Origin of the sequence: Aeromonas dhakensis, assembly GCF_000820305.1 — a bacterium.
Taxonomy (GTDB): Bacteria; Pseudomonadota; Gammaproteobacteria; order Enterobacterales; family Aeromonadaceae; genus Aeromonas; species Aeromonas dhakensis.
Genome location: NZ_CDBH01000034.1, coordinates 1 through 56414 on the forward strand (window position 1 = coordinate 1; position 56414 = coordinate 56414).

Sequence of the window (56414 nt, forward strand, 5' to 3'; positions counted from 1 at the left end):
CTTCACCACCTCGCCCCCCAGCGCCTGGGCGATCACCTGGTGACCGAAGCAGACACCCGCCAGCTTGACGTCGGCATCGTGGGCGCGCCGGATCCAGTCGCGCAGCGCCTGGATCCAGGGGATGTCGCTGTAGGCATCGTGGCGCGAGCCGGTGATGAGCCAGGCATCGCACTCGTGCAGATCGGCCGGCAGCTCGCCATCGAGCGCCGACCAGACCCGAAATTCCAGCCCGGGGGCCAGGGCCCGGAAGCCCTTGATAAACATCTCGGAGTAAACGGGGCCGAAGTCCCCCGCCAAATCGGGGTCCAGCCGGTCACAATCGAGAATTCCCAGTCGCATCTGTTACTCCTTCACAGTGATAGCGGCGAACGAAGGTGGATTCCTGCCACCGGGCCATGTCCGGGCTAGCTGCTGCATGGTTGATTACTTCATGGTCGGCATGGAGAACTCCGCGCCCGCCCGCAGGCTCTGGGGCCAACGGGCAGTCACCGTCTTCATCCGGGTATAGAAGCGCACCCCATCCGGCCCGTGCATGTTGAGCGGCCCGAAGATGGACCGCTTCCAGCCGCCAAAGCTGTGAAACGCCATGGGCACCGGGATGGGAACGTTCACCCCTACCATACCGACCTGCACGCGAGCGGTGAAGTCCCGCGCGGTGTCGCCGTCACAGGTGAAGATGGCGGTGCCGTTGCCGTACTCGTGTTCGTTGATGAGCCTGAGCGCCGTCTCGTAGTCCGGCGCCCGCACGATGGCCAGCACAGGGCCGAAGATCTCCTCCCGGTAGATGCGCATCTCCGGGCTCACCCGATCGAACAGGCTGCCACCGATGAAGTAACCCTCGCCCTCGCCCTGGCTCAGGCCCCGGCCGTCCACCACCAGCTCAGCCCCCTCGGCCACTCCCTGATCCACATAGCCGTGCACCTTGGCCAGGTGCTCGCGGCTGATGAGGGGCCCCATCTCGTTCTCCGGGCTCTGGCCCAGCCCCGGGCCCACCCGCAGTGCAGCCACCAGCGGCGAGAGTTTCGCGACCAGGGCATCGGCGGTGTCGTCACCCACCACCACGGCCACCGAAATGGCCATGCAGCGCTCGCCGGCAGCGCCGTAGGCCGCCCCCATCAGGGCGGAAACCGCCTGATCGAGATCCGCATCCGGCATCACCACCATATGGTTCTTGGCGCCGCCCAGCGCCTGTACCCGCTTGCCGTGGGCCGAGGCGGTGGCATAGATGTACTGGGCGATGGGGGTGGAGCCGACGAAGGACACGGCGCCGACCCGCGGGTCGGTCAGCAGCACGTCTACCACCTCCTTGTCGCCGTTGACCACGTTGAGCACCCCGTCCGGCAGGCCGGCCTGCTTGAGCAGCTCGGCCATGCGAAGGGAGAGGGAGGGATCCTTCTCGGAGGGCTTGAGGATGAAGGTGTTGCCGCAGGCGATGGCCACCGGGAACATCCACAGCGGCACCATGGCCGGGAAGTTGAACGGAGTGATGCCGGCGCAGACCCCCACCGGCTGCATCATGGAGTGACTGTCGACCCCGCGGCCCACGTTGAGGGAGTGCTCCCCCTTGAGCAGATGGGGAATGCCGCAGGCGAACTCCACCACCTCGAGACCGCGGGTCAGCTCGCCCTGAGCGTCGGAAAACACCTTGCCGTGCTCACGGCTGATCAGCCGCGCCAGATCGTCCCTGTGCTGCTCCATCAGCTCCTTGAAGCGAAACAGTACCCGGGCCCGCACCAGCGGCGGGGTCTGCGCCCAGTCGACCAGGGCGCGCTCAGCGCTGGCGATGGCATCCTGGCACTCGGCGGCGGTGCTGAGCACCACCTGGCCCTGCTGCTGGCCGGTGGCGGGGTTGAAGATGGCTCCGAAGCGCTCGCTGCGGCTCTCGGTCGTCTCGCCGTCGATGAAGTTGCTGACCCTGTATGTCATAAATCCTCCGTGATGGGTTATTCGTCCCTGCCCGCGCCGTCCCGGGGAGCAGGCACGGGCAAGTGGCGCCGCGACGGGCGCCATTAACCGGTTAAAAGTCAGTCCTGGGCCTGCAGGGCGTCCTGCAGCAGGGTGAAGAGATCGTCGATCTGGCTGCGCTCTATGATGAGGGGCGGCGACAGGGCGATGATGTCGCCGGTGACGCGGATCAGCGCCCCCTTCTCGAAGCAGCGCACGAACACCTCGTAGGCGCGCTTGCCCGGTGCATCCGGCATGGACTCGAGCTCGATGCCCGCCACCAGCCCGTAGTTGCGCACATCCTTCACGTGCTTGCAGCCCTTCAGCGAATGGGCCGCCTCCTCCCAGTAACCCGCCAGATCGGCGGCGCGGCTCAGCAGGTTTTCGTTGCGGTAGATCTCGAGGGTCGCGAGGCCCGCGGCGGCGGCCACCGGATGGCCGGAGTAGGTGTAGCCGTGGAACAGCTCGATGGCTCCCTTGCCGGCCGCCATCATGTCGTCATAGATGTGGTTCTGTACCAGCACGGCGCCCATGGGGATGGCCCCGTTGGTGAGCCCCTTGGCACAGGTGATCATGTCGGGGATGACGTCGAACTCCTGGGCGGCGAAAGGAGAGCCGAGGCGGCCGAAACCGGTGATCACCTCGTCGAAGATGAGCAGGATGCCGTGTTTGGTGCAGATCTCCCGCAGCCGCTTTAGGTAGCCTTTGGGCGGCATCAGCACGCCGGTACTGCCGGCGATGGGTTCGACGATCACCGCCGCAATGTTGCTGGCGTCGTGCAGGAAGACGATCTTCTCCAGCTCGTCGGCCAGCGCCACATCCTCCTCGGGCAGCCCCTTGGTGAAGGCATTCTTGGCGATGTTGAGGGTGTGGGGCAGGTGATCCACCCCGGTCAGCAGGGAGCCGAACCACTTGCGGTTGCCAGGAATGCCCCCCACCGAGATGCCGCCGAAGCCGACCCCGTGGTAGCCGCGCTCACGGCCGATGAGCCGGGTACGGGTGCCCTGACCGCGCGCCCGCTGCCAGGCAAGCGCGATCTTGAGCGCGGTATCCACCGATTCCGAACCTGAGTTGGTATAGAAGACGTGGCCGAAGCCCTTGGGGGCGATCTCCACCAGCCGGTTGGCCAGCTCGAACGGCAGGGGGTGCCCCATCTGGAATGTCGGGGCAAAATCGAGGTGGGAAATCTGCTGGGAGACCGCCTCGGCAATCTCGCGCCGACCATGACCCGCGTTGCAACACCAGAGTCCGGCGGTGCCATCCAGTATCTTGCGGCCATCCTCTGAGTGATAATACATTCCCTCGGCCGACTTCAGGATGCGCGGCGCCGCCTTGAACTGCTGGTTGGCGGTAAACGGCATCCAGAAGGCGGACATGTCGGAGGGCGTATTGATGTCGCTGATCGGTTTCATGGTCACCTCATCCTTAAGGTGTTTAGTAACTGTCGGCCAATGCCTATTAAATTAAACACCTGAAATCTTAAAAAAGGGCTCAAACTTGCCCCATATGGTGTCACCCGGCTAGCTGCTCTGAGCGGGGTGGTATAAGATATTTAACACAAATTTAATAATAGTAAACAGTCAAGGAGTGTCTATCGATGGATATCGGTCACCGCCTCAAGGCGGTTCGCACCAAAGCCGCCCTCTCCCAGCGCGAGCTGGCCAAACGCTCCGGTGTGACCAACGGCTTTATCTCCCAGATCGAGAAAAATCAGGTGAGCCCCTCGGTCGCCTCCCTGCGCAAGGTGCTGGAAGGGATCCCCATGTCGCTGGCCACCTTCTTCACCGATGAGACGGAGATGGACTCCGAGGTGATCTTCCGCGCCGCCGACATGCCGGATCTCGGCACCCACCCCATCAGCTACCGACTGGTGGGCCACAGCCGCGCCAACCGCGCCATCGGCATGATGCAGGAGATACTGCCACCGGGCGCCGACACCGGCGACGACATGCTGAGCCATGAAGGCGAAGAGTGCGGCATCGTCATCCAGGGCCAGGTGGAGGTCACCGTCGGCGAGCAGGTTTACCTGCTGGCGCCGGGGGACGGCTACTACTTCGACAGCCGCACCCCGCACCGTTTTCGCAATGTGGATGAGCACGAATGCGTGCTGATCTCGGCCAACACCCCCGCCAGCTTCTAAGCCATGAGAGGGGAGATCCCGCCCCTCGGCGGACCCAGCAGCACGACCAGCCCCTTAGCGCCGGCCTCCGGTTTGGCAGGCGCCGACGGCCACTCTTGCGGTGCGGTTTGCCCTGCCGGATACCCTCAATGGGACGGATTCCGGATGAGGCCAAACCGGCAAAGTGTTTAACGAATTGTTACAAGGTGGATTTACAAGCGACAGGATGTTTAGCATATTGATACGCGGAAACTGACTTTTTGCCGGTTCAAGGAGTGAACATGAGTGACCTGACCCTGGCCCAGTGGCAACACAAGGCCTCCCACCTGACCCTGCCCTCGCAAGCCTTCATCGACGGCAGCTACCGGGACGCCATCAACGGCGCCACCTTCGACTGCATCAACCCGGCCAACGGCAAGCTGCTGACCAAGGTTGCCGCCTGCGACGCCGCCGATGCCGAACTGGCGGTGCAGGCCGCCCGCGCCGCCTTTGACGACAAACGCTGGAGCGGTCTGTCGCCCAAGCAGCGCAAACAGATCCTGCAGCGCTTCGCCGAACTGATGCGGCTCAATCTGGTGGAGCTGGCGCTGCTGGAATCGCTCGACATGGGCAAGCCCATCGGTGACGCCATGGGCTATGACGCCCCCGCCGCCGCCAACTGCATCGCCTGGAACGCCGAGGCCATCGACAAGATCTACGATCAGGTCGCGCCGGTCGAGGAGTCCGCCCTGGCGCTGGTGACCCGCGAGCCGCTCGGCGTCGTGGCCGCCATCGTCCCCTGGAACTTCCCGCTGGTGATGGCCTGCTGGAAGCTGGGGCCGGCGCTCGCCACCGGCAACTCGGTGATCCTGAAACCCTCCGAGAAATCCCCGCTCACCGCCTTGCGCATCGCGGGTCTGGCCAAAGAGGCCGGCATCCCCGACGGCGTGTTCAACGTGCTGCCCGGCTTCGGCCACACGGTCGGCGAAGCGCTGGCCATGCACATGGACGTCGACTGCATCACCTTCACCGGCTCCACCAAGATCGGCAAGCATCTGGTGCAGTGCTCCGGCAAGTCCAACCTCAAGCGCGCCTTCATGGAGTGCGGCGGCAAGAGCCCCAACATCATACTGGCGGATGCGCCGGATCTGGACGCCGCCGCCCGCAGCGCGGCCGGCGCCATCTTCTACAACCAGGGCGAGGTGTGCACCGCCGCCTCCCGCCTGCTGGTGCAAAACAGCATCAAGCCGCAGTTCATGGAGCGGCTGCTGGCCCATGCCCGCGAGTGGATCTCGGCCAACCCGCTCGACCCCACCACCCGCATCGGCGCCATGGTGGACCACATCCAGATGGAGCAGGTGCTCAACTACATCGCCATCGGCCAGCAGCAGGGCGCCAAGCTGCTGCTGGGGGGCAAACGCACCAATACCGAGAGCGGCGGCTTCTATATCGAGCCCACCATCTTCGATGAGGTGACCCCAGAGATGCGCATCTTCCGCGAGGAGATCTTCGGCCCCGTGCTGGCGGTGACCGGCTTCGACACCCTGGAAGAGGCCATTGCGCTGGGCAACGACACCGACTACGGTCTGGCGGCCGCAATCTGGACGGCGGATCTCAACAAGGCGGTGAAGGGCTCCCGCGCCCTGCGCGCCGGCACCGTGTTCGTCAATAACTGGGATGGCGGCGACATGACCATGCCGTTCGGCGGTTTCAAGCAGTCCGGCAACGGTCGTGACAAGTCGCTGCATGCGCTGGAGAAGTACACCGAGCTGAAAAGCACCTGGATCCAGCTCGAATAGCATCAGAAATAACGCTCATTTATCGAAAAGGGGGAGAAATCCCCCTTTTTCATTTTTACCCTTTCATCGCCGGCCTCAATCGATATAATCATCAAATAGACAAGCCCTTAAATATAAAGATAAAAATGTTATTTTTTCTGGGAAGTGTACTGTTTCTGGTAATAGGACTGCCGCTGCTGTTCTACATACTGGGACACGGTGAGGCCTACGTGACCTGGGGTCCGTGGATCTCTGCCATCGCACTCATGCTGTGGCTGCTGCTGGACGTGGACAAGATCCGCCGCGGCGGAGGCCGCTGAGCCGGGCAGTACGCCGTTAAAATCCGCTGATCACCATTTATTCGCTTCTTTCCCCGCAAAAGGATCGCTACACTGATTTTTTGCGATGCGTTCCAGCATCCGCCTCTCCAGTGAAGGTTATCCGCATGCAGCAACACGTTCAGCGCCAGGGCGTCATCTACGCCTTGTGCGCCTATACCCTTTGGGGCCTGGCGCCCATCTACTTCAAGACCATCGCCGCCGTGCCGGCCGCCGAGATCCTGACCCATCGCATGATCTGGTCGTGCGCCCTGCTGCTGGTGCTGACCCTGCTCGGCCGCCAGTGGCACAAGGTGCAGGCGGTACTGCGCCAGCCGAAAGTGCTGCTCACCCTGGCCTTTACCTCCATCACGGTCGGCGGCAACTGGCTGCTGTTCATCTGGGCCATCAACAACGGCCACATGCTGGATGCCAGCCTCGGCTACTACATCAACCCGCTGTTCAACGTGCTGCTCGGCATGTTGTTCCTGAGCGAGAAGCTGCGCCGGCTGCAGTGGTGGGCGGTGGGACTGGCGGCGATCGGTGTCGCCATCCAGATCATCGCCTTCGGCTCCCTGCCGTGGATCGCGCTGGTGCTGGCCTCGAGCTTCGCCATCTATGGCCTCATTCGCAAGAAGCTGGCCCTCGACGCGCTGACCGGCCTCTTGATCGAGACCCTGATCATGCTGCCGCCGGCCGCCATCTATCTGTGGGGCATCGCCGACAGCCCCACCAGCCATCTCACCCAGAATGACTGGCACCTCAACCTGTTGCTGATCGCCGCCGGTGCCGTCACCACGGCGCCGCTGCTCTGCTTCACCGCCGCGGCCACCCGGCTCAAGCTCTCCACCCTGGGCTTCTTCCAGTACATAGGCCCCAGCCTGATGTTCATCCTGGCGGTCACCCTCTATGGCGAGGCGCTGGCGCTGGACAAGATGATCACCTTCGCCTTCATCTGGAGCGCGCTGGTGCTGTTCAGTCTGGACGGGCTGCGCAGCGGCAAACGCCGGCAGGCTGCGGAGCAGGCTTGACGGTACTCCGCCCGGCGCTGCAATAATCTACAAGCCCATGCCCGGGTTTCAGGTTATCAATAGCCGATGAGCGCACCCCAATCCCGCATCCACTACTGGCAATCCCGGCTGCTGCCGGGAGTTGAACTCTCCCACTCCCACCACAGGGAGTTCAGCTATGGCCGCCATGTTCACCTGGACTACCACATAGGTCTGGTGCAGCAGGGCGGCCAGAAATTCATCCACAAGGGCAACAGCCACCACCTGGTGCGCGGCGAGCTCTCCACCGTCAACCCGGACGAGATGCACGACGGCCTCAGCCTGCGGCCGGAAGGGTACGAGGTGCGGGTGTTCGCCATCGCCCCCGAGCAGCTGGCCCGCTGGCTGCCAGACAGCCCGGAACCCTTCTTCGACAAGGGGTTGCAGAGCCGCCCCGATCTCTATCAGGGCTTCGCCCGGCTGCACATGTACCTGGACAACCCCAGCCCCGACGGCCTGCTGGCGGAGAGCCAGCTGCTGGCCCTGCTCGGCGAGCTGCTGCACATAGCACCCGAGCGCCACGCCCTGGCCGACCCCCAGCTCAGGTACCTGCGCGACTATCTGATGGCCCGGCTGGATGAGCGCCACAGTCTGGAGGATCTGGCCGCCCTGTTCGGGCTGGATCGCTTCGCCTTTCTGCGCCAGTTCAAGAAGAAGACCGGCATGACCCCCTACGCCTGGCTCAAGCGGCTGCGGCTCGAGCAGAGCAAGCGCCTGCTCGGCAGCGGCCTGCCGGTGAGCGAGGTGGCTCTGGCGGTCGGTTTCTTCGATCAGAGCCACTTCCATCACGGTTTTCGCCAAGCGTTCGGCCTCACCCCCGCCGATTTTCGCCAGCAGATGCAGGCCGCCATTGGGCGCACCGACTAACTCCGCACTGCAATCTTTTACAATCCCGCGACTCCACAATCCGCCATGCTGTGAACTCGATACTGTCGCAGAGGTTTCCATGTTCACCAGCCTGTTTCTGACCATAGGTCTCATCCACCTCATCGCCCTGGCGAGCCCGGGCCCCGACTTCGCGCTGATCCTGCGCACCAGCCTGCACAGGCCCACCGCCCTCGGCGCAGCGCTGGGCATCGCCCTGGCGATTGTGGTACATGCCACCCTCAGCCTCACCGGCATCAGCCTGCTGATTGCCGAACACCCCTGGCTATTCATGACGGTGAAGGTGGTCGGCGCCCTCTATCTGGGATGGCTCGGCTGGGGGGCGCTGAAGGCGGCCTGGCACAGCTCGGCCGAGCTCGCCCTGCACGCCGGCGGCGAAGCACAGGGCTGGCGCAAGGGGGTGCAGCGCGGCATTGCCACCAACCTGCTCAACCCCAAGGCGCTGCTGTTCTTCATGGGGCTGCTGGCCGCCATGGTGACGCCCCAGGTGGACGGCCTGACCCGCGGCCTGCTGGTGCTGGAGCTGTTCCTGCTCTCGCTGGTCTGGTTCGGGGGGCTGGCCTGGAGTCTCTCCACCGTGCGGGCCCAGCGCCTGCTCGGCCGCGTGCAGCGTCCACTCAATCTGGTCACCGGCCTGCTGTTTGGCGCGGTCAGCCTCTCCATCCTGACCGGCATGGCCGGTGAGGCCTACGCCCTGGTCCTGCACTGATCCCTGTCTTGCTGCCATGAAAAAGAGGGATGGCCCGGGCCATCCCTCTTTGCGTTTATGTTTCCTGGCCGGATAACCGGCCCTCTCACTGGCCCTTCATCAGAACCACTGGCCGTGGCGCTTGATGTAAAGGGTCTTGACGGTCTGGGTCAGCCCCATGTAAGCCAGCATGGTGATCACCAGCCACATGAAGTACTTGGGCCCATCCAGAGTGATGAAGCCGAAGTGCTCAGCCAGCGGCGAGAACGGCAGGTAGCAGCCGATGGCGATGGTGATCGAGGTGGAGAACAGCACCGGCAGGGTAGCGGTACTCTGCAGGAAGGGGATCTTGCGGGTACGCAGCATATGCACCACCAGCGTCTGCGACACCAGCCCCTCGATGAACCAGCCGGAGTTCATGATGGCCTGACCGTTGACCAGCGGATCCATGCTGCCGTTGGCGGTGGCATAGAGGGCGCCGGCGCCGAACACGAACCACATCAGGCAGTAGGTGCTGATATCGAACACCGAGGAGGTCGGGCCGAGCCACAGCATGAAACGCTTGATGTTGCTCGCCTCCCACTTGCGCGGGCGCTTGAGGAACTCGGGGTCCATCTTGTCCCACGGCAGCAGCATCTGGGAGACGTCATACACCAGGTTCTGGATCAGCATCTGCATCGCCAGCATGGGTGCCCAGGGCAGCCAGGCGGAGGCCACCAGCACCGAGAAGACGTTGCCGAAGTTGGAGCTGGCGGTCATGTTGAGGTACTTCAGGATGTTGCCAAAGGTCTCCCGTCCCTTGATCACCCCCTCCTCCAACACCATCAGGCTCTTCTCCAGCAGGATGATGTCGGCGGTCTCCTTGGCGATGTCGGCACCGCTGTCCACCGAGATCCCCACGTCTGCATCCCGCAGCGCCGGCGCATCGTTGATGCCGTCACCGAGGAAACCGACGGTATTGCCGTTGGCCTGCAGCGCCTTCACCACCCGCGACTTCTGCAGTGGGGTGAGTTTGGCGAAGATGGTGGTCTGCTTGACCGCCTCGCACAGCGCCACGTCGTCCATCCCCTCGATATCCTTACCGAGCAGCGGCACGCCGGGCGCCAGCCCCACATCACGACACACCTTGCTGGTGATGATGGGGTTGTCGCCGGTCAGCACCTTGACCGCCACGCCATAGTCGTTCAGCGCGCGGATGGCTGGTGCAGCCGAATCCTTGGGCGGATCGAAGAAGGTGAGGAAGCCGCGCACCACCAGCTTGGCCTCGTCGCGGGTCTGATAGCTCTGCTTGCACTCACCCGCCGGGATCTCGCGGGTCGCCACGATCAGCACCCGATAGCCCTCGGCGTTGAACTCTTCGCTCTGCCGCAGCAGGGCACGGCGATCGGCATCGGTCAGCTCCCGCATCTCCTGGCCATCCGCAATGTGGCTGGAGACGGCCAGCATCTCTTCCACCGCCCCCTTGGAGACCATCAGCTGCTGGCCCAGATCGTCCTGCACGATCACCGACAGGCGCCGGCGCACGAAATCGAACGGCAGCTCGTCCACCTTGCGGTAGTTGGCCGGCTTGCAGCTCTCCCCCAGCGCATCGGCGTGCTCGACCACCGCGATGTCCATCAGGTTCTTCATGCCGCTCTGGTGAAAGCTGTTGAGCCAGGCCAGCTGCAGGATCCGGTCGTCCCGGTTGCCACGCACGTCGTAGTGGTGCTCGAGGATGATCTTGTCCTGGGTCAGGGTGCCGGTCTTGTCGGTGCAGAGCACGTCCATGGCTCCGAAGTTCTGCACCGAGTTGAGCCGCTTCACCACCACCTTGCGCTTGGCCATGGCCACCGCGCCGCGCGCCAGGTTGGCGGAGACGATCATCGGCAGCATCTCGGGGGTGAGCCCCACCGCCACCGCCAGCGCGAAGGTGAGCGCCGACATCCAGTCGCCGCTGCTGACCCCGCTCAGCATGAAGACGATGGGCACCATCACCAGCATGAAGCGAATAAGCAGCCTAGTGACGCTGTTCACGCCGCGATCGAAACTGGTCTCGATGCGCTTGTGGCTCACCACGTTGCGGGCCAGCGAGCCGAAATAGGTGTCGCTGCCGGTGGCCACCACCACGGCGCGGGCGGTACCGCTCACCACGTTGGTACCCATAAAGCAGATGTTGGGCAGATCGAGCATCCCCCCCTCGGCTGCAACGCTCCCTTCCGCCGACTTGCCGGCCACGGCGCCCAGGGTGTCGTACTTCTCCACCGGCAGCGCTTCGCCGGTCAGCACCGCCTGGCTGATGAAGAGATCGCGCGATTCGATCAGCTTGATGTCGGCCGGGATCATGTCCCCCGCCTGCAGATGCACTATGTCACCGGCCACCAGCTCGGTCATCGCCACCTCCTTGCGCTGGGGAGCGACCCCGGGCGAGGGGCGACGCTGCACAGTGGCGGTGTTGCGCACCAGCGACTTGAGCGCCTCGGCCGCCTTGGCCGAGCGATACTCCTGCCAGAAGCGCAGCAGGCCGCTCAGCCCCACCATGACGCCGAGGATGATCACCTTGACCCAGTCCTCGTCGCCCGGCTCGGCCATCAACACGTCCATCACGTAACTGACCAGCCCGAGCACGATCAGCACCATCACGAAGGGGTTCTTGAACGCCTGCAGCAGCTGGAGCAGCGCATGGGGCGGCTTGTCGTGGGTCACCTCGTTGGGGCCGAACTGGATCAGGCGGTTGGCGGCCTCGGTCGCGGTGAGGCCATCGATGTTGCCGCGCACGGCGGTAAGGGTGTACTCGAGGGACTTGTCGGCCTCGTCGAGCACCCGGGAGGAGAGTTTCTCCTTCTGGCTGCCCGGGGCGACGAACCCTCTCTGCTTGTGCCGGCTGGCAGTATGTTGTTGCTTCATGACTCTTTATCCTGATTTTTACGCGCAGGCGGGCGCTGTCGCGGACCGGGCCTGGCGTCAGTACTGAAATCGAAGGCTGTGAACCCAACACTGTGCCGGCGCGGTCAATCGTCGCGCGCGGGGCGGCCCGTCAGACACATGTCTGCCGTCGTGCCAACCGGCATGGTTAGGTCGGATCAGGGGTCAGGACACCGCATCCCGTCCCGCAGGGGATCAGGAGTGGGCAGGCGTGGACCCCGAGGGTCTAGGTTTGGGCTCTTCGGTCATGGCGGTTCCTCCGAGTTGGGCTGCAGCAAGCCGGCCCGACATATCGAGGGCGCAGCTGGTCATCACCGGCGGGCAAATCCGCGCGGCGCGCATTATCGACAGGGCATGAATCGCCACGACGGCGACTCATTGCACAAAAGAAGATCTGGATAACGGCAAGCAACCATAACGGCATGATGGTCGAACAATAACGAGCGGCGGCTCATGGGCCGGTTAAGCAGGGAAACAACCGCACCCCATGAATATATTTCACAATCACCAAGGCATATTTTGAAATATATATGGCAGAAGCTTTCATTATTTTAATTCGCAACCCGTCCTATCGAAAACAACATTGTTTTCAATACACAGGTTCATCCTGTTATTTCACGCCAGCCTGGCTGACCATGCTCACGAAGAAATCTTCGAGCGGCCATGACGGGCAGACACGTACCCATTACCAAGGGCTCACGTGACAAGGCGTGCAATTGCTGGGGCGCGAGGCGGCATGGCTCGCAGAGGGAGTGGAACAATCCGGGGAGCAACACAGATCCCGGCGGGACTGGGTTGCAAGAGTCGGGATGACTCGCTAGATGCCACACTCTGAGCGATCAGAGTGAGGGAGAAGAAGGGATATCAACCTCAGTTCTGATTAGCCCACATCGCGCTGTGCAATCGGCTACAACTGTCGCTGTCCATAATATCCTTCCACCTGTTGATAACACGCCAAGATTCTACCCAGAAATATGGGGTGGCGCAAAATATAAATTCATCTTTCGTCATCAAATTCCAATTAAGGATGGCAGAGATATTAATTATTGCGCGAAAACGGATTCATCCTCATTTCGCTCTGCAACACAGGGTTAATTGATCTGGATGGGGTTTTGCCCGAATTTTCCGGCCATCCACCGGATCCGGGCTGGAATCGGACTCAATGTGGGAATAGGATGCACGGCTTCCATCCATGACGCACAGGAAACAACAGGCATGAATCGAAAATGGTCGCTCCCCATCGTGGCAATCGCGGGGGGAGCGTTACTCTGGCTCGGCAACACCTTTGGTATGAAATGGGCTCTGATGGCCCTGATCGGATTCGGCTTCGGCTTCACCCTCTCCTTCAGCCGCTTCGGCATCGTGTTCGGTTGGCGTGAGATGCTGACCAAGCGCAACAGCTACTACGTGCGGGTTCACCTGCTCACCATCGCCATCGAAATTCTGCTGTTCACCTGCTTCCTCTCCTTTAGCCACGCCCTGTTTGGCGATGCCATGGTGGGCAACGTGATGGCCATCGGCATTCCCTTCATCGTCGGTGCCTTCCTGTTCGGCATCGGCATGCAGCTGGCGGGCGTCTGCGCCACCGGCACCCTCTACTGCTGCGGCGAGGGGCAACCCCGCTTCTGGCTGGTGCTGCTCTGCTACGGCATCGGCACTCTGATCAGCAACCAGTTCCGCCCCGAACTGGAGGCCACCTTCTCCAGCCATGTGGTGCTGGCAAAAGACCTGACCGGCAATATCTGGAGCGGCATGCTGCTCAACCTGGCGCTGGTCGCCGCGCTGTTCCTGCTGTTTCGCAAGAGCGAACTCAAGCGCACCGGTGAGCTCAAGCCCCTCTTCAGCGGCGGCAACCTGTTCTGGCGCGACGGCCGCTTCACCGTGCTGACCGGCGGCATCATCATCGCCGTGCTCAACTCCAGCGTGGTCGCCCTGCACGGCTCGGCCTGGACCATCACAGGCGCCGTCTATGACATGGCGCTGCGCGGTGCCTCCCTGTTCGGTCTGCTCGAGGGCCACCCCAAGCTGGCCCAGCCGCTCTTCATCAACCCCATGGTCGGCATGTTCTGGCTGGGGATCCTGGGGGCCATGCTGGCGCGCTGCATCAGCGGTGGCGGCCAATTCGCCCCGATGCGGCTCGGCAACAGCCTGGCCTCCATCATCGGCGGCCTGCTGATGGGGATGGGCGCCATGTACAGCGCCTGCAACCTTGGCGGCTTCTTCGACGGCACGGCATCGGGCAGCCTGCACGGCTGGGTCTGGATGCTGATGGCCCTCGCCGGCAGCCTGATCGGCATTCGCCTGCGCCCGCTGTTCAGGCTCTGAACCGCATATCATCGATAACAACAACGGGGGCCAGGCCCCCGTTGTTGTTTCGGCAAACACCCCATCCCGGCAGCAATGTCAGGTGGGTGCCATGCCCTCGATCCGCTGGCGTTGCAGCCGCACCTGCGGGTGTGCAAAGTTCAGGTGATAGACCGAGTGGCCGGCATGCAGGGTCACCTCGGTGGCGTGAGTGGCCACGAAGGAGGGAGAGCGTTCGGCCAGCAGCGCCAGCCCCTGTTCGAAGAACTGCAGCATGGAGAGACCCATGCCGTGCTCCATGTTGCGGATGAACTCGCCATCGATACTCGACTCGTCGAACAGGATCAACTCGGCATTGAAACCCCGCGCCAGCATGGCGCGCGCCATGGCTAGTTTGGCATCGGCAGGGGCGATGGCGTCATGAATGGCGTGCACCATCAGGCAGAAGGTCTGCGTGCCTCCCTGTGCGGCCATCTGATCGAGCTGGGAGGCACTGAATGCCCGGATGATGAAGGCGTCCACATCGAACTCGTGCGGGTGCCCGGCCACCATCCGCCAGGGGGAGTCCACGCATAGCGCCAGCTCCACCCCGCCTTGCAGGCTGCACTGGTACTCCACCGCACCGATGTCTCGTCCCACTACATAGGCCAGGTTGGGCTCGGCCCAGGAGGAGTTGTCAAACAGGGCGCGGACATAGCCGGGGCGAAACTTGTTGACCAGCTGCGCCAGATAGCCGCCGTAAGAGGAGCCGACCAGAATCAGGTTGTCGCGATTGCCGCCGTAACGGAGCATCGCATCTTCAATGGCATTGAGGATATCGAGGGCGGCCATTACCCCGAAGTTCTGGTAGGCCCCATCAGGCGGTATCAGCAAACCGTGAAAGCGCAATGGCGCCGCCGGTTGCAAGCTGTCCAGCCCACGCAGCAGTGCGGCATCGGACGACGTGGCGGGCAACCCCAGCAGGGCGAGTGCACGCGCACGCTCATCAGACAGCAAGGAGATGACCGCCCCCACCGCCGGGCGCGATCGCATGCAGAAATAGTCGACACAAAGCGCCGCCATGCCGTGCTGCACGGCCACCTTCTCGCAAAAGACCTGGCTGTAGGCACCCAGATCACCGCCAAAGCCAGGGATATAGACCACCAGGCCGCTGCCAGCCTGCTCGGCCCCATGGATCCGGTAGCGCACCTGACGCTCGCCGCACAACCCCAATTCGACGTCGGGATGACCGACCACTTCGTGTTCGTAATAAGACATGCTGCCAACCTTGTTGAAAGGCCATGCCATGGGCATCGCCTCGACCATGTCAGTTGGGGTCCTGATTATCCTTGCCCCACTCCCTGAACCTGGAAGCATGCGGCATAAAGAGCGCCGATGGAATCTTATTTGTCCTACTCACCCCATGCAGGACGCTCGCTGCCGGGTGATTCCCCTATCTCAACCCCTTGAACAACAGCAACAGGGCAAAACCGGTGAACATCACCGCCGACAGCCGGTTGATCCCCTTGGCGAAGCGTTCGCCATAGCCTTGCGCCCCTATCCAGTGGAACACCAGGCAGTAGCCGCCATGCACCACCAGCACCACGGCGCTGAAGGTGACCGCCAGCAGCATGCACTGACCCAGCGCCCCGTGTTGAAAGTCGATGAACTGGGGGAACAGGCTGGTGAAGAAGATGATCGCCTTGGGGTTGAGCAGGCTGATGAGCGCCCCCTTGATGAAGCTGCGACGGCAATCCCGATCCGGCCCTGCCCCCGGCACCGGGCTCACCGCCCGCTGGCGCCAGGAGTTGAGCCCCAGATAGAGCAGATAGAGCGCGCCGCCCAGGGTGAGGATCTGCTGGCCCGCGGCCAGCCAGCGGGTGAACCAGAGCACCGCCAGCGAGGCTAGGCTCGCCACCAGCAGGATGCCCACCGCCACCCCGCAAAAACCGGCGATGGCATGGCGGGCGCCCCGGGTCAGGGTGTTGCCTATGGTGTAGATCACGGCGGGCCCCGGGCTCAGCACGGTGCCGATGGCGAGCAGCAGATAGAGGGCGTAATAGTCTAGCGTCATCGAGAGAGATTCCAGCGTGGATTGGCTGCCGCCCAGTATATTGACAGCCGCGACGCCAGCCAGACATAGTGGCGCCGGGCTTTATAAACCAGGAGTTTAGAGTGGACCGCTTGACCGCCATCGAGATCTTCGTCGAGGTTGCCCGGGCGGGCAGTTTCGCCGCCGTGGCGGAGCGCTTCGCGATGACGCCGGCCATGATCGGCAAGTACATCAAGTGGCTGGAGGCCAGGGTCGGCTCCCGTCTGCTCAATCGCAACACCCGTTGCCAGAGCCTGACCGAAGCGGGCCAGGAGTACCTCGCCGGCTGCCAGAGCCTGCTGCAGCACTACCGGGAGCTGGAGCAGAACACCCTGGCCAATACCGGCCAGGCGGCGGGCAGGATCCGCATCAATGCACCCGTTACCTTCGGCAGCTACCGGCTGACGCCGCTGCTGTGCCGCTTCATGGAGCGCTACCCGCAGATCCGCATCGAGCTGGATCTGTCGGATCGGCTGGTGGACGTCATCGGCGACGGCTTCGACCTCATCTTCCGGATCGGCCAGCCCAAGGATGCCGGCTACATCGCCCGGCCACTGACCAGCACGGGCTCGGTGTTTTGCGCCTCGCCAGACTATCTGCAACGCCACGGCACTCCCCTCACGCTGGCGGATCTGGCCAGCCACCACTGCCTGGGATTCAGCCCCTGGCTCGGCCAGTCGCGCCTGGCCGAAGCCTTTCCCCTCGAACAGCTGCACCTGTGGGACAGCCCCTTCATCAGCAACCACGGCGGCGCCCTCAAGGTGGCCGCCCTCAACCACGCCGGCATCCTGCTGCAGCCACGCGCCCTGCTGAGCGAGGAGCTGGCGCGCGGCACCCTGCAGGAGATCCTGGCGGATGCGCTGCCCGCCCCGCGCCCGGTCAACCTGCTCTACCCGGCCAGGGAGCCGCTGCCGCTGCGCCTGCGGTTGCTCATCGACTACCTGATCGAGCTGCGCCACCAGCTGTAGGGCGCAGCCCTACTCGCCGCGCTGCTTCACCCGGCGCAGATAGACATAGCCCTCCCCCGGGCTGCCCCAGCGCTGATGGGCATCGGTGTCATAGGCCCGATCCAGCAGTCGCACACTGTGGGGGCCGATCCAGAGGTATTGCACCAGGGTGCTGGCACCGCCGAAATTGGTGGAGCAGCTGCCCACCTTGCTGTGGCCGGCATACTCCCCCGACGGCTGGCGAGTCAGCCAGATCTCGCAGCCCTGACGCAAAGAGAGCTGTTGCGGAGTGAGGGAGTCGAGCAGCTCGGGCCGGCGCCAGGCACCGGCAAAGTCGATGGCTCGCGGCATGGTCAGCTCGGCCATCAGGATGCGGCCATCGGGCACCAGCGAGAAGCGATAGATGCGCTGGCGAAACGGGCGCACCGCCCGCTCGGTCAGGAACTGCTCGGCATAGACCCAGCGAAAGCCCTTGTAGCCGGGCCAGACCTCCACCAGCCGCAGCTCGGCGCTGGTGAAGCGGCTGTCGTAGCTGGCCTGCTCGCGGCTGGAGAACTCGCCGGTAAACCAGGAGAGCAGCGGCTCCATGCTGGCGGAGGGTGCCGTGGTGGTGCTGTCAGGGGGCGTGGTGACGAAGGGGCCGGGTGCCGCCCAGGCCAGGCAGGAGAAGAGCAGCCCCCACAGGGCCGCCATCAGGCTGGTCATCGAATCCTTCCGAATCAGTGTCATGGCGGCGATTATATGAGCGAACGGCGTCAATATCCGCAACCTTGATCAAATGATTGCCGATCCGAAGCAAAATCATCGTATTAGCGTCATGTCCCGGCAACCGGACAGCCATCTACGCCAGGCTGGATCCGGCCTGAACACCCCGCATTCTGTCCTTGTGGGCGCTCTTTGAATCGGTTATCTCTCTTGCCATGCCCTGCGCAGCGGATGCCAGGGTCAGACAAGCAGCGCAATCAGGAGCAAGAGATGAAGAGAGCCGTAATCGCGGGCATGGTGGCCATTCTGCTGAGTGGCTGCGCGGTGAAGAACCAGGTCTCCCACAGCCTGCAGGCGATCCCGCTGACCGCCTTCCAGCAGAGTGAAAGCAACCCCAACCAGCGTATCTACAAGGAGCCCGGCGTGGATCTGCGCCAGTACCAGCAGGTGCTGCTCGATCCCTTGCAGTTCATCCGCCAGGAGAACGGCCAGTGGTACCTGCTGACCGCCAACGAGCAGAACGAGATAGGCCGCTACTACCACGCCACCTTCCAGCGCGAACTGATGAGCCACGGCGTCAGGATTGCCACCGCCCCCGGCCCTGGCGTGCTGCGGGTACAGGCCGCCATCACCAACTTCGACCTGACCCGGCCCGACCCCAAGCTGCGGGATCTGCTGCCCGCCAAGATCGCCATCAACGTCACCCGCGAGGTGATCGGCAAGGAGCCCTATCTGCTCAGGGTGGGCAGCATGGCCCAACTGCTCGACTCCCAAAGCGGCAAGCTGCTGGTGCGGGTGATGGATGCACGCGAGAGCCCGGACACCACCCACAAGGAGAGCCCCATCACCGCCGGCGAGATGGCGAAGATGATCGACCAGTGGGCCGCCGGCCGCGCCAAGCAGCTGGCCGACAACCTGGGTCGCTGAACAGGCTGGCCGCCCCAAAAGGGGGGCTTTTGGAGCCATGACAGCTGCGTTATCGCCCGAATGTTGATAAGGTCATTACTTTATTGGCTGGAGGAAAATATATGAAAAAAGCGCTGTTCCCCATTCTGGTTGCCGTCCTGCTGAGCGCCTGCAGCATGGCTCCACAGCAGCAGGAGTGCGCCCCCATGGCCGGCGGATGGCAGAGTCAGCCGTTGCCGAACGCCGGCGCCGAAGCGGCGCTGGCCAGCGTGCTGGCACGCATGAACACCTCCGCCAGGCTGGAGCGCATTCTCGAGGTGCGCAGCCAGGTGGTCTCCGGGATCAACTACGACATCGCCTTCCGGCTCGACAACGGCGAGGTGTGGAATACCCGCGTCTATCGGGATCTCGCCGGCCACTACCAGATGACCCGGCCGGCCGCCCAGGGGGAACTGCCCGCCATGCCTTGCGTCAAGGCCAAATAGCACCGACCATCGGGCCCCTCGCCAGAGGGGCTCATCTGACCAGCAAATCTCTGCTGTTCTCCCCGCACTCCGGCAGTCAGGATGACCCTTCCCGTGACCATATCTTCATAGAAAAGGAACCACTATGACCCGTCACCCCAGCATCAAACACTGGCGCGAGCTGCAGGAGCCCGAACCCGGCCGCTACTCCGGCAGCGAGGAGCCGCTCTCCCAAGGCAGTGCCCTCGGCAGACACTACGGCTTTGCCCGTCTCGGCATTCACCACGAGCTGTTGCCGCCGGGCCGGCGCACCAGCTGGCCTCACGCCGAGGAGACAGAGGACGAGTTCGTCCACGTGCTGGAAGGCACTCCGGATGTCTGGCTCGACGGCGTGCTCCATCGGCTGCAACCCGGCGACTCGGTCGGCTTCAAGGCGGGCGACGGGCTGGCCCACACCTTCATCAACAACACAAATCAGCCGGTGCGGCTGCTCTGCGTGGGCGACACCGATCGGGCGGACAACCACATCCACTACGCCCTGCACCCCGAGCGCAATCGCTTCATCGGTGAGCGGCACTGGGATGCGGTACCCGAGCGCGAGCTGGGGGATCACGACGGCCTGCCCGACCAGCTGCGCGAGCGCAACGGCCCCTTCTAGGGCGCCACAACCTGCCTCTGGTCGGCAAGCGGACGCAACCGACTATCCTTGATGGACCCAAGGCAACGAGGAAGAGAGATGAAGACAGGAACAGTGCGGCTGCATCGGGTGCTCAAGGCACCGCCGATGCGGATCTACCGGGCCTTTATCGAGGCCGATGCGCTGGCCAAATGGCTGCCACCCCACGGCTTCACCTGCCAGGTAGAACAGCTGGAGGCCCGGGTCGGCGGCCACTTCCGGATGGCGTTCACCCAGTTCGGCAACGGCCACAGCCACGCCTTTGGCGGCGAATACCTGGAGCTCGAACCGGGCAAGCGCATTCGCTACACCGACAGCTTCGACGACCCCAACCTGCCGGGGGTGATGCACGTGACCGTGATCCTGACCGGGGTGGTGTGCGGCACCGAACTCGTTATCGTGCAGGAGGGGATCCCCGCGGCCATCCCGGTGGAGATGTGCTATCTCGGCTGGCAGGAGTCGTTGGCCCAGCTGGCGGCCCTGGTGGAGCCGGAGATCCCGCCGGGCTGAGTGACGCCCACGAAAAAGCCTGCCAGCCGGCAGGCTTTTTTTATTGCTGGCGGCCTGTGCGCCAAACCACCATCCGGGCTCAGCGGCCGGGGGCCTTGTCCAGCGGGAAGGCGAAGAGATCGCGGCGATAGGTCTCGACCACCAGGCTGAACGGCACGCCATCCCCCCGTGAGAGGATGGCCCTATGCTGCAGCACCCGCTCGGGGATCGCCAGCGGCTGGTCACTGCTGGTGAGGGTGGGCATCTGCATCTCCCAACCGGTCGGCAGGGGGGCCCACAGCAGGGTGGAAGAGAGGGTCCGGCGGCTGAAGTTGAGCGCCTTGACGGCCAGGCCAAACGGGGTATCGCTGGTGTCGAGGAGCCGGTTCATCTCGGGAGTGAGGCGGCTTTGCACGTACCAGTTGTCCGCTTCGGAGAAGACATGATCGCCGCAGGCGAGCTGCACCCGGCGATAGCCGACGGGCTCGTCGGCCGCGATCTTGAGCTGCTCGCGGACGGCGGCGTCGGCCGGTTTGCGGGTATCCTGATCACGCAGGGCGCGGATGCGCGGCTCCCCGGCCATCCGGTGGTCGGCGCACCAGTTCTGCAGGGTGACGGTGGCGCTCGGGTTGCTGAGCAGGGTGGCATTGAGGGTCTGCAGCAGCGCCTGCGCCTTGAGACGGGTGACGGGGGTGTCGGGCCAGCTTGCGGCGACGCTTTCCTGCGCCTGCGCGGCGCCATGGCACAGCAAGGCCGCCAGCATCATTACTCGGATCTTCATGTTTCTCTTACCCTTTCTACTTTGACGCCGGATTGTAACCGCGCGAGGGCCGAAGACCACGCCTTTATGCCCAGAGCCGTCGCCAGCGACCATGCCGCTAGATCCGGCTCGTTCCCCGTTCGCGGATAAAAAAAGCCTGCCAGCGGGCAGGCTTTTTCGTTCCTGAATACAGCTTATTGCAGCTTGATGGCGCCCAGGTAATCCCCCTTGCCGAGCTCGACCCCGGCCTTGCGCAGCAGGGCATAGGTCATGGTGAGGTGGAAGTAGAAGTTGGGGATGCCGTATTCATGCACGCAGGTGTAGCCGTCCATCCCCTTGCCACCGGCCCAGTAGGGGTAGTAGTGACCGCTCGCATACTGGCTGAAGTCGGCCTCCAGCTTGCTCTGCAGATAGGTGAGGGTCTTGGTCACATGGGCGCGCAGATCCGCCATGGTCTTGGGGTCATCCCCCAGCACCGGCGGCTCGCTCAGGCTGGCGGTGGCCACCACGGCGCGGGCGCTGTCGCAGCAGATCAGCACCTGCTTGGCCAGCGGCAGCATGTCGACGATGAGGCGCTCATTGAAGAAGTTCTCCACGTTGAACTTCTTGGCGGTGGCGTGGGCCTCGGCCTTGGCCAGACAGTGGTCGAGGTTGGTCAGCATCTTGATAAACTGGGCGGCAATCTCACGATTCATAATGCGCTCTTGGTTGGTTGAAGGCGGTTGCACGAGCGGCATCCACTATAGCGTATCCCCCCGTTTGTTCGAGCCCGCCCCCGCAAAATGCCGGCCCCGGCCAGTTGCCCAGCGACAGGATTGGACGGCCCCAGCGGCTGCCGATATGCCGAGGCCCTCTTTGGCTCTTTTCTGATCTGTGACATGCATCACTCTTTTACAGAGGCGTAGGCTGATTCGCGCAGCCCGGGCATGCCGCCGGGCACCACAAAAGGAGAGTGCCATGAAAATCTATGACCGAAACCGTAATGCGCTGACACCGGGTCAGCGGGTGATGATCGCCGCTACCGGCGCCGTCGACGTACTGAAAGAGGCCCACACCGACAACCTGACCCCCTATCAGGCTGAGCACCAGCAGTGCGTGCTGCTGGCCAACTCCCGGGAGCGCTATGCCCCCATCGAGTTGATTAGACTAGGCTGATATCCAGCGTTACCTGTCACCCTACTCTTTACAATTCACCCGGCCGCCGCGCCCCGTTGGGGCCGGGTTTCTGCGCTCTACCTCCATCTCCACACCGCGTCATGGGAGCATGCACGCTATCGTCACGGGGATCGCCATGAACAGGGTGTGGCTCAACCCCTTCCACTACATCTACTCACCTGTACGGACTACCCTCATCGGGGTGCCACATAACAAGGAGAGTGAATCATGTACGGGAAAATCCTTCTGATCGTCTGTCTGTTATTACAGGGTTGTACCAATACTCCTCAACGCCGGCTTGCCTCGGCAGAAAAGCAATTGAGTACAGATGGTGAAACCACCATGCTGTATCACTCTGTTCTTTATTATCCGGATGAACTGAGTTTGCGTTTTGATGGTTATCTGATTGGCGTGGAAAAAAGCCCGCGTGATCTGGTCTCTACACCACAAAGCGTGAAGGTCAGCACATCCTCAGAGAAGACCTTAAAGACATCAACAGACGCATTATTAAACCAGCCCAAGTTGTTGTATATCTCGCATATTCTGCGAGAGCAGGCCCAGCCCCAATCCGCCGAAAACCATACCTGTGCCTTGTATAACCTTTATCAACGACTGGAGCCCGCACAATCCCAGCTGGTTGAACCCTGCGCCGAGCAGAATATGCTACCGATGGCCACCACGCATCGGCGTTGCCAGGATAAAGAGGTCTGCGGTTATGACGACAGTTGGGATGCGTTGAAGCTGTTAAAACAGAGCATGATTCAGCGCCTGATGACGCAGGCCAATACAGGCAAGCCTTACAGCGACATTGTGGTCATTGTCATGGGCTGGAATACGGTGCAAGAAGAGGCAATTCGCAACTTCAACTCCATCATGCTCAATGTGAAACGCAGTGCCCCTGCCGATTTCAATCCCCTGGTTATCGGTGTCACCTGGCCTAGCCAATGGAGCAGCAGTTGGATTGAACCGATTTATCGACTCACCAGCTTCCCCACCAAGGCAGGCGACGCCGACGAACTCGGCCTGAGCTGGCTGGGTGTACTAATACAGCAGACACTGCCGGAAGTAAAAGCCGCATTGCCTCAAGCCCAGCAAGCGCAACTCACGACCTCGCTGATTGGCCATAGCTTTGGCAGCCGTGCTTCCAATGTGGCTGCCTGCTTTGGTCCAGCCATTTATCAGGATCACTACCAGCCCCCCACTGCGGGCATTGATAACCTGATCAACCTGCAAGGAGCCTTTAAACTGACCCGGCTGACCGATAACGCCACATCGACCTCAGCGACGGTGTTTTGCCCTCTGGTCAAGCAGGTAGCGCTGACGGCATCGATCAATGACCAAGCCATGAACAAGGCGCCCGGGGGAGGCTATGCCGGCGATGCCAGGAGCTATGCAGAGATTTGCTCCAATACCAACACCCTTATTCGCTGCGCCTTCGCCGATCATCACGGTAACCTGTTCGGTGTCAGCGGCCCAGCCCGCAGCAACATCACCTATATCGAGGCGAGCAGTCTCATCAGTGAGAACGCCTATCTAAGTGGTGGTGGCGCGCACAGTGACATCTATCGCAAAGAACATGGCCGTCTGATTTATCAGCTGATGCGAAAGGGAAAAACTCCCCCTCTTGATTGAGGAGCAGCGCAGCATTCACACCGAATCCGTCAGTCTGCTGCGCCATATCGTTCCGGCGGGTGATCACAACACCTCACCCGCCACCATCAAGGACCTCAAGAGACTGGCTCGATGGCGCTGGCTGGGATCCAGCCAGATTGCCCTTGATCGTTATGTACCCAGAGCCAGCCTGCCAGCTCCCGCTCCACCCGCACCCTCTCCCCCGCCGCCACATCCAGCTCGCGGGCGGTATAGTCCTGACGCGCCTGCGCCTCCTGCGCGCTGATCGGCGTCAGCAGCGACAGGGGCGCCCACCCCTCGTTGCCGTCTGCGGTAAAGGTGCGCACCCAGCCCGGAAACTCGTCATCTTCGTGGCCGATGCGCACCCACTCTCCGGCCCGAAAGGTGATGGGATTGGGGTAACAGGTGTGGTACGCCGTGGTGATCAACGCCAGCATCATCACATCCTCCGACAGGTTCTGTTTGGTGACGCCCCGAGTCATACCACAACCCGAGCCCCGTTGCGTCAACCGGGCTCACATCCTCTGGCAGGGTGCGCCATCCCCCGGGGCGGGCCGGCGATCCTGCTCCCCGCTATTCATTACTGTCAGTGAATTTTCATATCAACAGAGCGCCATTTCAGTGAGCACATCACCGCCCTAGACTGCTTCTCGAACCTTAACGAGGAGTCTTGTATGAAGCCCACCCATATTACATTGCTGGCCGGCACCATCGCTTCGGCCCTCTCTTTCAACACCTTCGCCGGTGACCTGGTCTCGGTGCAGTTCAGCGATGGCCGCGCCGCCGTGACCGGCGTCGAGGCGGTCAACAAAGCGCTCAACCCCATCGGCGTCAACGTGATCACCGTCGACATCCCCGACGCCGCCAGGCCGCTGCTGGAGGCCTCCCACCGCCGCGCGTTGACCAAAGCGGAGCACGGCGCCCTGATTGCAGCCTTCAACCTGAGTCAGGGGGAGCTGCTGGAGCAGGCCAGGCTCGCAGGCCGCGAGCCTGCGGTGCAAGGGGGCGGCGTCGCCACCGAGGAGACCGGCGTCGGCCCCTACCCCAAGGTCTATGACCTGATGGCGCTGGACGATCGCACCCGCAGCGCCGTGCTCGGCAAATATGGCCGCATGCACGTCAACTCCGCAGAGGACGGCACCGACATCGACGAGGTGATGACGGTAGTCAGCGGCGGCCCCTTCCGCTGGGGCTTTACACTCAAAGACGGCAGCATAGCCCGCTTCCAGATAGACAAGGTGGGCCTTGAGGACAAGGCCGTGCGGATCAGCTATCACGGGCTGGGCATGCACGCCGGACTGATGGATGCCAAACAGGGGCTGCTGGTGGCCTTCGCCCACGGTCCAAAGGAATTCACCATGCGCTACCAGGCCGACGTGCCCCACGCCCAGCTGCTCGGCACCAACCCCTGGGCCGATGTCGGCATCAGCCTGCCTCCCGCCCCCGGCAAGGCGCAATAAGCCGCCGCGGCACCGGGCGGTCGGGTCAAGGCCCTGCCGCCCTTGTTGTGCCTGTCTGTTACCTGGCGCCCGGCGAGCCGGATTGGGTGAATTCACCGCGCCATGATGGCACCATCATTTACCAGTAGTGAATTATCGGGGGCAGGATGAACAAGATCACGGCGCTGAACGTCTTTCGCCGGGTGGTGGAGATGGGCACCTTCAGGGCGGCGGCAGATGATCTGCACCTCTCACAGGCGGCTGTCAGCAAGAACATCAACGAGCTGGAAGCCTATCTCGGCATCGCCCTCATCAACCGCACCACCCGGCGGCTGAGCGTCACCGAAGCCGGCATGACCTATTACCGCCAGATTTGCGCCGTGCTGGATGGCCTGGACGCCGCCGACCAGTCCATCATGGCCACCTCCTTCACCCCCAGGGGCAGACTGAGGATCGGCATGCCCATGTCCTACGGGCTGATCCGGCTCAACCCCCTCGTCTGCGAGTTTCAGCGCCGCTATCCGGCGATCGGCATCGAGGTGATCCTGAGCGACGCCTACATGGATCTGGTGGATCAGGGGCTGGACGTGGTGATCCGTGGGGCAGGCGCCCTGGATGACTCCACCCTGCGTGCCAAACCCCTGTGCCAGGTGCAGCGGGTGCTGTGCGCCGCCCCCGACTATCTCAAGGAGGCGGGTCAGCCCGCCCATCCGGAGGATCTCAAAGATCACAACTGCCTGCGCTACAGCCTCTCCTCTTCCCCCAACAAGTGGTGCTTTAGCCGGGCAGAGGAGAGCCTGGCGGTGGATATGCGTCTTGCCAGCTTCTGCGCCAACAACGGCATCGCCCTCAAACAGGCTGCGGTGCAAGGGCTTGGGGTGATCCTGGTGCCGCATGAGTTCGTAGCAAGCGAGCTGGCGGACGGCACCCTGGTCAAACTACTTCCCGACTGGCAACCCGACCCACACGCCCTGTTCGCCGTCTACCCCTTCCACAAGGAGCAGTCCCCCAACGTGCGGCTTTTTATCGAATTTATCGTCAAGGAGTTTCAGCTGAGGTAGCCAAGCAGGCGGGAGCCTGGGGTTTGTGCCTCTCGGCCACGATACCGATAACCCATCTTATGCGGCGTGTAGGTTCGATTAGCGAAGCGTAATCGGACGTTCGCGTCACCGGTCCATCCCATCATCTGACAATCGCGCGATGGGGCCCACGAGCGGCTCGCCGGGCGGCAAGGCTATGCTTGGCTTTTCGGTCTTAACAAGGGAAAGAGGATGGCAAACTGGCGGCGGGCATGGTGGCCCGGAGGAACCTGGTTCTTTACCGTCAACCTGCTGGAGCGGCGCAACAACCGGTTGCTGGTGGAGCAGATTGACCTGCTGCGCCATAGCGTTGCCAAGGTGCAACAGGCTCACCCCTTCGCCATCCACGCCTGGGTGGTGTTGCCCGACCATCTCCACTGCATTCTCTCTTTGCCGGAAGGGGACACCGATTTCCCCCTGCGTTGGCGGCTGATCAAAAGTCACTTTTCCCGCGCCTTGCCGATGACAGAGCGCCGCAGCCAGACCCGCTTGCGCCACGGGGAACGAGGTATCTGGCAACGCCATTATTGGGAACACCTGATCCGGGATGAACAGGACTACCGCCGCCATATGGATTACGTCCATATCAACCCCCTCAAACATGGTCATGTCACCCGGGTGGCCGATTGGCCATATTCCACCTTCCATCGTTATGTGGCGAGTGGTGTCTATCCGCCGGATTGGTGCGGGTCGGTGGATGGGGTGTTGGGGGGATTGGAGTAGACACCTAACAGGGTTGTTCTGTTGTAAGCGACCGATTACGCGATCGTCCGATTACGCTTCGCTAATCGAACCTACGGCCCTGATTGGACACATCGATGCGCACCTGGAGGGGCGGCCCTTGGCTGCACAACTCACGGAATCTCATCTACGGCTTGTGAAAGAGGTGTATCCGCTGAGCGGGCTACCCTACCTGAGTGAATATGAAAAACTGGCGTATTTGCTGGGCCGCGAACACTCCTATCGGGAAAGGGTGTCCTGTATCCAGGCTCTGGCGGCCCGGTTTGAACGGGTCGCCGTGTACGGAAACCCGGAGTGGGCGACACACACACAGAGCTATTGCGGATACGCAGAACATTACCAAGCGATGCCACGCCTGTTTCAACGCAGCAGGATCAACCTGAATCTGGTGCGCAGTTTCGTCGAGTCGGGGCTCCCCATGCGGGTGTTTGATATTCTTGGCGCCGGTGGATTCATGGTGACCAACGACAAGGAGGATCTGCACCATCTCTTCACACCGGGCAAGGATCTGGTGATCTTCCGCGATACACAGGATCTGCTGGAGATCTGTCGCTATTACCTGAGCCATGAGGAAGAGCGCGCCGCCATCGCCGCCCATGGGCAACAGACGGTGCTGACCCACCACACCTATCGAGCGCGCCTGATCAGCTTGTTCCAGACCGTCCAGAGTGAGCTGGCAAGCATGCAACCCCCTGGTGTACAAGCGCATTCGAATAACTGACGGCCATGTCTGATATCAGACGGTGAGTGGCCATCCCCTCTGTCAGCCCGTGCAGGTTCGATCAGCGAGGTGTAATCGAACCTAAGTCCTTGGCCTGCGTAGCGTCAGCATTCACTTAGACATCAATGACAAGCGGTATGCCGCGGTTCGCTGCACTGTCCAAGTGCCGCACCATGTCGGTTAATTGCCGGAATATTGAATCCCGTCACACCGGCAGCGGTTTCAGTGGTTGCCCGGCCACAAAGCCTCATGCGAACCTTTAAATCCCGTTAACCCACTAAAACCAAACACTATGTTCAGGCAAATAATGATGAGTGCTGCCCTGCTGTCGGCGGCGCTGCTTTCCGGTTGTGCTTCCGTACCCATGGCCGATGCCACCGCTGACGCCCAGGCCAAGCAGTTTGTGGCGCCCAAGGATGCGGCCAACCTCTATATCTATCGCAATGAAACCTTCGGTGCCGCCGTCAAGATGCCGCTGCTGGTGGATGGCGTGGCGGTCGGCGATACCGTGGCCCACACCTATATCCTCAAGCAGGTGACGCCGGGCAGCCACACCATCATCTCCAAGTCGGAGAACGATGCCCCCCTGACCCTCAGCACCGAGGCGGGCAAAAACTACTACGTCTGGCAGGAGGTCAAAATGGGCCTGCTGATGGCCCGCTCCAAGCTGAGTCAGGTCAGTGAAGAGGAGGGCAAGCAAGGGGTGATGGAGAGCAAGCTGGTTAAGTAATCTGATACTTGTGCCGAACAAACAGGGCGTAGCGTTACCAGCTACGCCTCTGTCAGAAAGGTGGGTGTCCCATATTTCCTGTCCGTGTAGGTTCGATTAGCGAGGCGTAATCGGACGATCGCGTAATGGAACATCCGCGTCATCATGGCCTGCAAGCAGATCGAAGTGAGGCAAGGCTATGCTTGGCATTTCGGCCGAGGCGAGAGGAAGGGGATGGCCAACTGGCGGCGGGCATGGTGGCCCGGCGGAACCTGGTTCTTTACCGTCAACCTGCTGGAGCGGCGCAACAACCGGTTGCTGGTGGAGCAGATCGACCTGCTGCGTCACAGCGTTGCCAAGCTGCAGCAGGCTCACCCCTTCGCCATTCACGCCTGGGTGGTATTGCCCGACCATCTCCACTGCATCCTATCTCTGCCGGAAGGGGACACCGATTTCCCCCTGCGTTGGCGGCTGATCAAAAGCCACTTTTCCCGCGCCTTGCCGATGACAGAGCGCCGCTGCCATACCCGCTTGCGCCACGGGGAACGGGGTATCTGGCAACGCCATTATTGGGAACACCTGATCCGGGATGAGCGGGATTACCGCCACCATATGGATTATGTCCATATCAACCCGCTCAAACATGGTCATGTCACCAGGGTGTCCAATTGGCCCCATTCAACCTTCCATCGTTATGTGGCGAGCGGTATCTATCCGCCGGATTGGTGCGGATCGGTGGATGGGGTGTTGGGGGGATTGGAGTAGGATTAAACCTATCAAAGATTTTATCTTTGCGAATGACCGAAGAGACGACTATTCGAATCCTTGAACGTCCAAATCCGCGATCGTCCGATTACGCTTCGCTAATCTAACCTATGGCTCTAGCCTTCTTACAAAATAGAGATGGTTCTGATATCGTCTCAATAACTTATATGCTGCAAGCCGGAGTTCTTGAATGGCTTTACCAAAACGTTCGAGGTCACATCAGTTAGAAGATATATCAATTAATAAATTTAGGTCTCTGCTGCCTGCAGAATGGGTTTATAGAACCCCAACCCATGACTATGGGATTGATGGTGAGGTTGAGATATTTGATGCTGATGGTTATACAACAGGAATGCGTTTTTTAGTTCAATTAAAGGCTTCAGACTCCAAGAAAGTCAATGAAGCTTTGAAGTTGAGGTTGAGGATAGAGAAACTTAACTATTTTAATCAACTGAACCAACCTATCCTCATTGTGAGGTATATAGACACAACAGAAGAAATATATGTTCGCTGGTTCCATAGCCTTAATGACAAAACCGATAAAATAGCAGAAAAAAGTTTTTTCATGATATTCAAGAAGGAAAATGCTTGGTGTGATAATACATTAAAATGGTTAAGAGATGAGTTGGGCGTTTATTCACTCTTAAAAAACCATCCACTTAAAAAACCATTGGAGATTGATCTATGTATTGCTGCACACACATCATTATCCTCGCACACAACCGACTTTGTTAGTCAACTGATAAAGTCTGGCCGTACAACAAGTATAATATCATTCTCAATTTTCGATGGGGCTCAATCAAAGCCAATGAAAGTGAGAATTATAAATGATGAAATACATATCCGACTTGGAGATTTTGCTAGCTTTAAAGCTCGTTTCAAACCACCCTCTAACGATGAGCATGTTAAATCATTGATTTCTGATGTTAATGTATATTTGGCTTTTTTGCTGCATCATTCCACTCATTATGGGGAAGCAGATTGTTTATTTGATGCATTTTTTAATTCAGCAAACATAAAATATATCCCACATATTTTTTTAAGTTATATAAGTACAAAAATTAGAACAAATAAAGTCTCTGAGGTTTTAGATTATTTAGTTTACATATCTGATGAATATGCCATTAACCAAAGTGAGATCTATGAGCTTATTATTATAGCTATGGTTATGATAACTAAAACTGCAAATCATAGCCATTATAGAAAAATTGAAAACACCTATTTACAATTGATTTGTAAGTTTGAGGGGGCAGACCAGAAACTTATAGCATCTACTTTAATCTATAACCTTGGCAATTTCTTAAGTAACCATGGTGATAAAAGGCAGGCCGTTAAACATTATATTCATGCAGCAAAATTAAATCCTGACTATAAATTTAGAGCATATTGGATCAGTGAATTGGCAGGATTGTTATTTTTACTTAAGAAATATGTTTTCTCCTCAAAGCTATATCATCTTTCCTTGTCCATGGAACCAACCTCAGAAATGAGGGGGCGTTATGCTGACAGTTTAATGTTCTCAGGTAAGTTTGAGCAAGCCATGAAAGAATTCGAACTGTCGCTAGAAGAAGATGTTGGCTCGATAGAAAACTCTGCTGAGTGGTGTTTGAAACACCATTGCTTACAAGAAATTGTTAATGTATTAGGTATTAAAGAACAAAGTTTAGGGCCGAATGCAAGTATAGACTTTATGCGTAACTGCTCGGAAGAACAAGCTGTGAATTATATTAAAGATGTTAATGCGCTGTGCCCTGAATGCTTATTTTACGTCGCAACTAAATTGGCTTTAAAAGAAGATAAAGACAGGGCTGTAGTATTTTTCTTGCTTTCTGCTTTCGCAGATGAAAACTATGATGACTCATGGTTTTCAGCATTGAAATGCGCATTCGACAACATCATTATTTTTGGTCATATATTTCTTGTTATGAATTATAAATTTGGCCATGAGATCATAGTTAGCTTTTTTAAGTCACTAAATATAAATAATAATGAAGAGTATAATAAAATGATTCTCGAAGTTATTAAAACATGTGAAGAGAATAAAGAGAAGAGCAATCCAGTTAAATTTAGAATCGGTGATAGTAAGAAGCAAGAAATAATTATCATATAGATGCAATAAATTTATTTTTATGAAAAATGGCGATTACTATAATCGTTAACATAATTAAAATTGTTGTGATTATTGATATAAACACCAACTCTGCCTAAAGCCGAGCTGGTGTTTATATCAAAAGGCGGAAAAACTCAAAGCGCCTCCAATCTGGCATACTCCGTCACCAGCCACTTGACGCCGACGTCGTCGAACTGGATCTGCACCCGGCTCTGCTGCACCTCGTTCTGGCTAAAGCGGTCGTACTGGGTCGGGCGGCTGACCTTGGTGGCAGCAGAATCTCTTCCAGACACTCGGTCGGCATCTCGCGGCTGTAGATACAGTGGCTCTCGACATAACATGATGTGATGTGGTCTTGGGGTGCATCCAGCTTTTGGCTGCGACATAGACAATCAACCATACAAAACTCTAAACAGGTGAACATCCCAAGCTTAGTGGCTCAGATCAGCTATTTTACTTCACAGTTGTCATTTATTTCAAACTGAGGTTGATTTATTGGTCTAATCCATTGAGCAAGAAACCAATCATGCTGTAGTGTACCATCTTTCGAGAACAAATCCGTTCCCTGAGTAATATTAAATGAAAAGCTATGTTTCTTTCTTTCCTCTCCAGTATATATATTTGCAATTATTTCTGCATCTTTGCCATATTTTTTAGCCAATAAATCATTTAGAATGTTTACAAAATAGACATCGTGAATGCCGACGCCAGTATCAGGTGCAAAGAGGTGGATATCTTGAATATTTATATTAGACATCACTCTACTTAATCCTGACAAATGGATGGAGTTTCCAACTTTTATCCAGATAGTTTTGCCAGGTTGTATTGTTAAGGGTTCATTGTTATTTTCACTAGACGATAAAATACATATACCTTGTCTACCTGCTTTACCTTTGCCAATTAAAGAGCTGCCATTCCCCTCAATCTCGGCAGACACTATCATGATTGGCAACATACTGTAGTTTCTGATGCTCATCATTAAAAATACATCATCCTGTTCCTTACCAAGGCCATTCTTTATGCGGAAGGGCTCAAGGCGAGCTTGAACGACAGCAATACTTTTTTTAGGTAGCAAAGATGTAATTAGGTCTATAGCACCATTGAAATTACCTAAATGTGCAGCTAGGCCAGCCATTATAGCTCCGAATGCCAAAACCATATTCCATTTTGATTTTAAGGATTTTTTTATATTGTCGTTCAACATGCGCAGTTCTCATTCTTGCCCGTATAGGATCAGTTCAGCAAAAATTTCCTGTTCGATTAAACCTATCATCATAACTGCACCAACCCGGCTTAAGCCGGGTTGATTGCATCAAGAGCGGGAAAAATCAAAGCGCCTCCAATCTGGCATACGCCGTCACCAGCCACTTGGCGCCGACGTCGTCGAACTGGATCTGCACCCGGCTCTGCTGGCCGACCCCTTCGAAGTTGAGCACTATGCCTTCCCCGAATTTTGGATGCAGCACCCGCTGACCGAGCTTGATGCCGCTGGCGTCAAAGCTCTGCTGCACCTCGTTCTGGCTGAAGCGACCGTACTGGGTGGGGCGGCTCACCTGGGTGCGCAGCCGGATCTCCTCCAGACACTCGGCAGGCATCTCGCGGATAAAGCGGCTCGGCTTGTGGAACATCTCGCGGCCGTAGATGCGGCGGCTCTCTGCGTAACAGATGTAGAGCTTCTCCATGGCGCGGGTCATGCCCACGTAACAGAGGCGGCGCTCCTCTTCCAGCCGGCCCGACTCCTCGGTGGATTGCTGGCTGGGGAACATCCCTTCTTCGACACCGACCAGCAGCACCAGCGGGAACTCCAAGCCCTTGGCGCTGTGCAGGGTCATCAGCTGCACCGCGTCGGCATATTCGTCCGCCTGATTCTCGCCGGACTCCAGCGCCGCGTGGGCGAGGAAGGCGGAGAGATCGCTCATGTCTTCCAGCTCGTCCGGGCGCTGGTACTGGCGACAGGCGGTGACCAGTTCGTCCAGGTTCTCTACCCGCGCCTGGGATTTCTCGCCTTTTTCCGCCAGATACATGGCCTTGAGGCCGGAGTGCTGGATGGCGATATCCGCCTGCTGGTGCAGGGGCAACAGGGAAACCTGCTCCTCCAGCGCGTCGATCAGCTCGACAAAGCCGCGCACCGCGTTGCCGGCGCGACCGGTCAGCACCTTGTCGTTGAGCAGCGCCTTGGCCGATTGCCACAGGTTCTGGCCCTGATCGCGAGCGTTATTGCGCAGTATCTCCAGGGTGCGATCGCCGATGCCGCGGGTCGGCGTGTTGACCACCCGCTCGAAGCTGGCGTCGTCACCACGGTTGTTGATGAGGCGCAGGTAGGCCATGGCGTCCTTGATTTCCTGGCGCTCGAAGAAGCGCAGGCCGCCGTAGATGCGATACGGCATGGCGTCCTGCATCAGCGCCTCTTCCAGTACCCGCGACTGGGCGTTGGAGCGATAGAGGATGGCGCAGTCGGCCAGGAGGCCGCCTTTTTCCTTCCAATCCTTGAGGCGGCCGACCACGAAGCGCGCTTCGTCCACCTCGTTGAAGGCGGCGTAGAGCGAAATCGGCTCGCCCTCGGCCCCTTCGGTCCACAACTCCTTGCCAAGGCGCTCGGCGTTGTTGGCGATGACGCTGTTGGCGGCCTTGAGGATATTGGCGGTGGAGCGGTAGTTCTGCTCGAGGCGGATGGTCTGCGCCCCCTCATAGTCGGTCAGGAAGCGCTGGATGTTCTCTATCTTGGCGCCGCGCCAGCCGTAGATGGACTGGTCATCGTCGCCGACGATCATCACCTTGCCGGTGTCGCCGGCCAGCATCCGCAGCCAGGCGTACTGAATGCCGTTGGTATCCTGGAACTCGTCCACCAGGATGTTCTGGAAGCGATCGCGGTAGTGCTCGAGGATGTGGGGCTTGTTCAGCCACAGCTCGTGGGCGCGCAGCAGCAGCTCGGCAAAGTCCACCAGACCGGAGCGATCGCAGGTCTCCTGATAGGTCTTGTAGATCTGCTGATAGGTGCGGGTGACAGGGTCGCCGTAAAGGTCGATGTCGCCGGGGCGCAGCCCCTCGTCCTTCTTGCCGTTGATGTAGCCCATCACGGCGCGCGGGGCCCAGTGCTTCTCGTCGAGGTTGAGGGCCTTGAGCACCCGACGAATGAGACGGTACTGGTCGTCGGAGTCGAGGATCTGGAAATCCTGCGGCAGCCCCGCATCCAGATGGTGGGCCCGCAGCAAGCGGTGGGCGATGCCGTGGAAGGTGCCGATCCACATGCCGCGCACGCCGTCACCGATCACTTTCTCGACCCGGCCGCGCATCTCGGCCGCCGCCTTGTTGGTAAAGGTCACCGCGATGATGGAGAAGGGTGAACAGCGTTCCACCTGCATCAGCCAGGCGATACGGTGCACCAGCACCCGGGTCTTGCCCGAACCGGCACCGGCCAGCACCAGCAGGTTGCAACGGGGGGCCGCCACCGCGTCTCTTTGCTTGTCATTGAGCCCGTCGAGCAGGGTTGAAACGTCCATCACCACTCCTGTTTATTTATACAGGCGGGGATTATACGACCTGCGGCGCCGCAGACCAAATCGGCGTATGAGGGATCGCCGCCCTCCGGCTTTACGCCGCCCCGAGCGGGGGCCTGACCACAGAGAAAAATCCATCAATTGGCACCATTGGAAGCCACTTTTTGGCCGATTTCAGGAAAACGCTTGCTTATAACCTCATGAATACAAACAGAAATGTCATTTGGAGCCAATTATTCACAGAATTTAAATCTAAAAACAGGCATCAAAACAACAACTTATAAAGTCATTTGCTTATATTTCAAACCGTTAACGCAAACGTTTTTCCTTTATGATCTCCTTGACCCGTACCACGGCTCACTTACAGTTAGCCGGCGTGCTTTATGGCCTGCCCCGGCAGGTTGTGGACCCTCACATAACAATCAAGGATACGATCGTGACTAAAGTGCTCAAGCTGGCCACCGTTGCCGCCCTCACTCTCGCTGCCCTTTCTGCCCAGGCAGCCTCCCAGCCCGCCGTCATCTACGACACCGCAGGCAAATTCGACAAATCGTTCAACGAAGCCGTGTTCCGCAATGGCGTCGAAGTCTACAACAAGGACAAAGGCGTCAAGGTCAAGGAGTTCGAACCCCAGAACGAAGCCCAGCGCGAGCAGGGTCTGCGTCGTCTGGCCAGCCGTGGCAACGGCCCGATCGTGGCCGTCGGCTTCAACATGGGTTCCGCGGTAGAGAAGGTGGCGACCGAGTTCCCGAAAACCCAGTTCACCATCATCGACATGGTGGTCGACAAGCCGAACGTCCAGTCCGTCATCTTCAAGGAGCATGAAGGTTCCTTCCTGGTGGGCGCGCTGGCGGCCATCGCCTCCAAGAGCGGCAAGGTCGGCTTCGTGGGCGGCATGGACATCCCGCTGATCCGCAAGTTCGAGTGCGGCTACGAGCAGGGCGCCAAGTACGTCAATCCGAAGATCGAAGTGTTCCAGAACATGACCGGCTCCACCCCGGCGGCGTTTGCTGACCCGGCCAAGGGTGCGGAACTGGCCAAGTCCCAGTTCGCCAAGGGCGCCGACGTGGTCTATGCCGCCGCCGGCGGTACCGGCATCGGTGTTTACCAGGCCGCCAAGGACGAAGGCAAACTGGCCATCGGCGTGGACTCCAACCAGAACCACCTGCAACCGGGCACCATGCTGACCTCCATGGTCAAGTCGGTGGGCCTCGCCGCCTACCAGACCTGGGATGACGCCGCCAAGGGCACCTGGAAACCGGGTATCAAGAACCTGGGCCTGGCCGAGGGTGGGGTGGATTGGGCTCTCGACAAAGACAACGAGAAGCTGATCACCCCCGAGATGAAAGCCAAGGTGGAGGCCATCAAGGCCGAGATCATCTCCGGCAAGGTCAAGGTGCACGACTATATGAGCGACAGCACCTGCAAATACTGAGTAACCGCTACTACTCTCAACCCAACGACCGGCCCGCACGGGCCGGTTTTTAGTCTCTTTTCATGACCCGCAAGGACTGCATCATGGACCAGACAGATCGCTATGCCATCGAATTAAGGGGTATCGATAAGCGGTTTGGCGAAGTGTACGCCAACAAGCAGATCGACCTTAAGGTTCGTAAAGGCAGCATTCACGGCATCGTCGGCGAAAATGGCGCCGGCAAGTCGACCCTGATGAGCATCATCTACGGTTTCTACCACGCCGACAAAGGCGAGATGTTCATCGACGGCAACCCCTTCAAACCCCATGGCTCACAAGATGCGATCGCCGCAGGCGTGGGCATGGTGCACCAGCACTTTATGCTGGTGAACAATTTTACAGTGTTAGAAAACGTCATTCTCGGCGCGGAAAACGGCTGGCACCTGGGCCAGAGCCTGGCGGCGGCCGAAAAGCTGCTGGGCGAGCTGGCGCGGGACTATGGTCTCGAAGTGCCGCTGCACGAGAAGGTCGAGGATCTGCCGGTGGGCCTGCAACAGCGGGTCGAAATTCTCAAGGCGCTCTATCGCGGCGCCCGCATCCTGATCCTGGACGAGCCGACCGGGGTACTGACCCCGCAAGAGGCGGATCACCTGTTCGAGGTGCTCAAGAAGCTGCGCGACCAGGGCGCCACCATCATCCTCATCACCCACAAGCTGCGCGAGATCCTGGCCATCACGGATCAGGTCTCCATCATGCGCCGGGGTGAAATGGTGGCCCACGTCGCCACCAGGGATACCGACAAGGAGCAGCTGGCCGAACTCATGGTGGGCCGCAAGGTGCGCCTCAAGGTCGACAAGGGGCCGACCCAGACTGGCGACGCCAAGCTCAAGGTCGATGGCCTCAGCTATGTGGACGACGCCAAGGTGGAGCGGGTCAAATCCGTCAGCTTCGAGGTGCGGGCCGGTGAAGTGGTCGGCATCGCCGGCGTCTCCGGCAACGGCCAGTCCGAGCTGCTCAGCCTGCTCGGCGGCATCCTCAAGCCAAGCAAGGGCAGCTTCACCATCACCGGTGGCGGTCAGGCCCACGAAGTGAGCGCCAGCCATCCGGCCGACCCGGAACGGGTGCGCAACTTCGGTCTCGGCCACGTGCCGGAAGACAGACACAAGATGGGGCTCATCAACCGTTTTGAGGCGAAAGAGGCCTTCATCCTCGGCTATCACCGCCGCCCCCAATACAACAAGGGCTGGCTGCAGAACAAAGAGGCGATCCTGCAGGATTGCCAGGCCAAGATGGACAAGTGGGACGTGCGCCCGCCCCATCCCGAGCACAAGACCGCCAACTTCTCCGGCGGCAACCAGCAGAAGCTGGTGATCGCCCGGGAAGTGGAGCAGGACCCGGACGTGCTGCTGATCGGCCAACCGACCCGCGGGGTCGACATCGGCGCCATCGAGTACATCCACCAGCAGATCATCGCCATGCGCGACAAGGGCAAGGCAGTATTGCTGGTATCGGTGGAGCTGGACGAAATCATGAGCCTCTCTGACCGCATCCTGGTCATCGCCGACGGTCGCATCGTCGGTGAGCTGGATGCCGCCAAGGCGGATGAGCGCACCATAGGTCTGATGATGGCGAACATAGTTCCTGACGAGGTGGCGGCCAGCCAATCACAAGGAGCCACATCATGAAGGTCACATCCACTTGTAACGGATTCGGCCTGCTGATGGTCAACAACCCCGTCACCGACCAGATTGCCAAGGAGGCTCGCCCATGAGCCAAGCACGTATCCCTGCCTGGATCTCCGTGGGCGTACTGCCCGCGGTCAACATCCTGCTGGCCTTCCTGGTGTCGGCCATCCTGTTCTACTACCTCGACATCAACCCGGTCGATGCCGCCGAGATCATGTGGTACGGCGCCTTCGGCACCGGTGAAGGGGTCGGTTTCACCCTCTACTACGCGACCGGCTTCATCTTTACCGGTCTGTCGGTGGCGGTGGCCTTCCACGCCGGCCTGTTCAACATCGGTGGCGAGGGGCAGGCCTATATCGGCGGCCTCGGCGTCGGTCTGGTCTGTCTGCTGCTGGGTGATTCCCTGCCGTTCGCCCTGCTGCTGCCGCTGGCCATCATCGCCGGCGGCCTGTTCGGTGCGGCCTGGGCCTTCATCCCGGCCTGGCTGCAAGCCAAGCGCGGCAGCCACATCGTCATCACCACCATCATGTTCAACTTCATCGCCGCCTCCCTGATGGCCTACCTGCTGGTCGAGGTGTTCAAGCCGGCGGGCTCCATGGCCACCGAGAGCAAGGTGTTCGCCGAGGCGAGCTGGCTGCCGAAGATGAGCGAACTGGCGGGGGCATTCGGCATGGAGATGTCGAACAGCCCGCTCAACATCAGCTTCTTCTGGGCACTGCTCTGCGCGGCCCTGGTGTGGGTCTTCATCTGGCATACCCGCTGGGGCTACGAGATCCGCTCGGTCGGCGCCAGCCAGAGTGCGTCCGCCTATGCCGGCATCTCCTATCCCAAGGTGGTGATCCTGGCCATGGTGATCTCCGGCATGCTGTCGGGCTTCTTCGCCCTCAACGTGCTGCAGGGTGAACTACACCAGATCAAGCTCAACTTCGTGGAAGGGTTCGGCTTCACCGGCATCGCGGTGGCGCTGATGGGGCGCAACCACCCGGTCGGCGTCATCATCGCCAGCCTGCTGTTCGGCTTCCTCTATCAGGGCGGCGCCGAGCTCAGCTTCGAGTTCGGGGTGGACCGCAACATAGTGGTGGTGTTGCAGGGTCTGGTGATCCTGTTCTGTGGCGCCCTCGAGCACATGATGCGTCCGCGCATCGAGCAGCTCTATCTGGCGTTTGCCAACCGCTCAGCCGCGCAAGCCAAGGGGGCCTGATCATGTTTGAAATTCTGATCCTGATGCTGGATGCCACCATCCGCACCGCGCCACCGCTGATCCTGGCGGCCATGGCCGGCATGTTCTGCGAGCGCTCCGGGGTGGTCAACATCGCCCTGGAGGGCAAGCTGCTGGCGGCGGCGTTCGCCAGCGCGGCGGCAGCAGCCGTCTCCGGCTCTGCCTGGATTGGGCTGGGTGCCGGGGTGGGCGTCTCCATCCTGTTCGCCCTGATGCACGGCTTTGCCACCATCACCCACCGTGGTGACCAGGTGGTGAGCGGCATGGCCATCAACATCCTGGCGGCCGGCCTGACCGTCACCCTGGGCCGTTACTGGTTCGATCAGGGTGGCCAGACCCCGGCGCTGTCCGGCGCGGCCCGCTTCGCCCCCATCGACCTGCCCTATGCCAAGGAGCTGTATGACGTGCCTGTCGTTGGCCAGCTCTACAGCGAGCTGCTGAGCGGCCACTCCCTGCTGGAGTACGTGGCGTTCGCCGCCGTGCCGCTGGCCTGGTGGGTGCTGTTCCGTACCCGCTTCGGCCTGCGCCTGCGGGCGGTGGGCGAGGCGCCGGCTGCGGTCGACACCGCCGGTATCTCGGTGGTGCGCATGCGCTACACGGCGCTCATCATCGGCGGCCTGCTGGCCGGCATCGGCGGCACCTACCTGGCGGTGGCCCAGACTGCCCAGTTCATCCCCAACATGAGCGCGGGCAAGGGCTTCATGGCGCTGGCGGCGCTGGTGTTCGGCAAGTGGCGTCCCTGGAACGCCATGGCGGCCTGCCTGCTGTTCGGCTTCCTCGATGCGGTCGCCATCCGGCTGCAAGGGGTCAGCATCGGCGGTTTCCCGATCCCGGTGCAGGCCATCGAGGCGCTGCCCTACATCCTGACCGTGTTCCTGCTGGCCGGCTTCATCGGCAAGGCGGTGGCACCCAAGGCGCTCGGCACCCCCTACGTCAAGGAGCGGGAATAGCCCCCTTCATGCCATGAAAAAGGCCCGCACAAGCGGGCCTTTTTTATTGAGCTGAGCTCAGCCGACGGGGCGCACCAGCGCGGGCTGATGGGGATCGCTCAGCCGTTCGGCCAGATAGTCCACCAGCAGTCGCACCTTGGGAGAGAGGTGGCGGTTGTGGGGATAGAGGGCCCAGATCCCCTCCGCCGGTGCCCGCAGCTCCGGCAGCAGCTCGATAAGCTCGCCTTGGGCCAGGTGGTCGCTCACGTAGTAGTCCGGCAGCTGGATGATGCCGATCCCCTTGAGTGCCGCATCCAGCAGGGCGTGGCCGCTGTTGCAGTGCAGCAGTCCGTGCACCCGCACGCTGTGGGGGCGGCCATCCAGGGTGAAGTGCCACTCGTCGCTGTTACCCACCAGGCAGGTGTGGCGGGTGAGCTCGGAGAGGCTGTTGGGCATGCCGTGGCGGGCGGTGTAGGCGGGCGAGGCGCACACATAGGGCACCCGCTGCGCCAGCTTGCGCGCCACCAGGCTGGAATCCTTGAGGTGCCCGAGTCGCAGCGCCAGATCGTAGCCTTCGTGCACCAGATCCAGCAGCTGGTTGGTGAGGTTGAGGGTCACCTCCAGCTGGGGAAAGCGCACCATGAAGTCGTTCACCAGCGGGGCGATGCGGCTCTCGCCGTAGGAGACCGGGGCCGTGATGCGCAGGGTACCCTGCGGTACCGCCTGATGGCGCCCCACCGCCAGCTCCGCTTCGTAGAGGTTGTCCAGCAGCTGGCGACAGTGGCGATAGTAGATCTCACCGAGCTCGGTGAGCCGCACCTGGCGTGTGGTGCGCAGCAACAGCTTGGCCTGCAGCCGATCCTCCAGCTGTGCCACCTGCCGGCTGACTTGCGCCACCGACACCCCCAGCTTGCGCGCCGCCGGGGTAAAGCCCCCCTGCTCCGCCACGCTGACAAATTCACAGATCCCTTCCCAGCCGAACATTATTACCTGTCAGTAAAAGTGATTTCAGATTTCGCCTTATTATCACCAAATAAGCGGGAAACTACACTGGATGTCCGAACCCATTCTCCTCACCCTGCTCAACAATAAGGACATCCGTCATGGCACAGGTTCAAAGCATCAAGTGTAAGGCCGCCATCGCCTGGGGCCCGGGCCAGCCCCTCTCCATCGAAGAAGTCGAGGTCATGCCGCCCCAGGCGGGTGAAGTGCGGGTACGCATCGTCGCGACCGGCGTCTGCCACACCGATGCCTTCACCCTCTCCGGTGAAGATCCGGAAGGGGTCTTCCCCTGCATCCTCGGTCACGAGGGGGGCGGCATCGTTGAATCCGTCGGCGAGGGCGTCACCAGCGTCAAGGTGGGGGATCACGTGATCCCGCTCTACACCCCTGAGTGCGGCGAGTGCAAATTCTGCAAATCCGGCAAGACCAACCTGTGCCAGAAGATCCGCGCCACCCAGGGCAAGGGGCTGATGCCGGACGGCACCACCCGCTTCTCCAAGGATGGCCAGCCCATCTATCACTACATGGGCACCTCCACCTTCAGCGAGTACACGGTACTGCCCGAGATCTCCATCGCCAAGGTGGACCCTGCCGCCCCGCTGGAAGAGGTCTGCCTGCTCGGTTGCGGCGTCACCACCGGCATAGGCGCCGTGATGAACACCGCCAAGGTGAAAGAAGGTGAGAGCGTCGCCATCTTCGGGCTGGGCGGCATCGGCCTCTCCGCCGTGATCGGGGCTCGCCTGGCCAAGGCCGGCCGCATCATCGCCATCGACATCAACGAGAGCAAGTTCGAGCTGGCCCGCAAGCTGGGCGCCACCGACTGCATCAACCCGAACGATTATGACAAGCCCATCCAGGAGGTGATCGTCGAGCTCACCGACGGCGGCGTCGACTTCTCGTTCGAGTGCATCGGCAACGTCAAGGTGATGCGCGCGGCGCTGGAGTGCTGCCACAAGGGCTGGGGCGAGTCGGTCATCATCGGGGTGGCCGGTGCCGGCCAGGAGATCAGCACCCGTCCGTTCCAGCTGGTCACCGGCCGGGTCTGGCGCGGCAGCGCCTTCGGCGGCGTGCGCGGTCGCAGCGAGCTGCCGAGCTATGTGCAGCGCTACATGCAGGGCGAGTTCAAGCTGGACGACTTCATCACCCACACCATGGGGCTTGAGCAGATCAACGAGGCGTTCGATCTGATGCACGAAGGCAAGAGCATCCGCACCGTCATCCACTACTGAGCATGATCACCCCGCCCGCCACCGTGGGCGGGGTGCAGGAGTTCCCCCGATGAATCTGGACATAATCAGCAGCAACAAGAGCTTCGGCGGCTGGCACAAGCGCTACAGCCACGCCTCCGAGGTGCTGGGTTGCGAGATGCGCTTCGCCATCTATCTGCCGCCCCAGGCCCTCACCGGCCAGAAGGTACCCGTGCTCTACTGGCTCTCCGGCCTCACCTGCACCGATGAAAACTTCATGCAAAAGGCGGGCGCCCAGCGCATCGCCGCCGAGCTCGGCATCGCCCTGGTGGCGCCAGACACCAGCCCGCGCGGCGAAGAGGTAGCGGACGATCCCGGTTACGATCTCGGCATGGGCGCCGGCTTCTACGTCAACGCCACCCAGCACCCCTGGCGCGATCACTACCAGATGTACGACTACGTCACCCGCGAGTTGCCCGAGCTCATCGAGACCCACTTCCCGGTCTCTACGAAACGGGCCATCAGCGGCCACTCCATGGGGGGCCACGGGGCGCTCATCGCCGCCCTGCGCGAGCCGGGTCGCTACCGCTCGGTGTCGGCCTTCAGCCCCATCAGCCACCCGAGCCGCTGCCCCTGGGGCCAGAAGGCGCTTGGCGCCTACCTCGGCAACAACCCCTTGCTGTGGCAGGAGTGGGACGCCTGCCAGCTGCTGCGCAATGAGTCGGTCAAACCACTGCCGACTCTGGTGGATGTGGGGCTGGACGATCCCTTCCTGGCCGAACAGCTGCACATCGATGCCCTGGCCGATGTGGCCGCCACCAAGGAGTGGCCGCTGGAGCTCAACCGCCACCCCGGGTACGATCACAGCTACTACTTCGTGGCGAGCTTTATCGAGGCGCACCTGCGCTTTCACGCCCGCCACCTCTGATCGAAACAGGCCCGTGACGGGCCTGTTTTCTTCTGGTCGGTGGACAAGACCATTCAGCTGCCCTGCCGGCTCACCTCGCCGGAGCCGGCAATCTCGCTCTGCAGCACGGGATCACCCCAGTAGCTGACCGAGCCAGAGCCGGCGATGCCCACCTTGAGCCGATCCTGGGCCCTAACCTCCACGTCGCCGCTGCCGGCGATATTGACCTCCACCTCGCGACCCTTGAGCTCGGCCCCCAGCACATCCCCCGAGCCGGCGATGTTGAGCTCGACGGCCCTCGCCGTGCTGTTCCCCAGATCCAGGCTGCCCGCTCCCGCGATGTTACCCTCCAGCCGATCCAGTTCGAGCCCGTCGGCGACTATGTCACCGACCCCGGCCACCGACAGCACCAGCGCCTCCCCCTTGAAGCCGCGCAGCTCACCGTTGGCGACCCCTGCCAGCGCCAGCTCATGGAGCGCGGGCAGGGTGATGGTGATCTCCAGCGGCTCGGTCGGATCGAGCCGGTAGCCATCCTTCACCTCGATCTCCAGCTTGTCGCCCCGCTCGCTCAACACCAGGTAAGGCAGCAGGTTCTCCTGCCCACGGATGTGTACCCCGCGCGGCTCGCCGGCCACCAGATGGACACTGGCAGGCACCCCGGCCAGCACCCGGGTCACCTGCCGGCCCATCCCGTGCTGCTGCTCGATCACGGCCCCCGCCCCGCTCACCTGGGTATCATCCAGCCAGCTGCACCCGCTGAGCCCGACCGCCAGCACCACGCCCATCATCCATTTCATCGCCACTCTCCTCATTGTGTATTGGCCAGTCGCGGCCCCTTGGTCAGCATCCATCGCAAAGCCTGTGCCAGTTAATCAACCACATGGTTTACAAGACGATATCCATTCTTACACCACATAACCACAGCAAGTTGAGAGTCATTCAGACCATAAAATGGCGAATCTGACCATCCCCGAACGGGCAGGCGGAGGGTTGGCTGGCGAGCCGTTCGCGGGGTCGCTATGCTGACAAGCCGTGGAAGTTTTTGGTTGCCGAGCCGGTCTGTTGAGCCAATAGTGGTACCTTGTGCGTACAAAGCTCTCCATTGCGGTAATGCCATTACCACTGTCTTGTCAGTCTTCACTGCCAACAAGGAGTCAGAGCGTGACCCAAGCCACTCTTCTCTATTCCACCGCCACCGGCCTGCCGGAACCGACCCGAACCCCGCTGCTGACCGGCAGCGATCCCGAACACAAGCGCCGCGAGCTGCTCGCCTACTTCTGCCAGACCTTCGATCTCTACGACTCGCTGTTCGACTGCCTGGCCGACCAGCGCGCCTGGTTTGACAAGGCGATCCCCCTGCGCCACCCGCTCATCTTCTACTACGGCCACACCGCCGCCTTCTTCATCAACAAGCTGCTGGCGGCCCGCCTCATCGAGGGGCGGCTCGACGCCCGTATCGAGGCCATGGTCGCCATCGGGGTGGACGAGATGAGCTGGGACGATCTGGACGAGACCCACTACGACTGGCCCTCCGTCAGCGAGCTGCGTGACTATCGGGGCCGGGTGCGCGCCCTGGTGTGTGATTTCATCGAGCGGATGCCGATCGAGCTGCCCATCCATTGGCAGAGCCCGGCCTGGGTCATCCTGATGGGCATAGAGCACGAGCGTATCCACCTCGAGACCTCCAGCGTGCTGATCCGCCAGCTGCCGCTGGCCTGGGTACGCAGCCAGCCCCAGTGGCCCGCCTGCCCCGAGGCGCGCCATCGCCGTGACGAGGTGCCCGCCAACAGCCTGCTGCCGGTGCCCGGCGGCCGGGTGCGGCTCGGCAAACAGGACGCCACCTACGGCTGGGACAACGAATACGGCGAGCGCCATATCAAACTGGCCCCCTTCCAGGCCAGTCGCATGCTGGTGAGCAACGCAGAATTTTTCGACTTCGTGCAGGCGGGCGGCTACGAGACCCGCGCCTGGTGGGATGACGAAGGCTGGGGCTGGCGCCAGTATGCCAGGGCCCGCATGCCCACCTTCTGGGTCGGTGACCCCCTCGAACCCGAGCAACTGCAACTGCGGTTGATGACCGAGCAGGTCCCTATGCCCTGGGACTGGCCGGCGGAGGTGAACCAGCTGGAGGCCGCCGCCTTCTGCCGCTGGCAGGCGGCCCAGACCGGCCTGCCCATCCAGCTGCCAAGCGAGGCGGAGTGGATGCTGCTGCGCGAACAGCTGGCTGGTGACCAGCCGGACTGGATCGAGGCGCCCGGCAACATCAACCTGGCTCGCTTCGCGTCCTCCTGTCCGGTGGATGCTTGCCCGCAGGGCAGCTTCTTCGATCTGGTGGGCAACGTCTGGCAGTGGACCAGCACCGCCATCGACGGCTTCGAGGGGTTCAAGGTGCACCCCCTCTACGACGACTTCTCCACCCCCACCTTCGACGGCAAACACACCCTGATCAAGGGGGGCAGCTGGATCAGTACCGGCAACGAGGCGCTCAAGTCCTCCCGCTACGCCTTCCGTCGCCACTTCTTCCAGCATGCGGGCTTCCGCTATCTGGTATCCCGCCATCAGGAGCCCGTCATCGTGAATCCCTATGAAACCGACACGCTCGTCGCTCAGTACCTCGACTTCCAGTACGGCCCAAGCCACTTCGGGGTCGCCAACTACGCCCAGGCTCTGGCCGGCCTTGCCAGCGAGCTGTGCAGCCGCCATGAACGGGCGCTCGACATCGGCTGCGCCACCGGCCGCGCCAGCTTCGAACTGGCCCGCCACTTCGCCCACGTGGACGGGGTCGACTACTCGGCCCGCTTCATCGACGTGGCGTTGGCGCTCGCCAGCCAGGACAGCTTCCGCTACGCGGTGCCGGTGGAAGGGGAGCTGGTGGAGTATTGCGAGGCGCGCCTCTCCCGCCATGAGCTCGGCCGCGAGCAGGCCGATCGCGTTCACTTCAGCCAGGGGGATGCCTGCAACCTCAAGCCCAAGTACGGCGACTACGACCTGGTGCTCGCCTCCAACCTCATCGACCGGCTGCGGGAACCCGCCCGCTTCCTGCGGGACATCGCTCCGCGCCTTCGCAGCGGCGGCCTGCTGGTGCTCACCAGCCCCTACACCTGGCTGACCGACTACACCCCCAAGACCAACTGGCTCGGCGGTGTGCGCGAGAACGGCGAGGCCCTCACCACCTATCAGGCGTTGCAGCGGCTGCTGGCGGAGGAGTTCGAGGAGCAGATGCCCCCGAGGGACGTCCCCTTCGTCATTCGCGAGACCGCCCGCAAGTACCAGCACACGGTGGCCCAGCTCACCGTCTGGCGCAAACGCTGACGAGGCGGCAAACGAAAGAGGGAGGCCCATGGCCTCCCTCTTTTTTATCCCGATGGCTTACCCCTCCTGCACCTGGGGCACCGCCTCCTGCTCGCGGTAGCGACGGGCCAGCACGGCGCACACCATCAGCTGGATCTGGTGGAAGATCATCAGCGGCAGCACCATTACCCCGACGCTGGCGGCCGGGAACATGACGTTGGCCATGGGCACCCCGTTGGCCAGACTCTTCTTGGAGCCGCAGAAGACGATGGTGATCTCGTCCGCCCTGTTGAAGCCGAGGCGGCGGCTGATCCAGACGTTCCAACCCAGCACCAGAGCCAGCAGCACACAGCTCAGCAGCACGATACTGGCCAGATCGTACCAGCCGACCTGGTGCCAAATCCCCTGCACCACCGCCTCGCTGAAGGCAACATAGACCACCAGCAGGATGGAGCTCTGATCCAGCTTGCCAATGAGCGGCCGGTGGCTGTCGACCCAGCGACCGATGAGGGGGCGTGACAGGTGCCCCACCACGAACGGCAGCATCAGCTGCACCATGATGGCCTGAATGGAGTGCCAGGTGTCGACCCCCTCCCCCTGTACATTGATCATCAGCCCCACCAGCACCGGCGAGAGGAAGATGCCGAGGATGCTGGAGGCCGAGGCGCTGCACACCGCCGCCGACACATTGCCGCCAGCCATGGAGGTGAAGGCGATGGCCGACTGCACAGTGGCAGGCAGGGCGCAGAGGTAGAGGAAACCGAGGTAGATGGCCGGGCTCAGCCAGTGGGGCACCAGTGGCGTGAGCAGCAGCCCCAGCAGCGGAAACAGCACGAAGGTGCTGGCCATCACCACCAGGTGCAACCGCCAGTGGCCGAGGCCCGCCAGCAGGTTCTGGCGCGACAGCTTGGCACCATGCATGAAGAAGAGCAGCGCCACCGCCAGCTTGGTCAGCAGACCGAACCAGACGGCCACCTGCCCCTCGCAGGGGAAGAAGGAGGCCAGCGCGACCACCACAATTAGTACAGAGGTAAAGGGATCCAGACGCACGAGCGGTCTCCGGTGAAAGCAGATCCCGTCCCCTCGCGGGGCCGGTGATCGGGGACGACAGGAAACACAACAGGAGCTGTGGCACAGCTCCTGTTGAAACGAATCCCCAGCTTACCCCGATAAGCGGGAGGCGCAAAGTTGAGCGCCCCCCCTTTATCTGCCGGAAATTAAGCAATCCCGGCTGGCCACCGGATCCGGCCAGCCTTGTGCTTCAACTCTGCTTGACCAGCTTGCCGCCAGCTGTGCCGGTGGCCTGCTTGCGGGCCTGGCGCTTCTCGAAGCGGGAGATCCACCAGTAGGCCAGCGCCGAGAAGACCGCGGTCATGAAGACGTTGATGAAGAAGGCGCGCACCAGATCCACCCCGCTCGGGAAGGCAGAGGCGCTCATGCTCACCACGAAGATGGCGATCAGCACCGACACCACCCCCATCCCGAACTTGCGCGACCCCATGCGGAAGTCGCGCGGGGTGTCGTCATGTTTCCAGCGGAACACGAAGTAGGCCACCATGATGAAGATCGGCGGCAGCATGGCGGTACCGGCGGTGAGGTTGATGGCGGTGTTCATCATCTGCTGCACCGACTCGGAGCCGAAGCCGTTGACCACCAGCATCACGAACACGAAGGCAAACTGCCACCAGGCGGCGCGTACCGGCACCCCGTGCTCGTTGAGCTGGGTGGTCTTCTCGCCGTACACCCCCTGCGGGATCTCGGAGAAGTGGATCTTCACCGGCGCCGAGGTCCACATCATCATGGAGCCGAACATGGCGATGAACAGCACCACGCCGACGAAGCGGCCCACCAGCGCCTCGGAGAGCCCGAAGTACTGGGCCATGCCGGTGAAGATCTCCACCATGCCACCGGCATAGGTGAGGCTCTCGCGCGGCACGAACACGTTCACCAAAAGGGAACCGACCGCATACATGGCACCGATGACGATGCCGGCGCTGATGATCACCTTGATGAAGGACTTCTGGCCCCCCTTCACGTCATTGAGGTAGGCCGCTGCCGTCTCGGCACCGCCCGCCGCCTGGAAGATCCAGCACATGATGCCCAGCGTCGCCCAGTTGACGGTGGGAGTCATCGCCTCCAGGGTGATGGGCTGGGCCGGCACATGATCGCCACTCAGGGCCATCAGGGCACCCAGCACATAGATGGCGAACAGGGCAAACACCCCGTAGGCCACGATCTCGGCAATCTTGCCGAGCCAGCTCGCCCCCTTGGTGGAGATATGGGTCGCCGCCGCAAACAGTACGATGGAGATGACTGAAGTGACCATGGGCGAGAAACTGTACTCGTACCCCAGCATGGCGTAGGAGGCGTAGGCGATGACGTTGGGCAGCAATGAGACGAACCAGAACAGGTTCACGAACCAGTAGAGAAACGAGCCCAGATAGGCCATCCGGGTGCCGAGCGGTTTTTTCAGCCAGTCGTACATCCCCGACTCGGAGTTTTTATTGGCCGAGACGAACTCGGCGATGATGAAGACGAACGGGATGAAATAGACGATGGTCGCCAGCAGGAAGATGGGGGCGGAGCTGAGCCCCAGCTCGATGTTGTTGTTGACGATGTTGCGCACGTTAAACACGGCGGCAAAGGTCATCGACAACAAGGCAAACTTGCCTATGGTGCCGCGTACGGATTCAGACATGGTGTCCTCCAGTGGACTTGCGCTCCCTGCGGGGAGCGCTGTGACTCTGTGATGTGTTCGGCAAGGGTCTGTCGGCCCCGCGCTTTACTCTCTTGTTATGATCGGGCCGCGTGCACGGCCTCGTTGCTGAACCGGTACCGTCTCCCGCACCGGCTCGCAATACCATTCAGACGATCGGAGTGCCCGGCGCCATCGGCACCCGTGGTTGCAACAGCACGCTCTGGCTCTCGTCCGGGGTCTCGGCGCACAGCAACATGCACTCGGATCGCTCACCGCGCATTTTGGTGGGCTTGAGGTTGGTCAGTACCACCACCTCGCTGCCCATCAGCTCCTCTTCGCGGTAGTGGGGCACCAGACTGGTGACGGTCTGCAGCGGCCGCTCGCCCCCCACGTCGATCTGGACGATGTAGAGTTTGTCGGCCCCGGGGTGGCGCACCACCTCCAGCACCTTGCCCACCTTCATCTCGACCCGCTTGAATTCGGCAAACTCGATCGTCTCGCTCATGCTCTTCTCCTTATCTGGCTCAATGGGTTGCGGGTGGCCAACGGCCACCCGGTCTGATTGGGATTCAATGCAGTGCCTATGGCGCCTGCATGGCGACCTGCGCCGCCGGTTCGGCCTCTTTGGCGCGCGCCTCGGCGCTGAGGGAGGCCTCGTATCTGTTGTATTTCCACCAGGCGAAGCCGAGGAAAATCACGATGCCGCCCACGTTGTAGAAGACGATGGTCATGATGTCAGCGCCGGTCGGGAAGGTGGAGGCGAGGAAGCCCACCGAGAAGATGGCGATCAACACCGATACCACGGCGATGCCGGTAGTGCGCGAGCCCATCTTGAACTCCCGCGGCAGGTGATCGAGCTTCAGGCGCAGATTCAGGTAGGCCAGCATGATGAACAGCGGCGGCAGCATGGAAGCGGCAGCGGTCATGTTGATGACGGTGTTCATCAGATCCTGCGCTGTGTTGGAGCCCAGGGTCGGGATCACCATCAGCGGCAGCACTATGAGGTACTGGATCCAGGCTGCACGGGCAGGCACGCCGTTCTCGTTCAACTCGACCGTCTTCTTGCCGAAGATGCCGGCCGGGATCTCGGAGAAAAAGATTTTCACCGGGGTCGCCGTCCACATCAGCAGGGAGCCGAACATGGCGGTGAAGGAGACCAGCCCGACGAAGCGGTTCATCAGGATCTCCGGCAGGCCGAAATGGGCCGCCAGCCCCTCGAACACCTGCACCGAGCCGCCGGTGTATTTCAGGGTGTCGCTGTGGACGAAGACGTTGATCAACAGCGATGCGATGGAGTAGAGCACCCCGATAAAGATCCCGGCGACGATGATCACCTTCACGAAGGATTTGGAGCCGCCCTTCACGTCATTGACGTAGACCGCCACCGACTCGGCGCCACCGGCCGCCATAAAGATCCAGGTGGTGATGCCCAAGAAGGCCCAGCTGAAATCGGGGACCATGGCCTCTACCGTGATGGGATCGGCTGGTTGCACGCCGCCCACCAGAGCCGCGCCCGCCAGCAGGATGTAGGAGAGGGTCAGCAGCAGCATCAGGGACGAGGTCACCGAGGTGATGGGGCCGAGCATCTTGGCGCCGTTGGTGGAGACGTAAGTGGCAAAGGCAAACAGCACCATGCTCAAGGCCGTGGTCGCCACCGGGGTGAGAATGTACTCGTAGCCGAGGAAGGCATAGGAGGCGTAGGCGATAACCCGCGGCAGCAGCGAGGTGAAGAAGAAGAGGTTCACGAACCAGTAGGTGTAGGCGGAGATAAAGGCCCAGCGACCACCGAGGGAGCTCTTCACCCAGGCATAGACGCCCGCTTCGGAGTTTTTGTTCAGTGACACAAATTCCGCAATGATCAGGCAAAACGGAATGAAGTAAAAAATGGTGGCCAGAAAGAACATCGGGGCCGAGGCCAGACCGATCTCGATGTTGTTGTTGATGACGTTGTTGAAGCTGAATACCGCCGCGAAGGTGAGCGACAGCAGACCAAACTTGCCTATCGTATTGCGTTTGGAATCAGACATGGTGCATCTCCAGACCTGTAGTTATCTCAGCGAAAGGGCGGGGCATTAGTTGTAGGGTGAGCCCCGCCCTTCCGGCTTTGTCAGTGCAGAACCAGCGGCTTGTTATTTGTTTTTGAAGTAGCCGCCTTCGACGGTGACCTTGATGATCAGCTTGCGCACCGGGCTGTCGCCGACGAATCGGTAAGCCTCGTCGTTCTCGAAGATCACCACCTGGCCGTTGCCCACCTGCTGGCGCTCACGCACCTCGCCAGCCAGCCACTCGCGGTCTGTGGTGTCGTCATAGCCCTGCTCGACCCGCAGATCCGACTTGGCAGCCCACTCCACCGTCTCTGCCCCTTCCAGGTAGTAGTGAACGTCGAAGTAACGGCGCTGCCCCTCGAACAGGGAGGTGGCCGGGCTGGCCCCCTCCTGCAAGCGGTAGGTGAGGGAGTCACCGATGGAGTGGCAGATGCCGGGCTTGAGGTTGGCCAGGTTGTCGATGGCATCCACGCAGCGGCCCCACTTCTTGCCCTCCCGGTAGATGTTTTTGAACAGGGTCAGGTTGTCCAGGGTGATCATGCGAGGTTCCTCCCGCCGTTGATGGTGAGATCGAGCCCGGCCAGCGCAGCCGGATTGAGGTTGCCACGGGCGATAGGCAGCAGGGTCAGGCCGAAGCTGAACGGCTCGAAGCGCACCCGCCAGGAGTCCAGCACCTCGGATCCCCAGGAGTTGGAGCCGAGCCCCAGCACCTTGTGATCCAGATTGAGGGTGAGATAACCGCAGGGCTCCAGCTCGTTGATGTGCTGCGCCGCGTGGATATGCTCCCAGCTGTAGGGCCAGACGCTCAGGTTGATGGGGGCATCGGGCCGCACGTAGAGACCGGCGCCGTGACGGTTGGTCAGGGTCGCCCAGCGCACCTGCTGGCGGTTGCCGTTGTCCTGCGGGAAGGGGTAGTGCTCCCACATCTCGCCCACTGTGCTCTGGAAGCTGTCGATCCAGTTGCTCTGGCGGCTGTCCTGATAGTTTTCACCCGGCCCCATGCCAAGGTAGTGCACCCGGTCGAGATCCTGACGAATGCCCAGCTCGAAGCCGATCTTGGGGATGATGTCGTCATAACCGCCGTAGGGCTGACCGGACAGCGCCACGTGCAGCTGACCGTTCGGACTCAGGGTGTAGACGTAGCGGCAGCGCATGCCGAAGTCGAACACTGGCGGCGCAATCAGGCTCTCCACCGTCACCTCGACCGCCTTGCCCAGCTGACGCCAGTTCAAGGTGCGGAAGTGCTCCTGCATGATCTGCAGGTGGTTCGGGTGCCACAGGCTCTCGTACTCCTGCTTGTGGTTGTCGATCATCGGCTTGAAGAAGGTGAGGCGCGGCGCCCGCTCGATGAGCTCGATGCCATCCTGCTGCCAGCTCACCAGCTTGCCGTCGAGGCGCGAGAAGCGCAGGGCAAAGCCGCTACCGCTCAGGGTCAAGTCGAGCAGCTCATCGGCAATCTGCAACGGGGTTGCGTTGGGGTTGGCAAAGGGCTGCAGCTGGCGAGTCGATGCCTTCAGCTGGAACTGGTACTGGCCCAGCTCGTGCTCCGCCGCGCTGTAACGGGTGGCACTGGCCTTGATGACCCGCAGCTGGACGAAAGTCTCCCGCTCATCGAGAGAGGGCAACTCAAGCTGCAGCTCGGTAATGGCGCCGGGGGCCACCCCTTCCAGCCGGATTTGCTGACTAGCCAGCAGTTCGCCTTCCGCCTTCACCTCGACCAGCAGGCGGATGTCGTCCAGATTGGAGAACCAGTAGCGGTTTTCCAGCTCAAGCATGCCGCTCGCCAGATCCAGCGCGCGCACCTTGACCGGGCAGAGCACCTGCTTGTATTCGCGCAGGCCCGGCCCCGGGGTCTGATCCGGGTAGATGAGGCCATCCATGCAGAAGTTGTAGTTGTTGGGGTAGTCGCCGTAGTCGCCGCCGTACTTGTAGACCGGGCGCCCCTGCTCGTCCTGATCCAGGATGCCGTGATCGCACCACTCCCAGATGTAGTGACCCTGGATATGGGGATGACGGTCAAACACCTGCTGGTATTCGCTGAGGCCACCCGGGCCGTTGCCCATGGCGTGGGCGTATTCACAGAGGATGCGCGGCTTGGTCATAGGGAACTCGCCGAAGCAGTTCATCTGGGAGACGCGCGAGTACATGGTGCTCACCACATCCACCACCTCGGCATCGCGATCCTCTTCGTAGTGCACCAGCCGGGTCGGATCGATCGCCTTGCAGCGCTGGTACATGGCTCTGATATTGCAGCCGTAGCCGGACTCGTTGCCGAGCGACCAGATGATGATGGAGGGGTGGTTCTTCTGGGCGTGCACGTGGCGCTCGATGCGATCCACGAACACCGGCTCCCAGAAGGGGTCATCGGTGATGCGGCTGAGATCGCCGACGTTGGCAAAGCCGTGGGTCTCCACGTCGGTCTCCGCCATCACGAACAGACCGTACTGGTCGCACAGCTCGTAGAAGCGCGGGTCATTCGGGTAGTGGGCGGTGCGCACCGAGTTGAGGTTGTGCTGCTTCATCAGCACGATATCGCGTTCAACACGGTCCATGCCGACCGCGCGGCTCTTGAGGTGGTCGTTGTCGTGGCGGTTCACCCCGTGCAGCTTGAGGTAGTGGCCGTTGACGTAGAAGAGGCCATCCTTGACGGTGATTTCACGCACCCCGACCCGCTGCGGGATCACCTCCAGCAGCTCGCCCTGAGCGTTGTAGAGGGAGAGTTGCAGCTGATAGAGGTAAGGGTCTTCGGCGCTCCACAGATGGGGGTTGGCCAGATCCAGCGTGAAGCGGCAGTCGAGCTTGCCGTCGATGGCGAGATGGTCGAGCGAGCCGCTGGCGATCTCGCTGCCCTGATCCAGCAGCGACCAGACCAGACGGTGATCCTTGGCCGACTCGCCCAGGTTTTCGAGCTGGATATCACAGCTCAGGGTGGCGCTCTGGTTGTCGTCAGCCAGCGCGGTCTGAATGAAGAAGTCCTGCACATGGACCGCCGGTTTGCCCACCAGGTAGACGTCGCGGAAGATACCCGCCATCCACCACATGTCCTGATCTTCGATGTAAGTGGAGTCCGCCCACTGCATCACCCGCACCGAGAGCAGGTTCTCGCCGGTTTTGGCATAGGCGCTGATGTCGAATTCGGCGGTGAGGCGGCTCCCCTTGCTGAAGCCGACGTAGTGGCCGTTTACATAGACCTCGAAGTAGGTCTCCACCCCGTCAAACTTGATGATCACCTGCTCGCCGTCCCAGGCCGGGCTCAGCACGAAGCTGCGCTGATAGGCGCCGGTGGGGTTGTTGGTCGGCACGAAGGGCACATCGATGGGGAAGGGAAAACCCTCGTCGGTGTACTGCAGCTGACCATGCCCTTCCATCTGCCACATGTTGGGCACGGTGATCTGGCCCCACTCGTCCATGGGGCTGTGATAGAAGGCCTCCGGCACCTGCAGGGGGTGGTCGAAGTAGTGGAACTGCCACTGGCCGCTCAGGCTCAGAAAACGGCGGCTCAGCTCACGCTGCATGGTGGCCGCCAGCCCGTGGTCGGCATAAGAGAAGAAGTAGGCGCGCGGGGCCAGCCTGTTTTCACCAACGAATTGGACGTTTTCCCAGTTATTCACATGTCCTCCCGGAACAAGGCAACGTTAACTGGGTAAACCCTAGATAAACATTTACTAAATATCAGTTTTAGATCGGTAAAGTTTTAACCTGATCACAGTGAGTGGATGGTTTTGTGAGCGAGATCAGAAGCGGGAGACAAAGGAGGGCAAGGTATAGATGGGTGGCATGGATGTTGATAACAGCAGGCTGTGATGTAATCAAATTAACTATAAAACAATATGATATGAGTTTATTAGAAGATATGGGAAAGCGGTTTACTTAGGAGAGATATCGCACCACCGCAAGGTGGCGCGACTAAAAACAGAGGTATTTTACTAAAACTATCGTGTAGTACCGCGCAGAGTCAATTTGCTCGGTACCAGCACCCGCAGCGGAATGTCCCGCTCGTCACGCAGCCGTTCAACCAGCAGATTGACCCCCTGGGAGCCCATCAACTCGGAGTGGATCCGCACCGTGGAGAGGGGCGGAAAGGTGAACTTGGCGGTCGGGATATCGTTGACGCTGATAAGCTCGATCTGCTGCGGAATCGCCAGCCCCTTCTCGTGGATGGCACGCAGCACGCCGATGGCGATGGAGTCGGAGGCCACAAACAGTGCCTTGGGCCAATCCCCGGCCAGCATCTCTTTGGCCAACTTGTAACCGGAGGCGCTGGAGAAATCCCCACGATAGAGGTCGCTCTCCTGCACCACACCAAGGCGTTGACCGTAGTCGAGGAAGGCCAGTTCGCGCAGATCCGGGCCATCATCCTGACCGCCGATATAGCCGATGCGCTGGTGTCCCTGGGCCATGAAAAAATCCACGACCTGCTGGCTGATCAGCGCCAGATCCACGTCAATCGAGTCAAAGTCACCTTGAGAGCGGCAATCCACGAACACCAGCTGGGCAGAGAGGGAGTGCAGCGCGGCGAGACGCTCTGCGGGCAGATGGCCGATGACCAGGATGCCGTCGACGGCGGAGAGATCGCGCCCCTCGGCACCGTTGTAGAAGTGGGTCAGTTCGATGTTGAGGCGGGCGCACTGGGTCTCGATGCCGTAGCGGATGGCCAGATAGTAGGGATCGTTGACCTCGGTGCTCTGCGGGTAGGCATAGACCGCCAGGAAGTGCAGCTTACTCTTGTGAACCCCCTTGCGGGCACCGCTGGTCTTGTACTCCAGCCGCTCGGCGATCTCGAAGATCTTCTGCTTGGTCTCTTCCTTGACGCTCAGCGTCGGATCTTCATTGAGCACCCGTGACACGGTAGCCTGGGATACCCCCGCCTCCTGTGCAATTTCCTTCAACGTGGCCATGCATACTCCTCTGGCAATGACGCGCGACAACACCAGACCAAGAGTAACGGGCAACGTGCTGACATCCCAGCATTTTTACTAAAAGAAACCCATCATAACGGCAAATTTCCAATGCAAAAAGGCCTCCCGAATGGGAGGCCTCTTCTAAATGGGTGCCTGACAGTGTTCTACTCTCGCATGGCGAATGCCACACTACCATCGACGCTACCGCGTTTCACTTCTGAGTTCGGCATGGGATCAGGTGGTTCCACGGCGCTAATGCCGTCAGGCAAAAGCTGTACTACTTGAAAATGGTGCTGATACCCAGAA

48 protein-coding genes, 1 rRNA gene and 2 pseudogenes are annotated in these 56414 nt (G+C 60.9%); 28 read left to right on the forward strand and 23 right to left on the reverse strand.

Annotated features, from left to right (window positions below; genetic code table 11):
• From BN1143_RS08375 to aptA, 3 genes are all read right to left on the reverse strand, one after another.
• Positions 1 to 339: glutamine amidotransferase-related protein (locus tag BN1143_RS08375; RefSeq protein WP_042050301.1), on the reverse strand; the 339-nt coding region annotated here is incomplete at its 3' end.
• Positions 340 to 423: 84 nt separating this feature from the next.
• Positions 424 to 1926 (reverse strand): CoA-acylating methylmalonate-semialdehyde dehydrogenase, encoded by a 1503-nt coding sequence (locus BN1143_RS08380; RefSeq protein ID WP_042050268.1) that lies wholly within the window; start codon positions 1924 to 1926, stop codon positions 424 to 426.
• Positions 1927 to 2024: 98 nt separating this feature from the next.
• Positions 2025 to 3356: an omega-aminotransferase AptA gene (aptA, locus tag BN1143_RS08385; RefSeq protein ID WP_017778620.1), complete on the reverse strand. Its 1332-nt coding sequence runs from the start codon at positions 3354 to 3356 to the stop codon at positions 2025 to 2027.
• A 185-nt stretch (positions 3357 to 3541) separates the two neighbouring features.
• Between aptA and BN1143_RS08390 the strand changes: the two genes are divergently transcribed.
• The 6 genes from BN1143_RS08390 to BN1143_RS08415 all read left to right on the forward strand — a co-directional run bounded on the left by BN1143_RS08390 (position 3542) and on the right by BN1143_RS08415 (position 8780).
• Positions 3542 to 4084 (forward strand): cupin domain-containing protein, encoded by a 543-nt coding sequence (locus BN1143_RS08390; RefSeq protein WP_005307724.1) that lies wholly within the window; start codon positions 3542 to 3544, stop codon positions 4082 to 4084.
• Between the two features lie 260 nt (positions 4085 to 4344).
• Positions 4345 to 5841, forward strand: a complete 1497-nt coding sequence (locus BN1143_RS08395; RefSeq protein ID WP_017766218.1) for an aldehyde dehydrogenase — start codon at positions 4345 to 4347, stop codon at positions 5839 to 5841.
• A gap of 125 nt (positions 5842 to 5966) precedes the next feature.
• Positions 5967 to 6140: a hypothetical protein gene (locus tag BN1143_RS22625; protein WP_005307716.1), complete on the forward strand. Its 174-nt coding sequence runs from the start codon at positions 5967 to 5969 to the stop codon at positions 6138 to 6140.
• Positions 6141 to 6265: 125 nt separating this feature from the next.
• Positions 6266 to 7168, forward strand: coding sequence for an EamA family transporter RarD (rarD, locus tag BN1143_RS08405; RefSeq protein ID WP_017766217.1), 903 nt, complete (start codon positions 6266 to 6268; stop codon positions 7166 to 7168).
• A 66-nt stretch (positions 7169 to 7234) separates the two neighbouring features.
• Positions 7235 to 8053, forward strand: a complete 819-nt coding sequence (locus tag BN1143_RS08410) for an AraC family transcriptional regulator (protein ID WP_042050269.1) — start codon at positions 7235 to 7237, stop codon at positions 8051 to 8053.
• A 79-nt stretch (positions 8054 to 8132) separates the two neighbouring features.
• A complete protein-coding gene (locus tag BN1143_RS08415; RefSeq protein ID WP_026139265.1) occupies positions 8133 to 8780 on the forward strand; it encodes a LysE family translocator in 648 nt (215 codons plus the stop codon).
• Positions 8781 to 8879: 99 nt separating this feature from the next.
• On the opposite strand, the gene mgtA is transcribed toward BN1143_RS08415, so the two are convergent.
• Positions 8880 to 11642, reverse strand: coding sequence for a magnesium-translocating P-type ATPase (gene mgtA, locus BN1143_RS08420; RefSeq protein ID WP_042050270.1), 2763 nt, complete (start codon positions 11640 to 11642; stop codon positions 8880 to 8882).
• A 1233-nt stretch (positions 11643 to 12875) separates the two neighbouring features.
• Here mgtA and BN1143_RS08425 point away from each other — a divergent pair.
• Positions 12876 to 13985: a YeeE/YedE thiosulfate transporter family protein gene (locus BN1143_RS08425; RefSeq protein WP_197069855.1), complete on the forward strand. Its 1110-nt coding sequence runs from the start codon at positions 12876 to 12878 to the stop codon at positions 13983 to 13985.
• Between the two features lie 78 nt (positions 13986 to 14063).
• Here BN1143_RS08425 and BN1143_RS08430 read toward each other — a convergent pair whose 3' ends face one another.
• Both BN1143_RS08430 and BN1143_RS08435 read right to left on the reverse strand, forming a co-directional pair.
• Positions 14064 to 15269: a DUF2920 family protein gene (locus tag BN1143_RS08430; RefSeq protein WP_042050272.1), complete on the reverse strand. Its 1206-nt coding sequence runs from the start codon at positions 15267 to 15269 to the stop codon at positions 14064 to 14066.
• Positions 15270 to 15396: 127 nt separating this feature from the next.
• Entirely contained in the window at positions 15397 to 16017 is a 621-nt protein-coding gene (locus BN1143_RS08435) for a LysE family translocator (protein ID WP_042050273.1), read from the reverse strand.
• A gap of 101 nt (positions 16018 to 16118) precedes the next feature.
• Here BN1143_RS08435 and BN1143_RS08440 point away from each other — a divergent pair, with 101 nt between their 5' ends.
• Entirely contained in the window at positions 16119 to 17003 is an 885-nt protein-coding gene (locus tag BN1143_RS08440; RefSeq protein ID WP_042050274.1) for a LysR family transcriptional regulator, read from the forward strand.
• 9 nt (positions 17004 to 17012) lie between these two features.
• On the opposite strand, the gene BN1143_RS08445 is transcribed toward BN1143_RS08440, so the two are convergent.
• Entirely contained in the window at positions 17013 to 17687 is a 675-nt protein-coding gene (locus tag BN1143_RS08445; RefSeq protein ID WP_197069856.1) for a chromophore lyase CpcT/CpeT, read from the reverse strand.
• A gap of 270 nt (positions 17688 to 17957) precedes the next feature.
• Here BN1143_RS08445 and BN1143_RS08450 point away from each other — a divergent pair, with 270 nt between their 5' ends.
• From BN1143_RS08450 to BN1143_RS08465, 4 genes are all read left to right on the forward strand, one after another.
• Positions 17958 to 18614 carry a DUF3313 domain-containing protein gene (locus BN1143_RS08450; protein WP_042050276.1) on the forward strand — a complete coding sequence of 219 codons (657 nt, stop codon included), beginning with the start codon at positions 17958 to 17960 and terminating at the stop codon, positions 18612 to 18614.
• Between the two features lie 101 nt (positions 18615 to 18715).
• A complete protein-coding gene (locus BN1143_RS08455) occupies positions 18716 to 19078 on the forward strand; it encodes a cystatin family protein (RefSeq protein ID WP_042050277.1) in 363 nt (120 codons plus the stop codon).
• Between the two features lie 124 nt (positions 19079 to 19202).
• A complete protein-coding gene (locus tag BN1143_RS08460; RefSeq protein WP_042050278.1) occupies positions 19203 to 19715 on the forward strand; it encodes a cupin domain-containing protein in 513 nt (170 codons plus the stop codon).
• A gap of 78 nt (positions 19716 to 19793) precedes the next feature.
• Positions 19794 to 20243, forward strand: a complete 450-nt coding sequence (locus tag BN1143_RS08465) for an SRPBCC family protein (protein ID WP_005307686.1) — start codon at positions 19794 to 19796, stop codon at positions 20241 to 20243.
• Between the two features lie 79 nt (positions 20244 to 20322).
• On the opposite strand, the gene BN1143_RS08470 is transcribed toward BN1143_RS08465, so the two are convergent.
• Positions 20323 to 20988, reverse strand: a complete 666-nt coding sequence (locus BN1143_RS08470; RefSeq protein WP_042050279.1) for a hypothetical protein — start codon at positions 20986 to 20988, stop codon at positions 20323 to 20325.
• A gap of 188 nt (positions 20989 to 21176) precedes the next feature.
• A complete protein-coding gene (locus BN1143_RS08475; protein WP_042050280.1) occupies positions 21177 to 21677 on the reverse strand; it encodes a DUF1993 domain-containing protein in 501 nt (166 codons plus the stop codon).
• 262 nt (positions 21678 to 21939) lie between these two features.
• On the opposite strand from BN1143_RS08475, the gene ydfZ reads away from it, so the two are divergent.
• Together ydfZ and BN1143_RS08485 are read left to right on the forward strand one after the other, a co-directional pair.
• The gene (ydfZ, locus tag BN1143_RS08480; protein ID WP_042050281.1) at positions 21940 to 22137 is read left to right on the forward strand and encodes a putative selenium delivery protein YdfZ; all 198 of its coding nucleotides are present in this window, start codon (positions 21940 to 21942) and stop codon (positions 22135 to 22137) included.
• Positions 22138 to 22365: 228 nt separating this feature from the next.
• Entirely contained in the window at positions 22366 to 23769 is a 1404-nt protein-coding gene (locus BN1143_RS08485) for a hypothetical protein (protein ID WP_042050282.1), read from the forward strand.
• Positions 23770 to 23864: 95 nt separating this feature from the next.
• Here BN1143_RS08485 and BN1143_RS08490 read toward each other — a convergent pair whose 3' ends face one another.
• The gene (locus tag BN1143_RS08490) at positions 23865 to 24209 is read right to left on the reverse strand and encodes an SH3 domain-containing protein (protein WP_231570568.1); all 345 of its coding nucleotides are present in this window, start codon (positions 24207 to 24209) and stop codon (positions 23865 to 23867) included.
• Between the two features lie 234 nt (positions 24210 to 24443).
• Between BN1143_RS08490 and BN1143_RS08495 the strand changes: the two genes are divergently transcribed.
• The 7 genes and pseudogenes from BN1143_RS08495 (at position 24444) to BN1143_RS21855 (ending at position 31333) form a co-directional block, all read left to right on the forward strand.
• Complete coding sequence (locus BN1143_RS08495) at positions 24444 to 25229, forward strand: hypothetical protein (protein WP_042050283.1); 786 nt, start codon at positions 24444 to 24446, stop codon at positions 25227 to 25229.
• Between the two features lie 146 nt (positions 25230 to 25375).
• Positions 25376 to 26269 (forward strand): LysR family transcriptional regulator, encoded by an 894-nt coding sequence (locus tag BN1143_RS08500; RefSeq protein WP_042050284.1) that lies wholly within the window; start codon positions 25376 to 25378, stop codon positions 26267 to 26269.
• 210 nt (positions 26270 to 26479) lie between these two features.
• The gene (locus BN1143_RS21850; protein WP_082038489.1) at positions 26480 to 27010 is read left to right on the forward strand and encodes an REP-associated tyrosine transposase; all 531 of its coding nucleotides are present in this window, start codon (positions 26480 to 26482) and stop codon (positions 27008 to 27010) included.
• Positions 27011 to 27089: 79 nt separating this feature from the next.
• Positions 27090 to 27749 (forward strand): annotated as a pseudogene (locus BN1143_RS08510) (CgeB family protein); the annotation flags it as partial.
• 292 nt (positions 27750 to 28041) lie between these two features.
• On the forward strand, positions 28042 to 28479 hold the full coding sequence (locus tag BN1143_RS08515; protein ID WP_042050286.1) for a DUF2846 domain-containing protein: 438 nt from the start codon (positions 28042 to 28044) through the stop codon (positions 28477 to 28479).
• 213 nt (positions 28480 to 28692) lie between these two features.
• Complete coding sequence (locus BN1143_RS08520) at positions 28693 to 29223, forward strand: REP-associated tyrosine transposase (protein ID WP_042050287.1); 531 nt, start codon at positions 28693 to 28695, stop codon at positions 29221 to 29223.
• A gap of 190 nt (positions 29224 to 29413) precedes the next feature.
• Entirely contained in the window at positions 29414 to 31333 is a 1920-nt protein-coding gene (locus tag BN1143_RS21855; RefSeq protein ID WP_042050288.1) for a DUF4365 domain-containing protein, read from the forward strand.
• A 134-nt stretch (positions 31334 to 31467) separates the two neighbouring features.
• Here BN1143_RS21855 and BN1143_RS22630 read toward each other — a convergent pair.
• The 3 genes and pseudogenes from BN1143_RS22630 to uvrD all read right to left on the reverse strand — a co-directional run.
• Positions 31468 to 31673, reverse strand: a pseudogene (locus BN1143_RS22630) (hypothetical protein); the annotation flags it as partial.
• 108 nt (positions 31674 to 31781) lie between these two features.
• Positions 31782 to 32537, reverse strand: coding sequence for a hypothetical protein (locus tag BN1143_RS22355; protein WP_156141291.1), 756 nt, complete (start codon positions 32535 to 32537; stop codon positions 31782 to 31784).
• Positions 32538 to 32661: 124 nt separating this feature from the next.
• Entirely contained in the window at positions 32662 to 34833 is a 2172-nt protein-coding gene (gene uvrD / locus BN1143_RS08535; protein WP_042050290.1) for a DNA helicase II, read from the reverse strand.
• 433 nt (positions 34834 to 35266) lie between these two features.
• Here uvrD and BN1143_RS08540 point away from each other — a divergent pair, with 433 nt between their 5' ends.
• The 4 genes from BN1143_RS08540 (at position 35267) to BN1143_RS08555 (ending at position 40098) form a co-directional block, all read left to right on the forward strand.
• Positions 35267 to 36265: a BMP family lipoprotein gene (locus BN1143_RS08540; RefSeq protein WP_024943029.1), complete on the forward strand. Its 999-nt coding sequence runs from the start codon at positions 35267 to 35269 to the stop codon at positions 36263 to 36265.
• A gap of 83 nt (positions 36266 to 36348) precedes the next feature.
• Positions 36349 to 37929, forward strand: a complete 1581-nt coding sequence (locus tag BN1143_RS08545) for an ABC transporter ATP-binding protein (protein ID WP_042050291.1) — start codon at positions 36349 to 36351, stop codon at positions 37927 to 37929.
• A gap of 82 nt (positions 37930 to 38011) precedes the next feature.
• Positions 38012 to 39130 carry an ABC transporter permease gene (locus BN1143_RS08550; protein ID WP_024943031.1) on the forward strand — a complete coding sequence of 373 codons (1119 nt, stop codon included), beginning with the start codon at positions 38012 to 38014 and terminating at the stop codon, positions 39128 to 39130.
• 2 nt (positions 39131 to 39132) lie between these two features.
• Complete coding sequence (locus BN1143_RS08555) at positions 39133 to 40098, forward strand: ABC transporter permease (RefSeq protein ID WP_024943032.1); 966 nt, start codon at positions 39133 to 39135, stop codon at positions 40096 to 40098.
• A 57-nt stretch (positions 40099 to 40155) separates the two neighbouring features.
• On the opposite strand, the gene BN1143_RS08560 is transcribed toward BN1143_RS08555, so the two are convergent.
• Entirely contained in the window at positions 40156 to 41061 is a 906-nt protein-coding gene (locus BN1143_RS08560) for a LysR substrate-binding domain-containing protein (RefSeq protein ID WP_005307641.1), read from the reverse strand.
• Positions 41062 to 41180: 119 nt separating this feature from the next.
• Here BN1143_RS08560 and BN1143_RS08565 point away from each other — a divergent pair, with 119 nt between their 5' ends.
• Both BN1143_RS08565 and fghA read left to right on the forward strand, forming a co-directional pair.
• A complete protein-coding gene (locus BN1143_RS08565) occupies positions 41181 to 42308 on the forward strand; it encodes an S-(hydroxymethyl)glutathione dehydrogenase/class III alcohol dehydrogenase (protein WP_010635490.1) in 1128 nt (375 codons plus the stop codon).
• Between the two features lie 49 nt (positions 42309 to 42357).
• On the forward strand, positions 42358 to 43194 hold the full coding sequence (gene fghA / locus BN1143_RS08570) for an S-formylglutathione hydrolase (RefSeq protein WP_042050293.1): 837 nt from the start codon (positions 42358 to 42360) through the stop codon (positions 43192 to 43194).
• 53 nt (positions 43195 to 43247) lie between these two features.
• Here fghA and BN1143_RS08575 read toward each other — a convergent pair whose 3' ends face one another.
• A complete protein-coding gene (locus BN1143_RS08575; RefSeq protein WP_042050294.1) occupies positions 43248 to 43970 on the reverse strand; it encodes a head GIN domain-containing protein in 723 nt (240 codons plus the stop codon).
• A gap of 364 nt (positions 43971 to 44334) precedes the next feature.
• Here BN1143_RS08575 and ovoA point away from each other — a divergent pair, with 364 nt between their 5' ends.
• Positions 44335 to 46485 carry a 5-histidylcysteine sulfoxide synthase gene (gene ovoA / locus BN1143_RS08580; RefSeq protein ID WP_042050295.1) on the forward strand — a complete coding sequence of 717 codons (2151 nt, stop codon included), beginning with the start codon at positions 44335 to 44337 and terminating at the stop codon, positions 46483 to 46485.
• Between the two features lie 57 nt (positions 46486 to 46542).
• Here the strand turns inward: ovoA and BN1143_RS08585 are convergent, their stop codons facing one another.
• The 8 genes from BN1143_RS08585 to rrf form a co-directional block, all read right to left on the reverse strand.
• Complete coding sequence (locus BN1143_RS08585; RefSeq protein WP_042050296.1) at positions 46543 to 47514, reverse strand: bile acid:sodium symporter family protein; 972 nt, start codon at positions 47512 to 47514, stop codon at positions 46543 to 46545.
• Between the two features lie 211 nt (positions 47515 to 47725).
• Positions 47726 to 49162, reverse strand: a complete 1437-nt coding sequence (locus tag BN1143_RS08590) for an amino acid permease (RefSeq protein ID WP_042050297.1) — start codon at positions 49160 to 49162, stop codon at positions 47726 to 47728.
• A gap of 166 nt (positions 49163 to 49328) precedes the next feature.
• Complete coding sequence (locus BN1143_RS08595; RefSeq protein WP_041214113.1) at positions 49329 to 49667, reverse strand: tRNA-binding protein; 339 nt, start codon at positions 49665 to 49667, stop codon at positions 49329 to 49331.
• Positions 49668 to 49743: 76 nt separating this feature from the next.
• The gene (locus tag BN1143_RS08600; protein ID WP_042050298.1) at positions 49744 to 51189 is read right to left on the reverse strand and encodes an amino acid permease; all 1446 of its coding nucleotides are present in this window, start codon (positions 51187 to 51189) and stop codon (positions 49744 to 49746) included.
• A gap of 102 nt (positions 51190 to 51291) precedes the next feature.
• Complete coding sequence (locus tag BN1143_RS08605; RefSeq protein WP_042050299.1) at positions 51292 to 51747, reverse strand: beta-galactosidase subunit beta; 456 nt, start codon at positions 51745 to 51747, stop codon at positions 51292 to 51294.
• Positions 51744 to 54818 (reverse strand): beta-galactosidase subunit alpha, encoded by a 3075-nt coding sequence (ebgA, locus tag BN1143_RS08610; protein WP_042050300.1) that lies wholly within the window; start codon positions 54816 to 54818, stop codon positions 51744 to 51746. Before ebgA ends, BN1143_RS08605 begins: the two co-directional genes overlap by 4 nt.
• A 321-nt stretch (positions 54819 to 55139) precedes the next feature.
• On the reverse strand, positions 55140 to 56105 hold the full coding sequence (gene ebgR / locus BN1143_RS08615) for a transcriptional regulator EbgR (RefSeq protein ID WP_017783352.1): 966 nt from the start codon (positions 56103 to 56105) through the stop codon (positions 55140 to 55142).
• 154 nt (positions 56106 to 56259) lie between these two features.
• Positions 56260 to 56374: ribosomal RNA gene (gene rrf / locus BN1143_RS08620) — 5S ribosomal RNA — on the reverse strand.
• Positions 56375 to 56414: the final 40 nt, after the last annotated feature.

Bases quoted from the DNA above. Each gene is read 5' to 3' on its own strand.
- BN1143_RS08380 (WP_042050268.1), bottom strand. From the start codon at position 1,926: ATGACATACAGGGTCAGCAACTTCATCGACGGCGAGACGACCGAGAGC.
- aptA (WP_017778620.1), bottom strand. From the start codon at position 3,356: ATGAAACCGATCAGCGACATCAATACGCCCTCCGACATGTCCGCCTTC.
- BN1143_RS08390 (WP_005307724.1), top strand. From the start codon at position 3,542: ATGGATATCGGTCACCGCCTCAAGGCGGTTCGCACCAAAGCCGCCCTC.
- BN1143_RS08395 (WP_017766218.1), top strand. From the start codon at position 4,345: ATGAGTGACCTGACCCTGGCCCAGTGGCAACACAAGGCCTCCCACCTG.
- BN1143_RS22625 (WP_005307716.1), top strand. From the start codon at position 5,967: ATGTTATTTTTTCTGGGAAGTGTACTGTTTCTGGTAATAGGACTGCCG.
- rarD (WP_017766217.1), top strand. From the start codon at position 6,266: ATGCAGCAACACGTTCAGCGCCAGGGCGTCATCTACGCCTTGTGCGCC.
- BN1143_RS08410 (WP_042050269.1), top strand. From the start codon at position 7,235: ATGAGCGCACCCCAATCCCGCATCCACTACTGGCAATCCCGGCTGCTG.
- BN1143_RS08415 (WP_026139265.1), top strand. From the start codon at position 8,133: ATGTTCACCAGCCTGTTTCTGACCATAGGTCTCATCCACCTCATCGCC.
- mgtA (WP_042050270.1), bottom strand. From the start codon at position 11,642: ATGAAGCAACAACATACTGCCAGCCGGCACAAGCAGAGAGGGTTCGTC.
- BN1143_RS08425 (WP_197069855.1), top strand. From the start codon at position 12,876: ATGAATCGAAAATGGTCGCTCCCCATCGTGGCAATCGCGGGGGGAGCG.
- BN1143_RS08430 (WP_042050272.1), bottom strand. From the start codon at position 15,269: ATGGTCGAGGCGATGCCCATGGCATGGCCTTTCAACAAGGTTGGCAGC.
- BN1143_RS08435 (WP_042050273.1), bottom strand. From the start codon at position 16,017: ATGACGCTAGACTATTACGCCCTCTATCTGCTGCTCGCCATCGGCACC.
- BN1143_RS08445 (WP_197069856.1), bottom strand. From the start codon at position 17,687: ATGACCAGCCTGATGGCGGCCCTGTGGGGGCTGCTCTTCTCCTGCCTG.
- BN1143_RS08450 (WP_042050276.1), top strand. From the start codon at position 17,958: ATGAAGAGAGCCGTAATCGCGGGCATGGTGGCCATTCTGCTGAGTGGC.
- BN1143_RS08455 (WP_042050277.1), top strand. From the start codon at position 18,716: ATGAAAAAAGCGCTGTTCCCCATTCTGGTTGCCGTCCTGCTGAGCGCC.
- BN1143_RS08460 (WP_042050278.1), top strand. From the start codon at position 19,203: ATGACCCGTCACCCCAGCATCAAACACTGGCGCGAGCTGCAGGAGCCC.
- BN1143_RS08465 (WP_005307686.1), top strand. From the start codon at position 19,794: ATGAAGACAGGAACAGTGCGGCTGCATCGGGTGCTCAAGGCACCGCCG.
- BN1143_RS08470 (WP_042050279.1), bottom strand. From the start codon at position 20,988: ATGATGCTGGCGGCCTTGCTGTGCCATGGCGCCGCGCAGGCGCAGGAA.
- BN1143_RS08475 (WP_042050280.1), bottom strand. From the start codon at position 21,677: ATGAATCGTGAGATTGCCGCCCAGTTTATCAAGATGCTGACCAACCTC.
- ydfZ (WP_042050281.1), top strand. From the start codon at position 21,940: ATGAAAATCTATGACCGAAACCGTAATGCGCTGACACCGGGTCAGCGG.
- BN1143_RS08485 (WP_042050282.1), top strand. From the start codon at position 22,366: ATGTACGGGAAAATCCTTCTGATCGTCTGTCTGTTATTACAGGGTTGT.
- BN1143_RS08490 (WP_231570568.1), bottom strand. From the start codon at position 24,209: ATGATGCTGGCGTTGATCACCACGGCGTACCACACCTGTTACCCCAAT.
- BN1143_RS08495 (WP_042050283.1), top strand. From the start codon at position 24,444: ATGAAGCCCACCCATATTACATTGCTGGCCGGCACCATCGCTTCGGCC.
- BN1143_RS08500 (WP_042050284.1), top strand. From the start codon at position 25,376: ATGAACAAGATCACGGCGCTGAACGTCTTTCGCCGGGTGGTGGAGATG.
- BN1143_RS21850 (WP_082038489.1), top strand. From the start codon at position 26,480: ATGGCAAACTGGCGGCGGGCATGGTGGCCCGGAGGAACCTGGTTCTTT.
- BN1143_RS08515 (WP_042050286.1), top strand. From the start codon at position 28,042: ATGTTCAGGCAAATAATGATGAGTGCTGCCCTGCTGTCGGCGGCGCTG.
- BN1143_RS08520 (WP_042050287.1), top strand. From the start codon at position 28,693: ATGGCCAACTGGCGGCGGGCATGGTGGCCCGGCGGAACCTGGTTCTTT.
- BN1143_RS21855 (WP_042050288.1), top strand. From the start codon at position 29,414: ATGGCTTTACCAAAACGTTCGAGGTCACATCAGTTAGAAGATATATCA.
- BN1143_RS22355 (WP_156141291.1), bottom strand. From the start codon at position 32,537: ATGTTGAACGACAATATAAAAAAATCCTTAAAATCAAAATGGAATATG.
- uvrD (WP_042050290.1), bottom strand. From the start codon at position 34,833: ATGGACGTTTCAACCCTGCTCGACGGGCTCAATGACAAGCAAAGAGAC.
- BN1143_RS08545 (WP_042050291.1), top strand. From the start codon at position 36,349: ATGGACCAGACAGATCGCTATGCCATCGAATTAAGGGGTATCGATAAG.
- BN1143_RS08550 (WP_024943031.1), top strand. From the start codon at position 38,012: ATGAGCCAAGCACGTATCCCTGCCTGGATCTCCGTGGGCGTACTGCCC.
- BN1143_RS08555 (WP_024943032.1), top strand. From the start codon at position 39,133: ATGTTTGAAATTCTGATCCTGATGCTGGATGCCACCATCCGCACCGCG.
- BN1143_RS08560 (WP_005307641.1), bottom strand. From the start codon at position 41,061: ATGTTCGGCTGGGAAGGGATCTGTGAATTTGTCAGCGTGGCGGAGCAG.
- BN1143_RS08565 (WP_010635490.1), top strand. From the start codon at position 41,181: ATGGCACAGGTTCAAAGCATCAAGTGTAAGGCCGCCATCGCCTGGGGC.
- fghA (WP_042050293.1), top strand. From the start codon at position 42,358: ATGAATCTGGACATAATCAGCAGCAACAAGAGCTTCGGCGGCTGGCAC.
- BN1143_RS08575 (WP_042050294.1), bottom strand. From the start codon at position 43,970: ATGAAATGGATGATGGGCGTGGTGCTGGCGGTCGGGCTCAGCGGGTGC.
- BN1143_RS08590 (WP_042050297.1), bottom strand. From the start codon at position 49,162: ATGTCTGAATCCGTACGCGGCACCATAGGCAAGTTTGCCTTGTTGTCG.
- BN1143_RS08595 (WP_041214113.1), bottom strand. From the start codon at position 49,667: ATGAGCGAGACGATCGAGTTTGCCGAATTCAAGCGGGTCGAGATGAAG.
- BN1143_RS08600 (WP_042050298.1), bottom strand. From the start codon at position 51,189: ATGTCTGATTCCAAACGCAATACGATAGGCAAGTTTGGTCTGCTGTCG.
- BN1143_RS08605 (WP_042050299.1), bottom strand. From the start codon at position 51,747: ATGATCACCCTGGACAACCTGACCCTGTTCAAAAACATCTACCGGGAG.
- ebgR (WP_017783352.1), bottom strand. From the start codon at position 56,105: ATGGCCACGTTGAAGGAAATTGCACAGGAGGCGGGGGTATCCCAGGCT.